This window comes from Rhodococcus parequi (assembly GCF_046042785.1).
Classification (GTDB): Bacteria; Actinomycetota; Actinomycetes; order Mycobacteriales; family Mycobacteriaceae; genus Prescottella; species Prescottella parequi.
This window is the reverse complement of record NZ_JBDLNV010000010.1, coordinates 1-57,671: the sequence shown is the minus strand read 5'-3', so window position 1 is coordinate 57,671 and position 57,671 is coordinate 1. Positions and strand designations below refer to the sequence as shown.

The following is a 57,671-nucleotide window of genomic DNA, read 5'->3' as shown; positions in this document are numbered from 1 at the left end:
CAGATCCTCTTCGCCGTCGGCGGCCTGGCGCGGCTCGTCCGCTTCATTCCGCGTTCGGTGATGATCGGGTTCGTCAACGCGCTCGCGATCCTCATCTTCAGTGCCCAGCTGCGGCACCTGTTCGACGTCCCGTGGCTCGTGTACCCGCTCGTGGCCGCCGGGCTCGTGATGATCGTGTTCGTGCCCAAGCTGACCACGGCGGTGCCCGCGCCGCTCATCGCGATCGTCGCGCTGACCGGCGTGGTCGCACTGTTCGGGATCGACGTCCCCGACGTCGGCGACCAGGGTGAGCTCCCCGCCGGTCTGCCCACCTGGATGATCCCGGACGTCCCCCTGACGTGGGAGACGCTGACGATCGTCGCGCCGTTCGCCCTGGGGCTCGCCCTGGTCGGGCTGCTCGAATCACTGCTCACCGCGAAGCTCGTCGACGACATCACCGATACCCCGTCCGACAAGACCCGGGAGGCCTGGGGGCAGGGCATCGCCAACGCAGCGGGCGCCCTGTTCGGAGGCATGGGCGGGTGCGCGATGATCGGCCAGACCATGATCAACGTGAAGGAGGGGCGGGCCCGCACCCGCATCTCCACGTTCCTCGCGGGCGCCTTCCTGCTGCTCATGTGTGTGACGATCGGCGACGTCGTCGGCGCGATCCCGATGGCGGCACTGGTCGCGGTGATGCTGGTGATCGCGGTGACAACCTTCGACTGGCACAGCATCGCGCCGCGGACGCTGCGGCTCATGCCGCGCAGCGAAACCCTCGTCATGGTGGTCACCGTCGTGGGCACGCTGGCGACGCACAATCTTGCCGTCGGCGTCATCCTCGGTGTGCTGACCGCGATGGTCGCGTTCGCGCGGCGCGTCGCGCATCTGACGCGGATCGAGGTCGCCGACGGTGTCCCTGCGGGGGTCGCGGAGCGGACCTACCGCGTCTCGGGTGAGTTGTTCTGGGCGTCGAGCAACGACCTGGTGCACCGGTTCGACTACGGGGGTGACCCCGATTCGGTGGTGATCGACCTGACCGGTGCCGAGGTGTGGGACGCGTCCACCGTCGCGACGCTCGACGCGGTGCAGGCCAAGTACGCGGCCCGGGGCAAAAGTGTGCACATCGTGGGCCTCGACGGGGCTAGTCTGCACCGGCTCGAGAGTCTGTCCGGGCGCCTCGGCTGAAGGGTGATCCGACCGCTCGTCTCACGGATGTCGCCGTTCGTCGCCGTGCGTATACGTTCGATTTGAAGTCGGTGCGTCGATCGCGTTAGCCTCCTCGCAGCGGCGTGCCGGTTCGGCTGCCGACCATGATCTCGTCCGGGAAGGACTCCGATGCGCGGCCCTGCAGCAACTGTCGCCTCCATGCTCATGCGTGGCGGCTGTTGTCGCATGTGCGAGCGCTGAGACGAGAAATCCTGCGCGACGGCACCTTTCGTACCGTCTCGCCTTCCCGCGCATTGTCCTCCCATCGGGCACCCACTCGTCGCAGCGCTGAACGAACGCAGGTGCCCGTGGGGAAAGGACCAGTTCCATGACCGCACAGTCGCTCCCGATCATCGATCTGGAGAATCTCGACATCGACGCACTGCGCGAGGTCACGCACGAGATCGGCTTCTTCTACCTCACCGGTCACGGCATCGACCAGCGGCTCACCGACGATCTGGTCGCCGCGGCCCGTGCGTTCTTCGCACTGCCCGAGGCCGACAAGCTCGAGATCGAGAACAGCAACTCGCCGCACTTCCGTGGCTACACCCGTGTCGGCGGCGAACGCACCCAGGGGTACATCGACTGGCGCGAGCAGCTCGACATCGGACCGGAGCGCGCTGCCGTCGACCCGATCGACGAGGCCCGCCCGTGGGATGTGCTGCACGGGCCGAACCTGTGGCCGACCGCAGTCCCGCGCCTGCGCGAGTTGGCGCTCGAATGGTCGGGTCAGGCCCAGGTCGCGGGGCTGCGCCTCATCCGCGGCTGGGCGCAGTCCCTCGGTGCGCCGGCCGACTTCTTCGACACCGCGTTCGCCGATCCGGACCCGCTGCTGAAGATCGCGCGCTATCCCGGCCACGACGGTTCGGTCACCGACCAGGGCGTGGGTAGCCACAAGGACGTCGGCGCCCTGACGCTGCTCTACCCGGAACCCGACAGCTCCGGTTTCCAGGTGGAAACAGTGGATCGGGGAGGCGAGACCGCCTGGCTCGACGTCGCGCCGCTGCCGGGGCATCTGCTGGTGAACATCGGCGAGCTGCTCGAAGTTGCCACCGGCGGCTACCTCAAGGCGACGGTGCACCGGGTGCTCCCGCCCCCCGCCGGGCGGGATCGGGTCTCGCTGCCCTTCTTCCTCAACCCCGGCTACGACCAGGCACTGCCCACCGTGCCGCTCCCGCCCGAACTCGCGGCCGAGGCGGCGGGCGTCGGCCCCGACCAGCACGGCGGCACCCTGCACGCCCGCTACGGGCTCAACGCCCTCAAATCGCGCCTGCGCGCACACCCCAACGTCACCGAGCGGTACCACCGCGACCTGCTCGACCTGCCCGCCCTGCGCGGCTGACCATCTCCACAAGCACCGGAAGGTTCCTCTCAATGTTCTTGCGCCGCACAGCTGTTCTCTCCGCTGCCGCCCTGCTCACGGCCGGCCTGGCCGCCTGCTCGTCGGGCAGCGACGGTGAGACCCTGGTGATCTCCGCCTCCAGCACTCCGCACGTCGAGATCCTCGAGCACATCGCCGATTCCGGCGCCCTCGGTGACGTCAAGCTCGACATCAAGCCGGTGACCGGCGAGATCGACCCCAACGAGCTGCTCGTCGCCGGCGACGTCCAGGCCAACTACTTCCAGCACGCCCCGTACCTCGCCGACTGGCAGAAGCAGAAGGGCGTGAGCGACCTCGTGTCGGTCGCCGACGTCCACCTCGAGCCGATGGGCCTGTACTCGGAGAAGATAACCGCCGTCGACCAGCTCGCCGACGGTTCCACGATCGCGCTGCCCAAGGACACCACCAACTACGCGCGCGGCCTCTACCTGCTCGAGTCGGCCGGGCTGATCCAGATGGACAAGCCCTTCGCCGACGCCGATCTGTCGATCGTCACGCAGGCGAACATCAAGGCCAACCCCAAGAACCTGAAGTTCGTCGAGATCGAGCGGTCGCAGCTCGCCCGCAACCTCGGCGACCCGCAGATCACCGCCGCGGTCATCAACTCCAACTACGCGATCGAGGCCGGCCTGGTGCCGTCCGAGGACGCGCTGCTGTCGGAGAAGGTCGAGAACAATCCGTTCGCGAACCTGCTCGTCGTCCGGGCCGCCGACGAGAACGATCCGGGTGTGCAGGCACTCGCCGAGGCGCTCGAGTCCCCGGCGACCGCCACCTGGATCCAGGAGAACTACTCCGGCTCCGTCGTCCCGGTTCACCCGGCCGGCTGATGATCACCGTCGAGAATCTGGTCAAGACCTTCCCCGCGGCCGGCGGCGCGGGGGAGGTCGCGGCCCTGCGCGGCATCGACCTCGAGATCGCCGAAGGCGAGGTCTTCGGGATCGTCGGGCCGTCGGGCGCCGGCAAGTCGACGCTCCTGCGGTGCCTGAACCTGCTCGAGCAGCCCACCAGCGGCCGCATCGTGCTCCGCGGCGACGACCTGTCGCAGCTGTCGGGCGCCGGACTGCGCCAGGCGCGCCGGCGCATCGGCACCGTGTTCCAGCAGTTCAACCTGCTGCATTCGCGGACCGTCCGGGCCAACGTCGAGTTCCCGCTCGAACTCGCCGGAATGGACCGCAAGCAGCGTCGCGCCCGCGCCGACGAGCTGATCGAGCTCGTCGGACTCGGCGGCAAGGAGAAGGCGTTCCCGTCGCAGCTGTCCGGCGGACAGCAGCAGCGCGTCGGCATCGCCCGCGCCCTCGCGTCGAACCCCGACGTGCTGCTGTGCGACGAGGCGACCAGCGCGCTCGACCCCGACACGACCGACCAGGTCCTCGACCTCCTGGCCGAACTCAACCGCTCGATCGGCGTCACCGTCATCCTGATCACCCACGAGCTCGGTGTGCTGCGCCGCATCTGCACGTCGGCGGCCCGGCTCGAGGACGGCCGCATCGCCGAGACCGGACGGATCCTCGACCTGGTCGGCACGCCCGGCTCCGTGCTGGGATCGGCGATCGTCCCGGTCGGCGACGACCCGTCCGCGGGAGACGGCGCCGACACCGCGCTCGTCACCACGATCGGCGACGAGGCGCACGGACCGTGGCTCGCGCAGCTCGTCCGCAAACTCGACGTCGACATCTCCGTGGTCGGCGGCAGCGTCGAACAGGTCGCCGGCGTCACCGTCGGACGACTGCGGCTGCGGTTCGGTCCCGACGTGAACCGGGCCGAGGTCGACGCGTTCGTGGCCGCCCAACCCGGCACCAGCCTCTCCTGGGGCGGCGAGCAGGAAGCGGCCCACGCACTGGTGCAGGGAGTAACCGCATGAACAAGTTGTCTTGGCAGGACTCGCTCCCCGAGGTGTGGGAGGCGACGCAGGAGACTCTCTACATGGTGGGAATCTCTTTCGTGCTCACCGTGATCGGCGGCGTGCTTCTCGGCGTGATCCTGCACGTGACCTCGCCCAGCGGATTGTGGCCCCAGCGTGCCGTCAACGCGGTGCTCGGCGCCGTCGTCAACGTGTTCCGCTCGTTGCCCTTCCTCATCCTGATGATCGCGCTGATCGGCACGACCCGGATGATCGTCGGCACCGCGATCGGCCCGACGGCGGCGATCGTCCCGCTGACGATCGGTGCCATCCCGTTCTATGCCCGCGTCGTCGAGTCGGCGCTGCGCGAGGTGCCCGTCGGCCGCGTCGAGGCGGCGCAGGCGATGGGCGCGAGCAACGGCCAGATCGTGCGCAAAGTGCTCTTGCCGGAATCGGTTTCGGCCCTGATCGCCGGCGCGACGCTCACCGTCGTGCTGCTGGTCGGGTACTCCGCGATGGCCGGCGTCATCGGCGGCGGCGGGCTGGGCGACTTCGCGATCGTCTACGGCTACCAGCGGTTCAACACGCCGGTGCTGCTCGTCGCGGTCGTCGTGCTCATCGTCCTCGTGCAGATCCTCCAGTCCATCGGCGACGGCGCCGTCCGGGCGCTGAGGCACCGCAAGTAGCCGCTCATCCTGATCGTGAAGGATTCCTCTCGCCTGGCGATGGAAATCCTGCAGAATCGGCTGTTCGGTGTGTCGGGATCGGTCGGGGGCTGCACCCTCGTAGCGTCGACGCCTTCGGTCGGGGGAGGGAGGGGGGGAAGTGGACATGCTGAACGCGATTCGGGCGGGATGGATCCTGCTGGCGTGGATCTGTGCAGGGTTGGCGGTCGTCGCCGCGACCAGTTCGATGATGCAGATCACCGCGTGTGAACTGGGATATCCGGACGACGGGATCATGCCGGGCGAGGAATGCGAAGAGTCGGTGGCGCGGACGTACGGGCCACCGATCGTCGCAGTGCTGGCGATCCCGGCACTGCTCTGTCTGCTGCCCGCGGCGTTCCCGGAGCGTTTACTCGCGGGACTGGTCTCAGGGACGCTGGCCGTGGGCGCGTTCGGGACGCTTTTCGCATCCGCACCGCTGAGCGTGTTCGGCTACTTCGTTCCCGCTGCGGTACTGGCAGTGGGCTTGGCGTTGTGGCACGCCTGGCTGCCCGACACTCGCGTTTCCCTCAGCTGAACTCGAAGGGGTTGAGCGAGTCGAGGGAGTCGCTGGATCCGTCGCATCCGCCACCGGACGCGAGCGCAGCGGCGACCGCCGGAACGGCCGCCGCTGTGGAAGCGAGGATCGCGGCGCGGCCTCAGATATCCAGACCGAGCAGGGCGTTCTCGACGACCTCGGGCAGCGCCGGGTGGATCCAGTACTGGCCGGTGGCCATGTCCTGCGCCGACAGCCCGAAGCTCATGGCCTGGATCAGCGGCTGGATCACCGTGGGGGCCTGTGCGCCGATGACGTGCGCGCCGAGAAGTCGTCCGGTGCCGCGTTCGGCGATCACCTTGCAGAAGCCCTCGTCGTCCTCCATGGCCCAGCCGTACGCGACGTCGCAGTAGTTCTGCATCTTGACGGTGATGTCGAGGCCGGCCTCACGGGCCTGCTCCTCGGTCATCCCGACGTCGGCGATCTGCGGGTCGGTGAACACCGCGGCGGGCACGAAACGGTGGTCGGTGCGACGCAGGTGTGCTGTGGACTTCCAGGCGTCGTGCAGCAGATTGTGCTGGACCACCCGCATCTCGTGGTTGGCCACATGCTTGAGCTGGTAGGGGGAGGAGACGTCGCCGAGCGCGAACACCCCCTCCGCGGTGGTGCGCTGGTACTCGTCGACGATCACCCGGCCCGATTCGTCGACCGCGACGCCGCCCAGCGCGGCGTCGAGGCGGTCACCGTTGGGGACGCGGCCCACCGCGACGAGCAGTTCGTCACCGGCGACGACGGTGCCGTCCGACAGTTCGATCTCGACACCTTTGCCCGCCGTTCGGGCCGCGACCATGGGGTTCCCCAGATGCACGTCCCATTTGCGCTGTGCCAGTTCGGTGAACCACGTGGAGACGTCCCGGTCGAGGTGTCGCAGGAGCCGCTCGCTGCGCCCGATGATCGACACCTGCACGCCCAGCGCGGAGAAGACGTGCGCGAATTCTGCTGCGATGAAGCCGGATCCGAGGATCACCAGGCGTTCGGGCAGCTCCGGCAGACGCATGATGTCGTCGTTGGTGTGGTAACGGACCCCGCTCTCGAGGATCTCGTTCGGGATCGTCGGCCGCGACCCCGCGGCGATCACGACCTGGTCGGCGGTGACGACCTCGCCGGTTCCGGTGTCGATGGTGCGCGGCCCGACGAACCGGGCGTGCCCGCGGAACACCGTCACGTTCTCGCAGTCCTCGGTGCGATAACGCTCGCCGCCGGCGGAGATCGGATCGATCCGACCGAACACCCGCTTGACGATGTCCGACCAGCGGACATCGTCGAGCGTCGCGTCGATGCCGAGCTTGGACGACTGGGTGATCGTGCGCGCTACTTCCGCGGCATAGACGTACATCTTGGTGGGGATGCAGCCGACGTTCAGGCACGTGCCGCCGAAGGTGCTCTCCTCGAAGATCGCGACCTTCTTGCCGTCATACCGCTCGTCGAGGATCGAATTGCCGGATCCCGTGCCGATGATCGCGATGTCGAAGTGGTTCACGCAGAAGCTCCCGTTTCTCGGTCGGCGGTGAGGTGGTGTGCGTCGAGCCAGGCCAACCACAGGTCGACCTCGTGGAACGCGTCCGCGAGTGGTTTCTCGGTGGACAGGAAGACGTCGTGGCGGGCGCCGTCGATCGGGACGATGGTGATGCGATCCCCGAGGCAGCCCGCCCACTTGGCGATCTGCTCGACGTCGAGAACGGCGTCGGCGGCGTCGACGGTGGGGTTGTAGCGCGACGCGAAGACCGTCCGCTTCGACCGCAGGATCAGCGACGGCACCCCGATGTCGAGGCCCTGGTGCAGTTGCGCGTGGCCGCGGCGGATCGCGCGGAGCCAGCCGAACCGCACCGGGAAGCCCATGAGCGGCTTCCAGTCGAGGTTGTATTCCCACGCACCGTTCGACCCGACGTGCAGGCTCGAGCCGTACGTGTCGAGCTTCTGCCCGGGAATCGGGGTCTTGCTCGACACCCGGCCGAGCGCGTCGATCGCCGCCGATGTGCCGGCGGTGCGCAGCAGGGCGGGTCCCTGCAGGTCGAACCACGGGCTGTTGAGGATGAGACCGGCCACACCGGCACCCGCCGATCCGCCCGGCTTCCGCTCGAGGCGGTCGAGCCACAGCGGCAGGATCAGACCGCCGGTCGAATGCGCGACGAGGAGGACCTGGCCGCCGCCGACCTGCTCCCGGACCAGTCGCAGTGCCTCGTTCAGTTCCTCGTCGTACAGCTTCAGGTCCGTCACGAAGTGCGGGGTCTGGCCCGCACGCCGGGAGCGGCCGCATTTGCGCAGGTCGAGGGCGAAGAAGGAGTAACCCTGCTCGGCGAAATGCTCGGCGACGTGCTGCTGGAAGAAGTAGTCGGTGAACCCGTGGACGTAGAGCACCGCGCGGTTCCCCGTCATGTCCCCGGGCTGGTAGCGGACGAGCGTGGCCTCGACGTCGCCCTCCCCATCCGGGTCGGGACCCAAAGGGATCGTCAGCTGCTGGTAGCCGTCGCCGAGGACGTCGGGAGCCCAAGTAGTCACGATCACACTCTATTGGGCGAACGAAGTCGTTTGCGAGGGGCACAATTGGGGAAGGTGACGCACAGGTAACCTAAGCGCCACAGGCGCGCGAAAAGCGGTCTGTCCACGCGATGTCTCCGAGCGGGCGATGCGTGCGAACCAGGTCGCGTGTGAACAGACAAGGAAGTCGATTCTCCAGTGTCAGAGCAGAACGTAGTGGCGAAGACCGATGTAGTGCTCGTGGGTGCGGGCATCATGAGCGCAACGCTCGGCGCGATCCTGCGTCAGCTGCAGCCTGACTGGTCGATCACCACCTTCGAGCGACTCGACGCCGCCGCGGCCGAGAGCAGCGACCCGTGGAACAACGCGGGCACCGGCCACTCGGCTCTCTGCGAGCTCAACTACACCCCGGCCAAGGGCGACGGCGTCGACATCAGCAAGGCCGTCAACGTCAACGAGCAGTTCCAGGTCTCCCGGCAGTTCTGGGCATACGCGGTCGACAACGGGATCCTCACCGATCCCAAGGAGTTCATCAACCCGATCCCGCACGTCAGCTTCGTGCACGGCGCGGACAACGTGAAGTACCTGCGTGCGCGCTACGACGCGCTGGCCGGCCACCCGCTGTTCGCCGGCATGGAGTACTCGGAGTCGGAGGACTTCTTCGCCGAGCGCCTGCCGCTCATGGCCAAGGGCCGCGACTACTCCGACCCGGTCGCCCTCAACTGGACCGAGTCCGGCACCGACGTCGACTTCGGTGCACTCACCAAGCAGCTCCTCGGCTACGTCGGCAAGTCCGGCGGCCAGGTGTTCTTCGGCCACGAGGTCCGCAACCTCACCAAGCAGTCGGACGGCAGCTGGCTCGTCAAGGTCGAGAACCTGCGCACCGGCGCCAAGAAGACCGTGAACGCCAAGTTCGTGTTCGTCGGCGCCGGCGGCGGTGCCCTGCACCTGCTGCAGAAGTCGGGCATCCAGGAGGCGAAGGGCTTCGGCGGCTTCCCCGTGAGCGGCCAGTTCCTGCGCTGTACCAACCCCGAGCTCATCGCACAGCACCGCGCCAAGGTCTACGGCAAGGCCGCCGTCGGTGCGCCCCCGATGTCGGTGCCGCACCTCGACACCCGTGTCATCAACGGCCGGCAGGGGCTCCTCTTCGGCCCGTACGCTGGCTGGTCGCCCAAGTTCCTCAAGAACGGCAAGGTCACGGACCTGCCCGGCTCGGTCAAGCCCAACAACCTGATGTCGATGCTGGGCGTCGGTGTCACGGAGCTGGGCCTGACCAAGTACCTCATCGGCGAGCTCATGCAGTCGCCCGCCGACCGCATCGGCACGCTGCGTGAGTTCGTGCCGCGCGCGACGGGCGGCGACTGGGAGCTCATCACCGCCGGCCAGCGCGTGCAGGTCATCCGCAAGAAGGGCAACGGCGGCGTGCTCGAGTTCGGCACCGCCGTCGTCAACGCCGAGGACGGCACCATCGCCGGTCTGCTCGGAGCGTCCCCGGGTGCCTCCACCGCGGTGCCCGCGATGCTCGACGTCCTGCAGCGTTGCTTCCCGCGCGAGTTCCAGGCGTGGACCCCGAAGCTGCAGCAGATGGTTCCGTCGCTGGGCCTCAAGCTCTCGGACAACCCGGACCTGTTCCAGCAGGTGTGGGACTGGAGCACCCGCTCGCTCGAGCTCGGTGACGTCCCCGCCCGGGTGCCCGCGCACGCGGCCCCCGAGGTCGAGTCCGCCACCGTCTGACATACCCCACCCGCCGCGGCCCGGAGTCCGAACTCCGGGCCGCGGCGGCGTGCTGTCGGGCCGTCGGCCTCGGCACGGTAGGGTGCTGCAACAGAGAAACGTCTGTGGGGAAGTCCTGTGAGAACCAGGCGCGGTCCCGCCACTGTGAGGGCGCACGAGGTGCGCCCGAAGCCAGAATGCCGCAACGTTTCGCACGGCCAAGCTCTCGGCGAGGAAACCGAGAAGTGAAGGGATTCGATCGTTGCGTCACAGTCACGAACCTGCCGGTTTTCCGTTCAGCGCCATCGTCGGACAGGACCGTCTGCGCCTGGCGCTCGTCCTGTGCGCAGTCCACCCCGGTATCGGCGGTGTGCTGGTGCGGGGCGAGAAGGGCACCGCCAAGTCCACCGTCGTGCGTGCGCTCACCGCGCTGCTGCCCGAGGTGGGGGAGGGCCGCCGGGCCCGGCTCGTGGAACTGCCGGTCGGGGCGACCGAGGACCGCGTCGTCGGGTCGATCGACCTCGAGAAGGTGCTGCGCGACGGGGAGCGCGCCTTTCAGCCCGGCCTGCTCGCCGACGCGCACCAGGGCGTGCTGTACGTCGACGAGGTGAACCTCCTGCACGACCACCTGGTGGACGTGCTGCTCGACGCCGCCGCGATGGGCCGTGTCCACGTCGAACGCGACGGCGTCTCGCACTCCCACCCCGCACGATTCGTCCTGGTCGGCACGATGAACCCCGAGGAGGGCGAGCTGCGCCCGCAGCTGCTCGACCGGTTCGGCCTGGCCGTCGACGTCGCTGCCTCCCGCGATGTGGACGTGCGTATGCAGGTGGTCCGTCGTCGTCTCGACTACGAGCGCGATCCCGACGGGTTCGCTGCCCGCTACGCCGGGCAGGACGCCGAGCTGGCGCGCCGGATCGCCGACGCTCGCGCCGCCGTCGACGGTGTCGAACTGTCCGACACCGAACTGCGCCGCATAGCGTCGGTGTGCGCGGCGTTCGACGTCGAGGGCATGCGCGCCGATCTGGTGCTTGCGCGCACCGCGACCGCGCACGCCGCGTGGCGTGGAGCCGACGCCGTCACCGAGGAGGACGTGCGGATCGCGGCGGAACTGACTCTGCCGCACCGGCGTCGACGCGACCCGTTCGACGAGCCCGGTCTCGACCCGCAGCAGCTCGACGACGCGATGGACCAGGCCGACGCCGACGCCCGTGCGCAGGACGAGCCCGACCCCGATCCCGACGGGCCCGGTAGCGGCGAGTCGTCGGCCGAAGCGGACGCTCCCGCGGCGAATTCGAAAAGTGAATCGAATGAACAGGATTCGCCCGCACCGGCAGGCGGACCGGGATCTGAGCGAAAGGCCGGCGCCCCCGGCCCGCAGTTCCGCGCGCGACTGCTCGAGATCCCCGGACTCGGTGACGGCGCCCCCGGTCGACGTTCCCGGTCCCGCTCGACCCGCGGCCGCACCGTGCGGTCGTCGACCGAGCCGGGCACCGGCCTGCACCTGGTGGGCACGCTGTTCGCCGCCGCCGAGCACCAGACCGCACGGGGACGCGTCGGTGGCCCGATGCGGTTGGCGCCCGGCGACATTCGCGGAGCCGTCCGCGAGGGTCGTGAGGGCAACCTGGTGGTGTTCGTCGTGGACGCGTCCGGTTCGATGGCCGCCCGGGACCGGCTGTCCGCGGTGACCGGTGCCGTCGTCTCACTGCTGCGCGACGCCTATCAACGCCGAGACAAGGTCGCGGTGATCACCGCCCGCGGCAAGGACGCCGAACTGGTGCTGCCGCCGACGTCGTCGGTGGACGTCGCGGTCCGGCGCCTGCGGGCGATGAGGACCGGTGGGCGCACTCCGCTCGCGGCGGGCTTCCTGAAGGCGCGCGACGTGGTCGTGCGCGAGCGGGTCCGTGATCCGCGTCGCCGTGCCCTCGTCGTCGCCCTCACGGACGGCCGCGCCACCGGCGCGAAGGACGCTGTCGCGCGGGCACGGCAGGCCGCCGGGATGCTGGCGGACACGCGGGCCGCGTCGATCGTCGTCGACTGCGAGACCGGCATGGTGCGGCTCGGCCTGGCGGCCGACCTCGCACGCGACCTGCGCGGCGGCTACGTCCGGCTCGCGGAACTGTCGGCGCAGCAGGTCGCCGGCGTCGTCCGTGCGGTCGCCTGATTCCGCCGACTGAAAAGACCAGCCCGAGAAAGGGACTGCACATGCCTCAGGGCGTACCCGAGAACGTGCCCGCCGACGGGCTCACCACCCGCCAGCGCCGGAACCAGCCGGTCCTCGCCGTCCACACCGGCCCCGGCAAGGGGAAGTCGACGGCCGCGTTCGGAATGGCGCTGCGCGCCTGGAACCAGGGCTTCGACGTCGGCGTCTTCCAATTCGTCAAGAGCGCGAAATGGAAGGTCGGCGAGGAGGCCGCATTCCGGGCGCTCGGCGAACTGCACACGACCGGCGGCGTCGGGGGCGCGGTGGAGTGGCACAAGATGGGCGAGGGCTGGTCCTGGACCCGCAAGCACGGCACCGAGGAGGACCACGCGGCCGCCGCGGCCGAGGGCTGGCAGGAGATCGCGCGCCGCCTGGCAGCCGAGACGCACCGGTTCTACGTCCTCGACGAGTTCACGTACCCGCTCAAGTGGGGCTGGGTCGACACCGAGGAAGTTGTCGAGGTCTTGAGGACGCGCCCCGGCAACCAGCACGTCGTCATCACCGGCCGGGATGCACCGCAGGCCTTGATCGACGCCGCCGATCTGGTGACCGAGATGACGAAGATCAAGCACCCGATGGACGCGGGCCGCAAGGGGCAGCGCGGAATCGAATGGTAGCGATTGTGATCCGCCCGAGCACTCCGGCCGTCGTGATCGCGGCACCCGCATCGGGCAGCGGCAAGACGACCGTCGCGACGGGACTGGTCGGCGCGCTCCGTGCTGCCGGTGACCGCGTCGCACCGTTCAAGGTCGGGCCCGACTACATCGACCCGGGCTATCACGCGCTCGCCGCAGGGCGACCGGGCCGCAACCTCGACACCGTGCTCGTCGGCGCCGACCGGATCGGTCCGCTGTTCCGGCACGGCAGCGACGACTGCGATATCGCGGTGGTCGAGGGCGTCATGGGGCTGTTCGACGGCAAGATCGACCCGAGTTCGTCGGAGCCGTCGGCGGAGGGGTCCACCGCACAGGTCGCCGCGGCCCTCGGAGCGCCCGTCGTGCTCGTGGTCGACGCCCGCGGCCACAGCCAGAGCCTCGCCGCTGTCCTGCACGGCTTCTCGACCTACGATGCCGCCGTGCGCATCGGCGGCGTGATCCTCAACCGGGTCGGTAGTGCCCGGCACGAGCAGGTGCTGCGGCAGGCATGCGAGCGGGTGGGGCTGCCGGTGCTCGGCGCAGTGCCGCGGCTGGCCGAACTCGAGGTCCCGTCCCGCCATCTGGGTCTGGTGCCGGCCGTCGAGCACGGCCGCGCCGCACTCGACGCCGTCGCCGCGATGACCGAGCTCGCGGCCGCGCACCTGGACCTGACCGCGATCCGGGCGCTCGCCCGCTCGTCCGTCGACGTCCGCGCCTGGGACCCGGCCGGCGAGGTCGGGCCGGTTCCCGACGGTCCGCGTCCGGTGATCGCGCTCGCCGGGGGTGTCGCGTTCACATTCGGGTACGCCGAGCACCGCGAACTGCTCGATGCCGCGGGCGCCGACGTCGTGACGTTCGACCCGCTGCACGACGAACTGCCCACCGGCACCGCCGGTCTGGTGCTTCCGGGCGGGTTCCCCGAAGAGCACGCGGTGGCACTGTCGTCGAATGCGGCTCTGCTGCAGCAGGTTCGGCAGTTCGCCGCCGACGGAGCTCCCATCCACGCCGAATGCGCGGGCCTGCTGTATCTCACCCGCAGCCTCGACGGTCACGCGATGGCCGGTGTGATCGACGTCGACGCCCGCTTCGGTTCGCGGCTGACCCTCGGTTACCGCGAGGCCGTGGCGGTGACAGGTTCGGTGCTCTTCGACGCCGGAACCCGCGTCACCGGGCACGAATTCCACCGCACCACGCTCGAGGTCGGATCCGCCGACGGCTTCGATCCGGCCTGGGGGTGGCGGGCGTGGGACGCCGGGGCCACCCGCGAAGGCTTCGCGGCCGGTGCGGTGCACGCGTCGTACCTGCACACCCACCCCGCCGGGAACCCGGACGCGATCCGTCGCTTCGTGGAGGCCGCGCGTGGGTGATCTGTGCGTGGGTGTGGGCGCGGGCAGCCGGGTGGGCGCCGCGGACATCGTCGGCGCCGTCGCCGAGGTGTGCGGCGCGGAGCCGGTACGCGTGCTCGCCACGCTGGACCGGAAGACGGCGCAGCCGCCGTTCCTCGACGCGGCCGAGGTGCTCGGCGCCGCGCTGGTCGGCTACTCCGCCGAACGGCTTGCAGCGGTGCCCGTGCCGAACTCCGCCGCGACCGTGGACGACGCCGTGGGGACGCCGAGCGTCGCCGAGGCGGCGGCCATCCTCGCCGCCGACGGCGGCCCGCTGATTGTGACGAAGCACGTGACGAATGGCGTGACCGTCGCGGTCGCCCGTAGTGTTTCGTGATCTGTCGAGATGACAACCGAACGATTCTGGAGAACGGGGAGACGAGTGTCTGCTTCCGCCGGTGACGAGACCAGCTACCTGGTCGGGCTCAACCTGACGGACCGTCGTGTCGTGGTGGTCGGCGGCGGCACCGTCGCGCAGCGCCGTCTCGGCCTGCTGGTGGCGTCCGGCGCCGACGTCCACCTCATCAGCCGCGAGGTCACCCCCGCGGTGGAGGGCATGGCGACGTCCGGGCAGATCGCGCTGGAACTGCGCGACTACCGGGACGGCGACCTCGACGGCGCCTGGTACGCGATCGCGTGCACCGACGAACCGGACACCAACGCCGCCATCGTTGCGGAGGCCGAGCGGGGTCGCATCTTCTGTGTCCGGGCGGACAGCGCCCGCGACGGCACCGCCGTCACTCCGGCCACCGGAACCTTCGACGGGCTCTCCCTCGGAGTGCTGGCGGGTGGCGCTCACCGGCGTTCGGCCGCGGTCCGCACCGCGCTGGTCGAGGCGCTGCAGTCGGGCGCGGTCACCGACACCGACGAGGCCCCGGCGCCCGGCGTCGCGCTGGTCGGTGGGGGACCGGGCGATCCCGACCTCATCACCGTGCGCGGGCGCCGCCTGTTGGCGCGCGCCGATGTCGTGGTCGCCGACCGGCTCGCGCCGCCGGAACTGCTGGCCGAACTCGGTCCGCACGTCGAGGTGGTCGACGCCGCCAAGATCCCGTACGGGCGTGCGATGACGCAGGAGGCGATCAACGCCGCGCTGATCGACAACGCGAAGGCCGGCAAGTTCGTGGTCCGGCTCAAGGGCGGCGACCCGTACGTCTTCGGCCGCGGCTACGAGGAACTCGAGGCGTGCGCGGCGGCCGGTGTCCCGGTCACCGTCGTCCCCGGCATCACGAGCGCGATCTCGGTACCGTCCGCGGCCGGCGTCCCGGTCACCCATCGCGGCGTCACCCACGAGTTCGTCGTCGTCAGCGGACACGTCGCCCCCGACCACCCGGACTCGCTCGTCGACTGGGCCGCGCTCGCGAAGCTGCGCGGCACCATCGTGCTGCTGATGGCCGTCGAGCGGATCGAGCAGTTCGCGACGGTCCTCGTCGCGGGCGGCCGCCCCGCCGACACGCCGGTGACGGTGATCCAGGAGGGCACGCTGCGCACCCAGCGGACGCTGCGGGCCGACCTGGCGACCGTCGCGGCGCGCGTGCGGGAGGAGAACATCCGCCCGCCCGCGATCGTGGTCATCGGCACGGTGGCGGGGTTCTCGGCAGACTCTCGGTAACGTGAACTCTCGTGTCTGACTCCATCGCCGTGAAGTACCCCGTGACCACCCGGGCGTTCGGGCTCGCGATCGTCGTCCTCAGCGGCATGCAGCTGATGATGGTGCTCGACGGCACGGTCGCCTCGCTCGCCCTCGCCAAGATCCAGGAAGACCTGGGGCTCAGCGATTCCGGGCGCAACTGGGTGATCACGTCGTACGCACTCACGTTCGGCGGTCTGATGCTGTTGGGCGGTCGGCTCGGTGATGCGTTCGGTCGCAAACGGGTCTTCATCGGCGGCGTGGCGTTGTTCACGGTCACCTCGCTGCTGTGCGGACTCGCCGTCAACGAGGCCACTCTGGTCGCCGCGCGGGCCCTGCAGGGGGTCGGCGCGGCGATCGCGTCGCCCACCGCGCTGGCGCTCGTCGCGACGACGTTCGCGCCCGGACCGGTACGCAACCAGGCCATCGCGATCTTCGCGGCGATGACCGGCATCGGCTCGGTGACGGGGCTCATCATCGGTGGCGCGCTCACCGAGGTGTCGTGGCGCTGGATCTTCCTCATCAACGTCCCGATCGGCCTGGTCATCCTGGTGTTCGCGTTCCGGGCACTGGAGGAGACCAATGCCGAGCGCCTCAAGCTCGACGTCCCGGGCGCGATCCTCGCGACCCTCGGCTGCACCGGGGTCGTGTTCGGCTTCACCGAGGGACCCGAGATGGGCTGGGGGAGTCCGCTCGTCCTGACCGGGCTGGTCGGCGGATTCGTTCTGCTGGGCGTGTTCCTCGCCGTCGAGCGTCGCGCCGAGAACCCGCTGCTGCCGTTCTCGCTGTTCCGCAATCGCAGCCGCGTCGCCACCTTCATCTCGCTGGCCCTGGTCGGCATGGTGATGTTCTCGCTCGCGCCGTTCGTGGCGCTGTTCGTCCAGGACGTCCTGAAGTACACGCCGCTGCACGCCGGCCTGGCGTTCGTGCCGTTCGCCTTCGGGCTCGGCGCGGCGGCGTTCGTCGCCTCCAAGATCGCGGTGAAGGTGCAGCCGCGCTGGCTCGTCGTGGCCGGAACCCTGATCACGTTCGTCGGCCTGTTGTACGGCTCCACGCTCGACGCGTCCGCGACGTACATCGGGAACCTGTTCGTGCTCGTCGTCGGGGTCGGCTTCGGTGTCGGCCTCGCGGTGGTGCCGCTGCCGCTGTGTGCGATCGCGGGCGTCGGCCCGGGTGAGATCGGCCCGCTCGCCGCGATCGCGCAGGTGGCGCAGACTCTGTTCGGCCCCGTCGGTCTCGCGATCGTCGGCGCCATGGCCACGTCGAAGACGCTGTCGGAAGGCGGCGTGTCCGGGCTGGCGGCCACCGAGATGAACCAGACCCAGCTCGACGCCCTCTCGAGCGGCTACACGTTCGCGTTGCTGGGCTGCGCGATCCTGGCCGCGCTGGCCGCGCTGGCCGCGCTGTTCATCCGGTTCACGCCCGAGCAGGTAGCGCAGGCCCAGGCCGCCGAGAAGGCCGCGCAGCAGGCCTGACCGACAGGCGCCGGACCGCGCCCGACCCTAGGATCTCCCCGGTGGCTGACACCCTGCTCTCCGTCCTGCTCGCGCTCGCCTCCGCACTGTGCATCGCGATCGGCAACGTCATGCGTCAGCGGGTGGCAGCGTCGACGTCCGTCGTGGATTCGCTGCGCGACGGTTCGTGGTGGGCCGGGGCGCTCGCGGGGGCGGGCGGCTACGGACTGCAGGCCGCAGCGTTGGGCGTCGGCTCACTCCTGGTGGTGCAACCGGTGCTGGTGCTGTCGCTGATGTTCGCGCTGCCGCTCGGCGCACGCCTCTCCGGTCGCACCGTGCGGCCGTCCGAGTGGGCGTGGGCGGCGACGCTGACCGTGGCCGTCGCGGTGCTGGTCGTCGTCGGCGATCCCCAACCGGGGGCCGAGCGTGCCGAGACCGTGCACTGGTTCGTCGTCGCGGCGATCGGGCTGCCTTCACTGGCGCTGTGCCTGTACGCCGCGCGGAGTGGATCCGCGGCGCGGCGGGCACTGCTGTTCGGGCTCGCCGGTGGCGCGCTGTTCGGGGTGGGCGCCGTGCTGACCAAGTCCGTCGTGCACCTGTTCGCTCGCGGTCCCGTCCCGTTGCTGACGTCGCTCGAGGTGTACGTCCTCGCGGCGGTGTTCGCGGCCGCCGTCGGCATTCAGCAACTCGCGTTCCGCACCGGGGAACTGCAGGCGTCGCTGCCGGCGACGACGGTGACGGAACCGGCCGTCGCTGCGGTCCTCGGCTTCGTGGTGCTGGGCGAATATCTCGACGTGGGCCGCGGCGTCGGCCTGCTGCTGATCGGTGCGCTGGTCGCGACCGCGGTGTCCGTCGTCGCGCTCGCGCGCGGCGCCGCCGAACACGAGAGCGGCGCCCGGGTCGGTGACGTCGTCACCGGCGTCAGGTCAGGATGATCAGTTCCGAGGCCGACGCGATCTCCACCCGCAGACCCGCCTTCGCCGCGACCCGGGCGACGCCCTTGATGTCCGACGGCTCTGCCCGCGTCACCGTCAGCGCCCGCGCGAGCAGACCCTTGTGATGCTTGTTGAAGTGGCTGACCACCTTGCGTGAGCCGTCCGGCTGCTCGGTGAGGACCGTCGCGATCATCGCGTCCGGCACCGGACCCAGCTGCTGGTAGGTGCCCGAGCGCAGGTCCACCACCAGACCGCCGTCGGCCTCCGCGACCAGCGCGTCCGTCAGTTCCGGCTTCCACAACGACTGCAGCGTGCCGAAACCCGGGAGCTTGGATCCCCCGGACAGCCGGTACGCCGGGATCGGGTCGCCCGCCCGGACGGCACCGAACAGCGCCGATCCCATCGCGAGCCGACGGAACGCCTTCTCCCGCTGCACTTTCGTGAACGACTTCGCGTCGAGAGCATCGAACAGCACGCCGGTGTAGCGCTCGAGCGCGGGGCGGGTGGGAGACACCCACAGCTTGGCGTTGCGTTCGATCTCGTCGGACTGCTTCGGCCCGAGCCCCAGCGCCAGATTCGACGCCTCGGTGTCGTCCGCGAGATCGACGAGTGCCGCGACGAGCGTCTCGCGGGTCTCCGTCAGCTGAGGCATCGACAGTTCGCCGAGGTCGAGCGGCGCACCCTTGCCGCCGTCGGACTTGGTTTCGGAAGGGGGAAGCAGCACCAGCACAGTAGGTAACCGTACCGGTGTTGCCCACAGGAAACAGGCCTGGCCTCCGCCCCGAAGGACGAAGGCCAGGCCTACGAGAGCTGTGTCAGCTCAGGCGCGACGACGCAGTGCCGTCACCGCCAGACCGGCAGCGATCGCGCCACCGATCGCGAGCGGAGCCACCGGCAGACCGCTGTCCGAGTCGGACTGGGTGATCGCGGCGTTCTCGATCTCCGGAGCATCGACGACCAGGTTCGCGGGGGCCACCGGAGCGAACGTGATCGGGGTCTTGGTGTCCTGGCTGCGGTCGGGAGAGCCGTGAGCCATGACGGTGTAGATCGAGCAGGCGTTCACATAGCAGTCCGAGGCGGCGCTGACCGCGGCCGCGGAAATGGTGGCGGTCCAGGCTCCGCCCACGATCTGACCCTTGGGGACGAATCCGGTGGTGATCCACGCGCCGGCGTCGGTGGTCGAGAACTGGTTGTCCTGGACGATGCCGTAGTAGATGCCGTTTCCGGCCGCGGCACCCTGGAACCCGGTGCCCGAGACGGTGATGGTGTCGCCCGCGACCAGATTCGTGGTCTTGGTCGCGGTCACGGCCGGCTTCGGCGCGAAGGCGACGGCAGTCATGGTGTCCTGGCTGCGATCACTGAGCGTGATGTGGTCGGCGAGCGTGTAGATCGCGCAGGCGTTCAGGTAGCAGTTCGCGTCGCCCTTGATCGCGGTGGCCTTCAGCGTGGTGGTGAAGCCGCCGTCGACGATCTGTGCGGCCTTGATCCACTTGGTGGAGTGGAAGACTGCGCTGTTGGTGTTGGAGTACTTGTCGACCTGCGCGAGCGCGACGTAGATGCCCTGGCCGTTGGCCGAGAAGTTGGTGCCGGTGACCGTGATCTCCTCGTCGTTCGTCAGACCGGTGGTCTTCGACACGGTCACGGCCGGGCTCACCGGCACGACGACCGGCGGCGCGAAGCTGATCGGGGTCTTGGTGTCCTGGCTACGGTCGGTGGAGCCGTGGGCCATGACGGTGTAGATCGAGCACGCGTTGGCGGCGCAGTCCGCGCCGCCCTGGATGGCCTTGATGTTGAGCGTGGTACTCCAGGCGCCCCCGACGATCGAGGTCGGAACGACGAAAGTCTGTGCACCCCAGGCGTCCGCGTCGGTGAAGGACCATTCGTTGTCCTGGATGACGCCGACGTAGAGGCCGTTGCCGGCGGCGGCGCCGTCGAAGCCGGTACCGGAGATGGTGATGTCCTCACCGGCGGCGGCGATGTCCGTGGTCTTCGATGCGGTCACCTGCGGCGCCGGGGTCTCGGGGCCGGGGTCGCTCGAGCCGAGGCTGCCGAGAGAGCCGAAGGGGCTGGTCTGTGCGGCGGCGACGCCCAGCGGCAGCGTGCAGGCGACCGTGGCGGCAACCGCCACGACCGCGGACTTTGTTAGCGCGCGCATCTTCCTACTTTCTGATGTGGTTCGCCGAGGGGGTGGCGAAACTTAGGTAAAGCTAGCCTTTGTTCTTGCAGGAGTAAAGAGTGTGGACCGATCACCCTGGGGTGAAATCGGTTGTGCACCAGAGATTTCGGGCATGACTCGCGTGGGGGCATCCGTTGCGGACGCCCCCACGCGAGGAAGTGATGCTAGGCCCGGCGGCGAAGTGCGACGGTGGTCGCGACCGCGAACCCGGCGCCGATGACGGCTCCGATGAGCAGCGGGATGATCCACGCGGTGCCGTCGGAAATCGCGTCCGAGAGATTGCGGATCGCGGAGTTGGACGTATTCGACTCGTCCGCCGTGGTCGTGCCGCCGTCGGTCGGGCCGCCGTCCGCGGTCAGTGCTGCGGCTGCGGCCTTCTCGGCGTTGGGGGCGTTGGGATCGTCGCCGAAGCTCACGGGCGTCTGGGTGTCCTGGCTGCGGTCACTCGAGCCGTGCGCGGCGATCGTGTAGATCGAGCAGGCGTTCTTGGTGCAGTCGGAATCGCCCTTGACCGCTTGCACCTTCATGCTGGTCGACCAGGCGCCGTCCTTGATCCGGCTGGGCGTGATGAACGCGGTGGTCATCCAGGCGCCCGCGTCCGTGGTGGAGAACTTGCTCTCCTGGATCAGGCCGACATAGATACCGGGCTGTTCGCCCGAGAATCCGGTGCCCGAGATGGTGATCTCGTCACCCTCGACCTTCAGGCCCTTGGCCTTCGACAGGGTCACGGCCGCGGTCTTCGCGGCGCCCGGAGCTCCGGCGGCATTCAGTACCGGGGGTGCGGTGACAGTGCCCGGGGCGACGCCGCCGACGAAGCTCACCGGCGTCTTGGTGTCCTGACTGCGGTCCGAGGATCCGTGTGCCATGACCGTGTAGATCGAGCATGCGTTCTTCATGCAGTCGAAGGCGCCCGACGTGGAGACAAGGTCCATCGGCAGCGACCAGTTGCCGCCCGAGATCTGTTCGGGCTTGACGAATGCCGAGGTCATCCACACCGACGCGTCGGCCGCGGAGAAGACGTTGTGCTGCACGAGGCCGACGTAGAGGCCGGGGGCCGCGCCGGAGAAGCCCGACCCGGAGATCGTGATGTTCTCGCCCGCAGGATTGATGTCGGACGACTTGGACAGCGACACCGACAGGTTGCCGTTCGCGGTGAAGGTGGTGCCGGGTGCGGCACCGGCTGCCCCGGGGCCACCGGTTGCTCCCGTTCCGGTGCCTCCGCCACCACCTCCGGTGACCGGCGGTGCGGTGCCGACGAAGCTGATCTTGGTCTTGGTGTCCTGGCTGCGGTCCGAGGATCCGTGCGCGGCGAGCGTGTAGAGGGCGCACTCGTTGTTGACGCAGTCCCCGTTCGGGAACGCGCCGATGACGTCGATCGTCGTCGAGAACGAGCCACCCGGCATGTCCGTGGCCTTGATGTACTTGGTGCCGTAGAACATGTCGGCGTTCGTCGACGAGTACTTGTTCGTCTGCGCGATGCCGACGTAGATGCCCATTCCCGTGGTCGCGAAGCCGCTGCCCCGGACGCTGATCTTGTCGCCGGCCGCGTTGAGTCCGCTGGTCTTGCCGACACTGACGCGCGGCCCGCTGCCTGTCACCGGCGGAGTGGCGGTGGTCGTGGGCGGCGTGGTCGTCGGGGCGGTGGTCGTCGGCTTGGTGGTGGTCGGCTTCGTCGTCGTGGGAGGCGTCACCGTCGTCGTTGGGGGCGTCGTCGGGGGCGTGGGCGTGGGCGGCACCGTGGTGGTTGTCGGGGGCGCGGTGGTGGTCGGGACAGTGACCGCGGCGAAGGACAGCGGAGTCACAGTGTCCTGGCTGCGGTCGCTCGAACCGTGAGCCATGACGGTGTAGATCGAGCACGAGTTCTCGATGCAGTCGTACGCGCCCTTGGCGGCGACGACCTTGATGCTCGTCGACCAGGAGCCGTTCCTGATGTCAGTCGACTTGATGAATGCCATGGTCATCCAGGCGTTGGCGTCGGTCGACGAGAACTTGTCGTCCTGAACGAGGCCCACGTAGATGCCGGGGGCCGCGCCGGAGAAGCCCGTGCCCGAGGCGGTGATCGTGTCGCCGTCCTTCAGTCCGGTCGACTTCGTGACGGTCGTGGTCGGGGTTCCGGCGGCCGCCCGGACGGCGGGAGCGCTCGCACTGGTGGTTACGGGAGTGCTCGACGTGGCTTGGACGGCCGTGCCGCTGTCGCCGGGGGTATCGGGGGCAGCAATTGCGATGCCCACCGGCGTCGTCAATGCCACGGCGACCGCCACGGTCGCGAACGCAGCTCTGCGGAACGCGTGCATCTTTCTTCTTCCTGGTCGCAGCCGTGGTTGCACACGTGGGGACGCGCGGAACCTCGGGGGAAAGCTAAGCCTATGTTTATGAAGGCGAGGCTAAGCTACCTCGAGTTACGGGGAATTTGGTACATAACGCGGATTTCCGTTCTTTCTCGGCTCGGGCACCCGCCGGTCTGCGGAGTGACGATGCGGGCGCGGACCCGTGCCCTCGGTCGGTCTCTGCAGTTCAACCGACTAGGCTGATGCCCCGTGATCACTCGCATGTCGCACCTGTTCCTCCGCACCCTCCGCGACGACCCGTCGGACGCCGAGGTCGCCAGTCACAAGCTGCTCGTTCGCGCCGGCTACGTGCGGCGTATCGCGCCCGGCGTCTACTCGTGGCTGCCACTGGGCCTGCGGGTGCTGCGCGAGGTGGAACGCGTGGTCCGCGAGGAGATGAACGCGATGGGCGCGCAGGAGATCCTGCTGCCCGCGCTGCTGCCGCGCGAGCCGTACGAGACGTCGAACCGCTGGACCGAGTACGGCGCCGGACTGTTCCGCCTCAAGGACCGCAAGGGCAACGACATGATGCTCGGTCCGACGCACGAGGAGCTGTTCGCGCTCACCGTGAAGGGTGAGTACAACTCGTATAAGGACTTCCCGGTCACCCTCTACCAGGTGCAGACCAAGTACCGCGACGAGGAGCGGCCCCGCGCCGGCATCCTGCGCGGTCGCGAGTTCGTCATGAAGGACTCTTACTCGTTCGACCTCACCGACGAGGGCCTGACGGCGTCGTACCAGGCGCACCGCGACACCTACGAGCGGATCCTCGCCCGGCTCGGCGTCAAGTACGTGATCGTGTCCGCCACCTCGGGCGCGATGGGCGGCAGCGCGTCGGAGGAGTTCCTGGCCGAGAGCGAGATCGGCGAGGACACCTACGTCCGTTGCCTCGAATCCGGCTACGCCGCCAACGTCGAGGCCGTCAAGACGCTCGCTCCCGCGCCCATCCCGTTCGACGGCCTGCCCGCCGCCGAGGTGCGCGACACCCCCGGAACCGAGACCATCGACACCCTCGTCGAGTGGGCCAACGGCGCCGATCTCGGCAAGACCGTGACCGCCGCGGACACCCTGAAGAACATCATGGTGAAGACCCGTGTCCCCGGCGGCGAGTGGGAGTTGCTCGCGATCGGCATCCCCGGTGACCGCGAGGTGGACGAGAAGCGCCTCGAGGCGTCGCTCGAGCCCGCCGAGTACGTACTCATCACCGAGACCGACTTCAAGAACAACCCGTTCCTCGTCAAGGGCTACATCGGCCCGAAGGCGCTGCAGGAGAACGGTGTCCGCTACCTCGTCGATCCGCGCGTGGTGGACGGCACCAGCTGGATCACCGGCGCCGACGAGGAGGGCAAGCACTACGTCGGCCTGGTCGCCGGCCGCGACTTCACCCCGGACGGCACCATCGAGGCCGCCGAGGTGCGCGACGGCGATCCGTCGCCCGACGGCGCCGGCGCACTGGTTGCCGCCCGCGGCATCGAGGTCGGCCACGTGTTCCAGCTGGGCCGCAAGTACACCGACGTCTTCGGCGTCGACGTGCTGGGCGAGAACGGCAAGCCGGTCCGCCCCACCATGGGCTCGTACGGCATCGGCGTCTCGCGGCTGGTCGCGGTGATCGCCGAGCAGCACCACGACGACAAGGGCCTGCGCTGGCCGGCCGAGGTCGCCCCGTTCGACGTGCACCTGGTGATCGCGAACAAGGACGACGCCGCCCGCGAGGGCGCCGAGGCCCTGGCCGCCGAGCTGGACAAGGCCCGCGTCGAGGTTCTGTTCGACGACCGCAAGGCGTCGCCGGGTGTGAAGTTCAAGGACTCCGAGCTGATCGGCATCCCGCTGGTCGTGGTCGTGGGCCGCGGCTTCGCAGAAGGCAACGTGGAGCTGCGCGACCGTTTCACCGGCGAATCTCGCGAGGTTCCGGTCGACGACGCGCTCGCCGAGATCCTCGCCGCGGTCCGCAGCTGATACCGAGCTGACTCGATCCCGGGGCCGGGTCGTCGCACCGCGGCGACCCGGCCCCGGGACTCAGTCGATCGGTTCGGCCGGGCGCACGTCCCGGTCGATCCGGGCGTCGTACTCGGCCCGCCCGGAATCGATGTCGAGAAAGACGGTGTCCAGCCCGAGGGCTCGCCGCAGCGTTCGCGCTACCGGTCGCGGGAACAGTTGCCACACGGCACTTCCCGCCGACAGGCGACTCGGCACGACGGCCTGACGCCGGCCTCGCTGGACCACCGTGACGACAGCCGCGGCCACGTGCTCCGGCGGGACGGGCCGGGTCATCCGACCCGGTGTGGTGCCCGATACGAGCGCGGTGTTCGTGAAGGACGGCAGCACCGTCGAGACTCGGACGCCGTGATCGGCGAGTTCGGCGTCGAGCGCCTCGCCGAACCCGACCACCGCGAACTTGGTGCCGTTGTACACGGCCATGCCGGGGGCCGGGATCCGTCCGGCGATCGACGCGACGTTGACGATCCTCCCCTCGCCGCGCGGCGCCATCCGGCGTGCTGCTGCGCGCGCGCCGTTCATCACGCCCAGCACGTTGACGTCCACGGCCCAGCGGATCACCGCGTCCGACTGCTCGAGCACCGGGCCGATCGGCATGATCCCGGCGTTGTTGATCCAGATCGCGACCGGACCGAGGTGGGATTCGACGTCGTCGAGGAAGGACTCGACGGACGCGGTGTCGGTGACGTCCAGGTGCGCGCCGTGGACACCGAGTTCCTCCGCGGCGAGCGCGGTCCGGGCCCTGTCGAGGTCGCCGATCGCGACGTGTGCCCCGGCGTCCCGCAGGGCTGCGGCCGTGGCCCAGCCGATGCCCCGCGCGCCGCCGGTGACCACCGCGACGCGGCCTCTCGGATCGATACCCCTCATGCGTGATACTCCTTCAGGTCGTCCAGCGTGCGTCGCAGGACCTTCCCGGACGATCCACGGGGCAGCGTGTCGACGAAGACGACGTCCCGCGGCATCCGCGAGCGTGGCAGGCGGCCGGCCAGGTGGGCGCGGATCGCCGCCTCGTCCGGTGACCCCTCGCCGACGCCGACGACGTAGGCCCGCAGCCGCTGCCCGAAGTCGGCATCGTCGACCGGGGTGACGGCCGCGTCGATGATCTGGGGGTGGTCGAGGAGAGCGAGTTCGACCTCCTCGGGAAAGACGTTCTCGCCGCCGGACACGACCATCGAATCCGACCGCCCCGACACGTGCAGTCGGCCGACGTCGTCGAGATACCCACGATCGCCGGTGTCGAGGAATCCGTCGGCGCCCGAGCGTCGGGTGCCGTCGGTGTAGGCGTCGATCTGAGCGGGTGTGCGCACCAGGATCCGGCCCTCCGCCTCGGCGGGTAGGGCTCGTCCGGCGGCGTCGACGATCTGCAGGGCGGTGCCGAGTGTGGGGCGTCCGGCACAGTTCGGGGCGGCCGCCAGGTCCGACGGCGTCGCGATGCTGATGTACGCGGCCTCGGTGGAGCCGTACAGGTTGTGCAGCACCGGGCCGAAGCAGTTCGAGACCTCCCGGACGAGTCCGGGTTCCAGCCGGGCGCCGCCGCTGGCGACGATGCGCAGCGCGGTCAGCTCCGCGGTTCGGATGCTCTCTCCGAGGTCGATGATTCGCCGGAGCATCGTGGGCACGGCGATGAACGCACCGCACCGGAGCCGTTCGAGATCGTCCAATGCGCGTACCGCGTCGAAACGTCGACGCAGCACCAGCGTCCCGCCCAGCATGAGGGTGAGCACCGCCACCAGCAGGCCCCACCCGTGGAAGACGGGCGCCGACAACAGGACCCGCGTTCCGCCGCGAAGCGGGATGCGGTCGAGCAGCCCTGCGGTCAGCAGCAGCGTGCGGGGCTCGGCGCGCGGCGCGCCCTTCGGGATCCCGCTGGTGCCACTCGTGAGGATGACCAGCGATGCGGGACGAGGCGGACGGGGCGGGGGAGTCGGGTCGCCGCGGTCGACGAGGCGGTCCAGGGCGTCGGCGGGGCGCTCGTCGTCGTACCATGCGCACCAGCGTCGGCCGCCGAATCCCGCCGTGGCAGAGCGGAATTCCTCGTCGTACACGAGAGCGTCCAGGTGTTCGCGCTCGGCGACGACGGCTACCTGTCGCGCACCGAAATCGGCGCCGAGCAGCACCACCCGGGCGCCGACCGCGGCCGCCGCACACAGCGTGACGAGCGCATCCGCGTGGTTGCGGCACAGGATGCCGATGCTCGGCTGCCGACGGTGATCGGGGAACTCGGAGCGCAGCGCGTCGGCCAGGCGGTGGGTGCGGGCGGCGAAATCGTCGAACGTCAGGGCCCCGCGGTCGTCGATCACTGCCGGAGTGTCGCCGTGCACGGCCGCGCAGTACGCGGGCAACCCACCGAAGGGGCCCGACCGGGCGACGGCGCGGACCCCGGCGACCGCGCGGCGGGGGTCACGGGGGACCATCCCGGCGGCCCACAGGATGCGGGCCGCGGCGGCCTCGTCTCGGAGCCGGGTGGCCGGACCTCGAAGGTTCATCGTGCTCCTCGTCAGCGTCGCGGGAAGAAGAGTTTGGCTCGATTGCCGAGATTCAGGGCGTGCAGCAGCGTGGCCCGGAAGCGGTCCGGATACGCGATCGGGATGCGCTGCGACGTGATCGTCTGCGGTTCGGTGTACCGCACGATCCCCTCCCGACCGTGCCGGCGCCCGATCCCGCTGGTGCGCATCCCGCCCATCGGCGCGCCCAGGGCGGCGATCGCCGACAGATAGCCGTCGTTGACGTTGACGCTTCCGGCGACGATCCGCTGCGCGATCGCCCTGCCCCGCTTGGGATCTCGGGACCACACGCTCGCACTGAGCCCGTACTCGCCGGTGTTGGCGGCCCGGACGGCGGCATCGTCGTCGTCCACCCGGTATACCGACACGACGGGCCCGAAGGTCTCCTCGGCGAACACGAGCATGTCCTCGGTGACGTCGGCGAGGACGGTCGGATCGTGGAACAGCGGACCCAGATCCGGGCGCGGACGGCCCCCGGTGAGCACCGTCGCGCCCTTCGTGACCGCGTCCTCGACGTGGCCGACGGTGGTCTCGAGCTGCCGCTCCGAGGTGAGGGACCCCATGTCGACGTCGTACGTGTAGCCGGGGCCGATCCGCAGCCGACGGGTCCGTTCGACGAGTGCCGCGACGAAACGCGGATACGCGTCCTGGTGCACGTAGATCCGTTCGATGCCGATGCACATCTGTCCGGCGTTCGAGAAGCACGCCTGCACGGCTCCGGTCGCCGCGGCCTCGATGTCGGCGTCGGCACACACGATCATCGGGTTCTTGCCGCCGAGCTCGAGGGACGCGCCGATGAGACGGTCGGCGCACCGGCGGCCGATGTCGCGTCCGGTCGCGGTCGATCCGGTGAAGGACACGTAGTCGACGGCATCGATCACGGCCGGCCCGATCCGGCTGCCGGGGCCCGCAACCACCTGCCACAACGCCGCGGGCAGTCCGGCATCGACGGCGAGTTTCCGGGCCGACAGGAGGGTCAACGGCGTCTGCGAATCGGCTTTGCTCAGGACCGCATTCCCGGCCACGAGGGCGGGGATGACGTCGCCGACCGCGAGGAACAGCGGGTAGTTCCACGGTGCGATCACTCCGACGAGGCCCTTGGGGCGGTGGGTCACCCGGGCCGTGACGACGCCGGGGACCGCGCTCGCGGCGCGGCGTGGTTCCAGATGCCGGGCGCCGGTCCGGCCGTAGTAGGTGGCCACCTGGATCACGCCCTGTACCTCGATCGCGGCGTGGACCCGGGCCTTGCCGGTCTCCCACTGCATGAGGTCGCACAGTTCGCGCTCGTGAGCGATCAGGGCACGGGCGAAGCGCCGCACCACCCGCTCGCGATCACCGACGGGTGTCTCGGCCCACCGCGCCTGCGCGGCGCGGGCGGTGGTCGCGGCGGCTGCCACCGCGAGCGGATCGGATTGCGGCACAGCGGGGAGTCGGTCGCCGGTGAACGGGGCGCGTGCGGAGCGTCGATCCGCGGACGGGGGAAGTTGCCGGAGCAACGCGTCCAGCAGCGCCGGGCCGATGCCGGGTGGCGGAGTCGCCGAACGTTCACCGAAACCGGTTGGCGCGAGCGAAGTCACGAGGACCTCCTCGGCAGCGTGCGCTCGAAGCCGAGCGCAGCGATCACCAGACCAGGCGTACCAGGTAACGCTCGGCGTAGCGGCGGACCGCCGCCGGGTCCGAGAGATCCAACTGCCCCTGCGGGTTGAGCATCAACGAGACCGCGATGCGGACGAGGATCTCGGAGACCGCGCGCAGGTCGTCGTCGGACATCGTGACGCCGCTGCGCCGCAGCGCGACCGTGACCTGCGCGGCGGCCTGCGCGATGGGTGCCCCGTCCGTGCGGGTGCTGAGCCCGAGGATCATCTCCGGTTCGCTCTCGAGGATCCGGGCGATGAGCGGTATCTCCTGCGCCATGCGGACGCCGCGAGCGAAACACTCGATCACCGCGCCGTGTGGATCCCGGTCCGCGGCCACCCGGTCCAGTTCTCCGAAGAACAGCGCCGTCTCGCGCATCAGCAGGGTCTCGACGAGGACGTCCTTGTTGGGGAAGCGCCGGTAGAGGGTGCTGCGGGAGACGCCCGCCCGGCGCGCGATGTCGTCCATGTTGGTGCGCCGGATCCCGTAGCGCTCGAACTCCGCGCGAGCGGCGTCGAGCATCACCTGTTCCGGTGACACGGACGGGGCGGCGGACTCGGATGGTGTGGACATCAGGGGGAGCATATCGGCTGTCGGCGGTCGTCATCGTGCTCCCTGCAGCGGGCGCATCCGGACGGGCAGATGATCCTTGGGTACCGGCAGCGTCGAGTTGTCGAGCTTCCACTCGTAGTCGTCGGGCACCGACCACTCGTACCGCAGCAGGAGGTTGTGCATGATCGTCTTGATCTCCATCTGCCCGAAGTACAGTCCGATGCACTTGTGCACGCCGCCGCCGAACGGCATCCACGCGTAGCGGTGCACTCGGTCCTCGCCGCGCTCCGGCGAGAACCGGTCGGGATCGAACCGCTCGGGGTCGGTCCACAGCGCCGGATCGTGGTGGCTGACCATGCTGATGGCGCTGACGTAGGTGCCCTTCGGGATGAAGTGACCGCAGATCTCGGTGTCTTCGACGGCCCGGCGGGGGAGTCCGGGCACGGGAGCGTTCAGGCGCAGCGACTCCTTCATGATCGCGTCGAGCACGGTGAACCGGTCGAGGGTGTCGTACGAGATCTCGGGAGGAAGCGCGCGGGACTGCTCGCGAGCACGGGCCTGCCACTCGGGGTGCTTGGCCATGTAGTACGCCATCGTCGTGAGCGTGATGGTGGAGGTGTCGTGCGCGGCCATCAGAACGAAGATCATGTGATTGACCACGTCCTCGTCGCTGAAGGTGTGGCCGTCCTCGGACCGGGCGTGGCACAGCACCGAGAACAGGTCCGGGGTCGCGGTCGCGCGCTTCGCCGGCAGATGCCGGTAGAAGAACTCCTCGAGTGTCCGGCGTCCGGCCAGCCCGCGCGACCACTTGGTGCCCGGAACGTTCTTGCGGATGATCGACAACCCCGCGGCGACGCAGTCCACGAAAGCCTTGTTGATCCGGTCCGCCTCGGCACGAGGAAGATCGAGACCCAGGAAGATCTCGAGCGCCAGATCCAGCGTCAACTGTTTGAACTCGTCGAGCAGTCGGATGCCGTCACCTACCGGGAAGTGCGCCACGCGATCGGCGAGCATCGGCTGCATGTCCTGCAGGTACCCTTTGAGGTGCGTATTCGTGAACGCCTGCTGCATGATCCGCCGATGGTGGCGGTGCTCCTCGAAGTCCATCAGCATGATCCCGCGGCGGAAGAACGGCCCGATCAGGAAGCCCCAGGCGGGTTCGTTGGCGAACGCCTTCTGCCGGTTCATCGCGACCGCCTCGGAACCGTCGGCGGTGAGAGGGACGACGAACTTGATTCCGAACGCATTGAGATACGTGATGTCGCCGAACAACTCCCGTCGGCGGGCCACCATCGCGAGCGGATCGCGGACGAAACGCAACACCTCGATCACGCCCGGATCGCCCGTGCCGTGAATGGGTCTCAGATCGCTGCCCGCGGGAACCGGGGCCAACTGCTTGTTACGCATGAGCACTCCTGGGCGTTCGGTGTCGTGGGTCAAGCCGGTCGGTTGTGCAGGGGGCGGGGATCGACGCCCACGCGTCGCCACGCGTCGCGGGCCCAGGGCAGGTAGAGCGCGCCGAGCGGAAGCCGGTTGAACACCGGGTTCGATGCGCGCATCGCCCGCGCGAACCGTTGGAAGCGCTTCTCCTTCTTCGCGTTCCACTCCAGCCCGCAGACCTCACGCATCTGGGCCGGAAGCGTCCCGACGACGATGTTGCGGGTGAACGCGTCGATCGGCGCGGACAGGACGGCCCACACCGGGGCCGGGATGCGCCGCGGCCGTGGGACGCCTTTGCGGATGTAGCCGGTCGCGTACACGATCGTCTTCGTCGGTACGAAACGGTCGAGCATCGCGTCCCAGTACTCGACGAACTCCTCGTACGTCTGTGGCTCGTTCCGGGCGCTGACCCCGTAGAGCGCATACCAGCGCTTGCTTTCCTCGAAGATCCGGACCTTCTCGTCGTAGGAGAGGCGCCGGATGAACGTGTCGGTGACGAACAGGACCTGATCGACGAACGTCGCGTGTGCCCAGTAGAAGAGTTCCGGATTGAGCGCGTGGTATCGCGACCCGTCGGAGACCGTGCCCTTGATGGATCGGTGGAAGTCCCGGACGGTGCGACCCCAGTGATGAGGATCCTCGCTGTAGACCGTCTTCATGATCGGCGGTCCGCTGCGCCGCGCCCGGCCGAGGGTGTCCGAGAAGATCACCGAGTGGTCCTCCACGGCCTTCCCGAGTTGTTCGATGCAGTTCTCGGTGCCGGCCAGCCGCTGGAAGCCGAGGAGCCCGCGGACGTCGCCGTAGAACTTCCAGACCAGCGAATCGGGGCCGAGCGGAAGGGAGTGCTCGGTGGTGTCGTCGTCGACGAGCACGGGTTCGGCTTCGCGGATGAGGGCGTCGAATGCCGAGTCGGAACGAGGTGACGTCATGAGTGCCTTCTGCCGAGAGTGGGACAGTGGAACAAACATGTATCTCTGTGTCAGAACGTAGCAGTGGGTGATCGGCGGGACAAGATTTCCGGAGGATTCCCCGCAACGGCGGGCCGTCTGGCGCACAGTGGACGTGGAGGAACCCGACCGGGTGACCCATCCACACTGCGGAGGGCGAGGACATTGGGCGAACTGCTGCTGAACCCGCGTGACTACGACCCCGTGGACCTCGATCCGAACACGCGCAGGCTGCTGCGTGCGACCATCGCCTGGTTCGAGTCCCGGGGAAAGCGGCGCCTGCTCCAGGACGACCTCCATGCGGTGTGGACAGGCGATTTCCTGGACTTCGTGGGGCACGAGAAGCTGTTCGCGACCTTCCTCACACCCGCGGCCGATGCGCACGGCGACCCCAACAAGCGCTGGGACGCCGCCCGTAACGCGGCGCTGAGCGAGATCCTCGGCTTCTACGGACTCGCGTACTGGTACCTGTGGCAGGTGACGGTGCTCGGTCTCGGGCCGATCTGGATGAGCGCCAATGCCGCAGCCCGGCAGCGTGCCGCCGAGCAACTCGACGCCGGCGGTGTCATGGCATTCGGTCTGTCCGAACGCGATCACGGCGCCGACGTCTACTCCACCGACATGCTGCTCACCCCGGAGGCAGCTGCCGGCGCCGGCGACGCGGTCTTCCGCGCGAACGGCACCAAGTACTACATCGGCAACGGCAACGTCGCCGGCATGGTGTCGGTCTTCGGGCGGCGCACCGACGTCGAGGGCGCCGACGGTTACGTGTTCTTCGTCGTGGACAGTCGGCACCTGCACTACCGGCTGATCGACAACGTCGTGCACGGCCAGATGTACGTCAGCACCTTTGCGCTCCGCGACTATCCGGTACGTGAGCAGGACATACTGCACACCGGACCGGAGGCGTTCTCTGCGGCTCTCAACACCGTCAACGTCGGCAAGTTCAACCTGTGTACGGCGTCGATCGGGATGTGCGAACACGCGTTCTACGAGGCGATCACGCACGCGCACAACCGGATTCTGTACGGCAAGCGCGTCACCGACTTTCCGCACGTGCGGGCCAACTTCGTCGACGCCTACGCCCGGCTGATCGCGATGAAGCTGTTCAGTGCTCGCGCCGTCGACTACTTCCGCAGCGCGGGTCCCGAGGACCGGCGGTACCTGCTCTTCAACCCCATGACCAAGGCCAAGGTCACCTCCGAGGGCGAGACCGTGATGGCGCTGCTGCACGACGTCATCGCCGCGAAGGGCTACGAGAAGGACACGTACTTCCGGGAAGCCGCCGAACTGATCGGCACGCTGCCCAAACTCGAGGGCACCGTGCACGTCAACGTCGCACTCATCCTGAAGTTCATGCCGAACTACCTGTTCGCCCCCGCCGAGTATCCGGAGATCGGTACCCGCAGCGACGACGCGGACGACGAGTTCTTCTGGCAGCAGGGCCCGGCGCGGGGTTCGGGGAAAGTGCAGTTCCACGACTGGACCCGTGCGTACGTCGAACACGGCGACATCCCCAACGTCGCGCGGTTCTACGAGCAGGCGCTCGCGTTCCGTGAGCTTCTGGCGACTGCCGGGCCCGACGACGCCCAGCTCGCGGATCTCGACTTCCTGCTGACGCTCGGACATCTCTTCGAGTTGGTGGTCTACGGGCAGCTGATTCTCGAGCAGGGCGACATCGTCGGAGTCGACCGTGACCTCGTCGAGCAGATCTTCGACATCCTCATCCGCGACTTCTCCGGCCACGCAGTGGCGTTGCACGGCAAGCCGTCGTCGACGGAGGCGCAACAGGAGTGGGCGCTCGGCGTGATCCGCAAGCCCGTGGTGGATGCCGCCCGATTCGATCGGGTGTGGGAACAGGTCGCCGAGTACGACGGCGCCTACGAGATGCGCGGCTAGATCTGCGGTGGTCAGCGGTCGGTGTCGGGCGAACGGATGACGGGTGCCCGTTTCGCCCGTAGGGTGTGACCCGCGCAATCGATACAGACCGCCGAACCTGGGAGACGCAGGCGAATGCAGAAGTTGAGAACGATCGTCGTCGCGGCCGCTGTGGCCGCCCTGCCAGTCGTCGCCGCTGTGCCGGCACACGCGGCCTCGCTGAACATCCCGGGACTCATCACCCAGGGCATCGACACCCTGGAGTACACCGCGGCGTCCGGGATCTCGGACACCGTGTCGTCGCTCGGTCAGTACACCGCCGCACATTCCTACCTCACCACCGGCGACCCGGCCTCCCGGTACATCGTGGTGCTGGGCGCCCGCTTGAATGCTGACGGCCTGTTGCCGGCCGTCCTCAACTCCCGGCTGAACACGGCCGCCGCGATCGCCCGCCTGCATCCGGCCAACAAGGTGATCGTCTCCGGCGGGCCGACGCAGCCTCTGCCGTACACCGAGGCGCAGGCGATGCTCGCCGGTCTCGTGCTCCGGGGTGTCAATCCCGCGAACATCATCCTCGAGAACGATTCGTTCTCGACCGTCGACAACGCACGCAACACCGCCCAGATCCTGTCCGCGGCAGGGGCGGACGGTGCCGTGCTCGTCACCTCTGCATCGCACATCGACCGTGCCCTCGGGACGTTCCAGTCGGCGTCCGGTCAGTTCCGGTACGTACCGGTGGCGGCGCCCGGATTCTGACCCGCGCCCGGGCGACCGGAGGGCGCCGCGGCTGAAATCGGACTCGCCTCCCGGTGCGCCGGGGTCTGCGGTCGTAGCATCTGGATCGTGGACAATCCGACCGTGCGCTCCGATGACTCCGTGACGCTGCGCGTGCTCGTCTACAGCAGCGACGCCTCGACACGCGAGCGGGTGATCGGTGCGCTGGGTCCCCGGCCGCACCCGGACCTGCCCGAGTTCGCGTACCTCGAGGTCGCGACGGGGGCCGTGGTCGTTCGGGAACTGGATGCGGGCGGTATCGACCTGGTGGTGCTCGACGGCGAGGCGCAGCCGACGGGCGGAATGGGCATCGCCAAGCAACTCCGCGACGAACTCGATGTGTGCCCGCCGATCGTGGTGCTCACCGGACGCGCCGACGACCGATGGTTGGCGGATTGGTCGCGGGCGGACGGAGTGGTCCAGCACCCGATCGATCCGTTCGCCCTGGCCCAGACGGTGGTAGCGCTGCTCCGGCCCGCGTGACGCGGTCGCGTCCGGCCCGTGTCGATCCCGTTGCCGGAAGACTCGCGGGTAAAACCGAAGCCAAGCCGGGGGGCAATCTGGGTAGGCTGAGGCGTAGATCACATTCGGCGGGTGGGTTTTCCTGATTGCGTGATTGTGCGTCGTCCCTGGCTACCCGCCGTCCGTGATTGCCGTACGGGCTGGCGCACAGGCAGAAGGGGCCGACAAAGCTTGTCGGACACGCACTGCTCCTGAACCAGCTCGGTCGACCGTCCGGCACCGGACGGCCGAGGCTCGCGACCGGAGGAGCTGAGGCAGGTGAACGCCTACGTGCCGATTCTCGTGTTGGGTGCCATCGCGGTGGCCTTCGCGGTCTTCTCCGTGTTCGTCGCGTCCGCGGTCGGACCCCGGCGACGCAACCGGGCGAAGCTCGAGGCGTACGAGTGCGGCATCGAGCCGATGGAGCAACCCGGCGGGCAGGCAGGCGGGCAACGCATCCCGGTGAAGTACTACCTGACGGCGATGCTGTTCATCATCTTCGACATCGAGATCGTCTTCCTGTACCCGTGGGCCGTCCATTTCGACGCCCTGGGCATGTTCGGTCTGGCCGCGATGGCGGTGTTCGTCTTCAACGTGTCCGTCGCCTACGTCTACGAGTGGCGGCGTGGGGGGTTGAGCTGGGACTAGCGGAACTCGAGACGACCACGGAGCGGAGGCGAACGAAGGATGGGGCTCGAAGAGAAGGTACCGGGTGGCTTCCTGCTGAGCACGGTCGAGACCGTCGCCGGGTACGCCCGTAAGGGCTCGCTGTGGCCGGCGACGTTCGGCCTCGCGTGCTGTGCGATCGAGATGATGGCGACCACGTCCGGGCGCTTCGATCTCGCACGTTTCGGGATGGAGGCCTTCCGAGCCTCGCCCCGGCAGGCCGATCTGATGATCGTGGCGGGACGAGTGAGCCAGAAGATGGCCCCGGTGCTCCGGCAGGTCTACGACCAGATGGTCGAACCCAAGTGGGTTCTCGCGATGGGGGTGTGCGCGTCCTCGGGCGGCATGTTCAACAACTACGCGATCGTGCAGGGCGTCGACCATGTCGTTCCTGTCGACATCTATCTGCCGGGCTGTCCGCCGCGGCCCGAGATGCTCCTCAACGCGATTCTCGCCTTGCACGCGAAGATCCAGGACACCCCTCTCGGCGTCAACCGCGAGGTGGCCGTCCGGGCGGCGGAGACGGCAGCACTGGCGGCGAGGCCCGTCGTCGACCTCGGCCTCCCGAGCCACACAGCGGGGACGGTGAGGTGATGGCGACCGATCGCGGCAACGTGCAGGGCGGGCCGGACCCCGAGGCGACCGCCGGCCCGGAGGGCACCGTGCCGCCCGAACGCGTCGCCGGCGGCGAGATGATCGGCCTGCGGCAGGGGATGTTCGGTGTCGGCGGCACGGGCGACACCTCCGGGTACGGACGGCTGATCCGCCCGGTCACGTTGCCCGGTGGCACACCCCGCCCGTACGGCGGATGGTTCGACGAGTTCGTCGACACCCTCGCCGATGCGCTCGACGCCGTGGGTGTGTTGTTCGACGACGCGGTCGAGCGTGTCGTCGTCGTCCGCGGTGAACTGACGCTGCACGTGCGGCGCGAGCACCTGCCGGTCCTCGCGCGACGTCTGCGGGACCACCCGTCCCTGCGCTTCGAGTTGTGCCTCGGTGTGAGCGGCGTGCACTACCCGCAGGATCCGGGCCGCGAGCTGCACGCGGTGTACCCGCTGATGTCGGTCACCCACTGCCGCCGGGTCCGCATGGAAGTGGCTGTGCCCGATGCGGACCCGCACCTCCCGTCGTTGTACGCGGTGTATCCGACCACCGACTGGCACGAGCGTGAGACGTACGACTTCTTCGGGATCGTCTTCGACGGCCACCCCTCGCTCACCCGGATCGAGATGCCCGACGACTGGACGGGGCACCCGCAGCGCAAGGACTACCCCCTCGGCGGCATCCCCGTCGAGTACAAGGGGGCGAAGATCCCGCCGCCGGACGAGAGGAGGGCGTACCAGTGAACCGTCCTCGCGAGAGCACCGGTGAGACCGACAGCGGCGATGCAGTGTTCACCGTCGGCGGTCAGGACTGGGACGACCTGGTGGACGCGGCGCACGCCGCCCACGACGCGGGTGCCGAGCGCATCGTCGTCAACATGGGGCCTCAGCATCCGTCGACCCACGGCGTCCTGCGGCTGATCCTCGAGATCGAAGGCGAGACCGTCACCGAGGCGCGCTGCGGAATCGGCTATCTGCACACCGGGATCGAGAAGAACCTCGAGTACCGCAACTGGACCCAGGGCGTCACGTTCGTCACGCGAATGGACTACCTGTCGCCGTTCTTCAACGAGGTCGCGTACTGCCTGGGCGTCGAGAAGTTGCTCGACATCGCCGATCGGATCCCCGAGCGGGCGACCGTCGTGCGAGTGCTGTTGATGGAGCTCAACCGGATCTCCTCCCACCTGGTGGCGCTCGCGACCGGTGGCATGGAACTGGGCGCGATCACCCCGATGCTGTTCGGGTTCCGGGAACGCGAACTGGTGCTCGACATATTCGAGATGATCACCGGACTGCGCATGAACCACGCGTACGTGCGGCCCGGCGGGCTGGCGCAGGATCTGCCCGACGGCGCCGTGCCGAAGGTGCGTGAGTTGCTCGACCTGATGCCGCGGCGGCTGCGCGACCTCGAGGACCTGCTGAACGAGAACCCGATCTGGAAGGCCCGTACCGAGGGCGTCGGGTACCTGGACCTGACCGGCTGCATGGCGCTCGGCGTCACCGGCCCGGTGTTGCGGGCGACCGGGCTTCCGCTGGACGTGCGGAGGTCGGATCCCTACTGCGGCTACGAATCCTACGAATTCGACGTCGTCACCGACACCGGCAGCGACTGCTACGGCCGCTACCTCGTCCGGGTGAACGAGATGGCGCAGTCGCTGAGGATCGTCGAACAGTGCCTCGACCGGCTCCGGCCGGGTCCGGTGATGGTGGCGGACAGGAAGATCGCGTGGCCGGCCGATCTCGCCGTCGGCGCCGACGGACTCGGGAATTCGCTCGAACACATCCGGCGGATCATGGGCACCTCGATGGAGGAACTGATCCACCACTTCAAACTCGTCACCGAAGGGTTCCGGGTCCCGCCCGGCCAGGTGTACGTGCCGGTCGAGTCGCCGCGGGGCGAACTGGGTGTGCACATGGTCAGCGACGGCGGAACCCGTCCCTTCCGGGTGCACTACCGCGACCCGTCGTTCACGAACCTGCAGGCGGTGGCGGCGATGTGCGAGGGCGGGATGGTCGCCGACGTGATCGCGTCGGTCGCCAGCATCGACCCAGTCATGGGGGGAGTGGACCGATGACCGAACCGCGTGCCACGGGGCCGGTGTTCCTCGAGTTGGGTCCGCGTCCGCACGAGCGGGCCGCATACCCTCCCGACGTCGCGGCCCGTCTCGCGGCGGACGCGGAGGAGATCGTCGCCCGCTACCGGACCGACGGCGACGAGACGCGAGGCACCGCGCGCTCGGCGCTGCTGCCGCTGCTGCACCTCGTGCAGGCCGAGGACGGCTACGTCTCGCAGGCCGGAATCGAGTTCTGCGCAGTGCAACTCGGGCTCACCGCGGCCGAGGTGAGGGCGGTCGCCACGTTCTACACGATGTATCGGCGCGAGCCGACCGGCACCTACCACGTCGGGGTGTGCACCAACAGCCTCTGCGCGGTGATGGGCGGCGACGCGATCCACGCGGCGCTCCGCGACCATCTGGGCATCGGTGACGGCGAGACCACGGCGGACGGGGCGGTCACCCTCGAACACATCGAATGCAACGCGGCCTGCGATTTCGCGCCCGTCATGATGGTGAACTGGGAGTTCTTCGACAACCAGACGCCGGCGTCGGCGACGACGGTCGTCGACGCCCTGCGGGCGGGTGAGCAGGTGACGCCCACCCGCGGCGCTCCGCTGTGCTCGTTCCGGGACACCGCGCGAATCCTGGCAGGGTTCCCCGACCGTCGACAGGGTGCCGTGGACGCGGGCGGGGGAGCGGGACCGGCGTCTCTCGCAGGCCTGCGGCAGGCGCGCTCGGACGCGGCGACGCCGCTCGCCCCGGTGCTGAGCAGCCACTGGGACGAGGACCGGTCGTGGACCCTGGACGCCTACCACGGCCACGACGGATACACCGCGCTGCGCAAGGCGCTGCGGATGAATCCGGACGAGGTGATCCAGACCGTCAAGGACGCCGGACTGCGCGGTCGCGGCGGCGCCGGGTTCCCCACCGGCATGAAGTGGTCGTTCATCCCGCAGGACCCGGCGACCGACGGCACCGCCAAACCGCACTACCTGGTCGTCAACGCCGACGAGTCGGAACCGGGTACGTGCAAGGACATTCCGTTGATGTTCGCGACGCCCCATGCGCTGATCGAGGGTGTCGTCATCGCGGCGTATGCGATCCGCGCCGGGCAGGCCTTCATCTACCTGCGCGGCGAGGTGGTGCCGGTCCTGCGGCGACTGCAGGCGGCCGTCGCCGAGGCCTACGACGCGGGCTACCTCGGGCGCGACATCCTCGGTTCGGGCTACGACCTCGACATCGTCGTGCACGCCGGTGCCGGCGCCTACATCTGTGGGGAGGAGACCGCGCTGCTCGATTCGCTCGAGGGGCGGCGGGGGCAACCCCGACTGCGGCCGCCGTTCCCCGCCGTCGCCGGTCTCTACGCGTGTCCGACCGTGGTGAACAACGTCGAGTCGATCGCGAGTGTCCCGCCGATCATCCTGCGCGGGCCGGAATGGTTCCGGGGCATGGGCAGCGAGGCGTCGCCCGGATTCACGCTGTACTCGCTCTCGGGTCACGTGGCACAGCCCGGACAGTACGAGGCCCCGCTCGGGATCACGTTGCGGCAGTTGCTCGATCTCGCGGGAGGGGTGCGCGCCGGACATCGGCTGAAGTTCTGGACGCCGGGCGGGTCGTCGACCCCGATCCTCACCGGCGAGCACCTCGACGTGCCGCTCGACTACGAGGGCGTCGCCGCGGCCGGATCCATGCTCGGAACCAAGGCCCTGCAGATCTTCGACGAGACGACGTGCATCGTGCGGGTCGTGTTGCGCTGGACGCAGTTCTACGCGCACGAGTCCTGCGGCAAGTGCACGCCGTGCCGCGAGGGCACGTACTGGCTGGTGCAGATCCTCGAACGGCTCGAACGCGGCGAGGGCAGTGAAGAGGACCTCGAGAAGCTGCTCGACGTCTCGGACACGATCCTCGGCAAGTCGTTCTGCGCGCTCGGTGACGGTGCCGCCAGCCCGATCATGTCGTCGCTGAAGTACTTCCGCGACGAGTACGTCGCGCACATCGCGGGTGCGGGGTGCCCGTTCGACCCCGAGGCGTCGGCGCTCGTCGCCCGGGTCCCGTCCGGACCGGAAGGGGGAAAATCGTGACCGTCAACATGGGATCCGACGCGTCGGGGCAGCCGGTGCCGTCGGACCGCGTCACACTCACGATCGACGGCGTGGAGGTCACCGTTCCGAAGGGGACGCTCGTCATCCGGGCCGCCGAGGGCATCGGCATCCAGATCCCGCGGTTCTGCGACCATCCCCTGCTCGACCCGGTCGGTGCGTGCCGCCAGTGCCTCGTCGAGGTCGAGGGCCAGCGCAAGCCGCTCGCGTCGTGCACGACGGTCGCCACCGACGGCATGGTCGTCCGCACGCAGGTCACGTCGGAGTCCGCCGACCGCGCCCAGAAGGGCGTCATGGAACTGCTGCTGATCAACCACCCACTCGACTGCCCGGTGTGCGACAAGGGTGGCGAGTGCCCCCTGCAGAACCAGGCGATGTCCAGCGGGCGCGCGGCCTCCCGGTTCGGCGGCGTCAAACGCACCTTCCCCAAACCGATTCCGCTGTCGAGCGAGGTGCTGCTGGATCGGGAGCGGTGTGTGCTGTGCGCGCGGTGCACCCGGTTCTCGCGCCAGATCGCCGGCGACCCGATGATCGAACTGCTCGAGCGCGGTGCCCTGCAACAGGTGGGCATCGGCGAGGACGAGCCCTTCGACTCCTACTTCTCGGGGAACACGGTCCAGATATGCCCGGTCGGCGCCCTCACCGGCGCTGCCTACCGATTCCGGGCCCGGCCGTTCGATCTGGTGTCCACGCCGAGCGTGTGCGAGCACTGCGCGAGCGGGTGCGCGCAACGCACCGATCACCGCCGCGGCACGGTGCTGCGCCGTCTCGCCGGCGACGATCCCCAGGTCAACGAGGAATGGAACTGCGACAAGGGGCGGTGGGCGTTCACCTACGCGACGCAGCCGGACCGGTTGGAGACCCCGCTGGTGCGGGACGGCGCAGGGCAGTTGCGGCCGGCGTCGTGGCCGGAGGCGCTCACCCTCGCGGCCCGGGGCCTGATCGCGGCGGCCGGCCGCGCCGGGGTGCTGGTCGGCGGTCGTGCCACCTACGAGGACGCGTACGCGTACGCGAAATTCGCGCGTGTGGTGCTCGGCACCGACGACGTCGACTTCCGTGCGCGGCCGCACTCGGCGGAGGAAACCGCCTTCCTGACGGCGTACGTCGCCGGCCGTGGACTCGGTCCCGGTGCCGTCACGTACGAGGACCTCGAGAACGCGACCGCCGTCGTGCTCGTCGCGTTCGAACCCGAGGAGGAGTCGCCGATCGTCTTCCTGCGGCTGCGGAAGGCGGTGCGCACCAAGCGCGCGGTGATCCTCTCGATCGCGCCCTTCGCCACCCGCGGGCTCGAAAAGATGTCCGGGCGACTGCTCCGCGCCGTACCGGGCGACGAGCCGTCGATCCTCGACGAACTGGCCGGATCCGAATTCCTGCGTCGTCCCGGTGCGGTGATCGTCGTCGGGGAACGCGCCGCGGCGATTCCCGGCACCCTCACAGCCGTGGCTGCGCTGGCCGCGGAGACCGGGGCGCGGGTGGCATGGATTCCGCGGCGCGCGGGGGAGCGCGGCGCACTCGACGCGGGCGCACTCGCGGGTGTGCTGCCGGGTGGACGGCCCCTCGTCGATCCGGAGGCCCGGCGCCGGGTCGCGCAGATGTGGCAGGTCCCGGACCTGCCTGCCCGCGTCGGACGCGACACCGGCGGCATCCTCGCCGCCGCGACGTCCGGCGACATCGACGCCCTCGTCGTCGGTGGTGTCGACCCCGACGACCTCCCGGATCCGCGCGCAGCCCTCGCCGCGCTCGACGCCGCCGAATTCGTGGTGAGCCTCGAACTTCGGCACAGCGCCGTGACGGATCGCGCCGATGTCGTGTTCCCGGTCGCGCCGGTCGCCGAGAAGTCCGGCAGCTTCGTGGACTGGGAGGGGCGGGTGCGGCCGTTCGAGACGGCGTTGCCCCGAACCGGAGCCCTGCCCGATCTTCGTGTGCTCGACGCCATCGCCGCCGAGACGCGCAGGCCGCTGGGGGTGCCCGACGTCGCGGCGGCCCGGGCCGAACTCGACCACCTCGGCCTCTGGCAGGGGGCGCGTCCCCCGATGGTGGGGACGCCGCCGCCGACGACCCCCGAACCCGGCCCCGGGGAAGCGGTGCTGGCGGGCTGGCGGATGCTGCTCGACGCCGGCCGCATGCAGGACTGGGAGCCGTTCCTCGCGGGAACGGCGCGGCCGCCCGTCGTGCGACTGTCCGCCGACTGCGCCGCCGAACTGGGTGTGCAGGACGGTGATCCGGTGACCGTCGAGACCGACCTCGGATCGGTGACGCTGCCGCTCGCGATCACCGATCTGCCCTACCGGGTGGTGTGGCTGCCGATCTGCTCACCCGGATCGGCGGTGTACCGGCAACTCGGGGCTCAGGCCGGGGACGTCGTCCGAGTCGGGCCGGCCGAGGACGACGGCGTGACCGGACGTCCCGCGCACGGGGAGGTCGTGCGATGAGCACATTGGCTGCCACCGACCTGTCGATGTTCGGACACGACCCCTGGTGGCTCGTGGTGGCGAAGGCGCTCGGCATCTTCGTCTTCCTCGTGCTGACGGTGCTACTGGCGATCTACGGTGAACGAAAGGTGTTGGCGTGGATGCAGATGCGCGTCGGACCCGATCGGGTCGGTCCGCGCGGAATCCTGCAGTCGCTCGCCGACGGCGTCAAACTCGCGCTCAAGGAGGGCATCGTTCCCGCCGCGGTGGACAAACCCGTCTACCTGCTCGCTCCGGTCATCGCGGTCGTTCCCGCGTTCATGGCATTCGCGGTGATCCCGTTCGGGCCGGAGGTCTCGATCCTGGGGCACCGGACACCGTTGCAGCTCACCGACCTTCCGGTGGCGGTGCTCTACATCCTCGCCGTCACGTCCGTCGGCGTGTACGGCATCGTGCTCGCCGGCTGGGCGTCGGGTTCGACGTACCCCCTGCTCGGCGGGCTCCGGTCGACCGCGCAGGTCATCTCGTACGAGGTGGCGATGGGCCTGACCTTCGCGGCGGTGTTCCTCGATGCCGGGACGATGTCCACGTCGGGCATCGTGGCCGCGCAGGAGGGGAACTGGTACGTCTTCCTGCTGCTGCCCGCATTCCTGATCTACGTGACGTCGATGGTCGGCGAGACCAACCGCGCACCGTTCGACCTCCCCGAGGCCGAGGGCGAACTGGTCGGCGGCTTCCACACCGAGTACTCGTCGCTGCGGTTCGCGATGTTCATGCTGGCCGAGTACGTCAACATGGTCACGGTCTCGGCGCTCGCCGCCACGATGTTCCTCGGCGGCTGGCACGCGCCGTGGCCGCTGAACATGTGGGACGGCGCCAACTCCGGATGGTGGCCGCTGCTGTGGTTCACGATCAAGGTCTGGGGCTTCCTGTTCGTCTTCATGTGGTTGCGCGCCACACTCCCGCGTCTGCGGTACGACCAGTTCATGAACCTGGGCTGGAAGGTCCTCATCCCCGTCGCGCTCGCCTGGATCATGGTCGTCGCGACCGTCCGGGCGCTGCGTAACGAGGGCTACGAGGGCCGGTGGATCGTCCTGGTGGTGGGTGGCGCGGTCGTTGCCCTCGCCCTGCTGGTGGTGCTGTACCGGAGACTGCGCGCCCGCCGCGTGGGCGGGGCGGCGCCGGATACCGGCACACCCTTCGACCCGTTGGCGGGTGGATTCCCGGTGCCTCCGCTGCCGGGACAGGATCCCCGCCCCGACCGTCCGCTCGTGCGGTCGGGACACCCCGGAAGGGAGGATTTCGATGCCTGAGTTCCTCGACTCCGTCGCCGGCTTCGGTGTGACGTTCTCGACGATGTTCAAGAAGCCCGTCACGGAGTTCTACCCCGAGCAGAAGACCCCCACCGCGGAGCGCTATCACGGCCGCCACCAGCTCAACCGGCACCCGGACGGGTTGGAGAAGTGCATCGGCTGCGAGCTGTGCGCGTGGGCGTGCCCGGCCGACGCGATCTACGTCGAGGGCGCCGACAACACCGACGACGAACGCTACTCGCCGGGCGAACGGTACGGCCGCGTCTACCAGATCAACTACCTGCGCTGCATCGGCTGCGGACTGTGCGTCGAGGCGTGCCCGACGCGAGCTCTCACGATGACCAACGAGTACGAGATGGCCGACGACAACCGCACCGACCTGATCTACGGGAAGGACCGCCTGCTCGCGCCGCTGCAATCGGGGATGCAGGCCCCGCCGCATCCCATGGCACCGGGCACCACCGACGAGGACTACTACCGCGGCAACGTGATGGGCTCGGTCGGCGAACCGATTCCCGATACGACGCCCGATACGACGCCCGATACGACGCCCGATACGACGCCCGATCCGACGCCCGCGTCGGCGACCGAGCCGGAGGTGACGTAGTGGATGCCGCGACCGCACAGTCGACCGCGCTGCTGGCTACGGAGGTCTTCACCCGGACCTCCACCGGTGAGGCCGTCCAGTTCTGGATTCTCGGCACGGTCGCGGTACTCGGGGCGCTCGGCGTGGTGTGCGCACCCAAGGCCGTCTACTCGGCGATCTGCCTCGCGATGACCATGATCGTGCTCGCGGTGCTCTACATCGCGCAGGGCGCGCTGTTCCTCGGTGTCGTGCAGGTGGTCGTCTACACCGGGGCGGTGATGATGCTGTTCCTGTTCGTGCTCATGCTGGTCGGCGTCGACTCGTCGGACTCGCTGGTGGAAACGCTGCGCGGGCAACGCATCGCGGCCGTCGTGGCGGGTCTCGGGTTCGGGCTGCTGCTGATCGGTGGCCTCGGCAACGCCACCGTCGGGGTGGTCCGCTCCGGCCGGGTCGGCTTCGTCGGGCTCGACCAAGCGAACTCGGCGTCGGGCGGCAACGTCGAGGGCATCGCCGAACTCGTCTTCATCCGGTACGTGTGGGTGTTCGAAATGACCGGAGCGCTGCTGATCACCGCGACGATCGGCGCGATGGTGCTCGCGCACCGCGAACGCTTCGAACGTCGACTCGGCCAGCGGGAGATGTCGCAGCAACGGTTCCGCGAGTGGGGCGCCGGCGGCGCCGACGAATCCAGACGTGTCACACCGATGCCCAGCCCCGGCGTCTACGCGCGGCACAACGCCGTCGACCTGCCCGCGCGACTGCCCGACGGAACGTACGCGCGGGAATCCGTCAGCCGGATCCTCACCCCACGCAGCCTTCCGCCCGACCGGGGACGCGCCGACGGGGAGGAGCCCCGATGAACCCGGACAACTACCTCTACCTGGCCGCACTGCTCTTCACGATCGGCGCCGCGGGAGTGCTGCTGCGCCGCAACGCGATCGTGGTGTTCATGTGCATCGAACTGATGCTCAACGCCGCGAACCTCGCGTTCGTCACGTTCGCGCGGATGCACGGCAACCTCGACGGCCAGGTGTTCGCGTTCTTCACGATGGTGGTCGCCGCCGCCGAGGTCGTCATCGGCCTGGCGATCATCATGACCATCTTCCGCACCCGCCGGTCGGCCTCGGTCGACGGCGCCGACCTGCTGAGATACTGACATGAACGGGGGGACGGGCATTCAGTCGCTCATCTGGCTCCTGCCGGCGCTGCCGCTGTTCGGCGCCGCCGTCCTGCTACTCGCCGGCCACCGCAGCGATCGCTGGGGACACCTGCTCGGGTGCGTCACCGCGCTCGCGTCGTTCGTGGTCGCGGCCGCGCTGTTCGTCGACATGGTCGGCCGGGACGGCTCCGACCGGGTGATGGAGCAGCACCTGTTCTCGTGGCTCCCGGTGGCAGGACTGCAGGTGGACTTCGGGCTGCGCCTGGACCAACTGTCGATGTGCTTCGCACTGCTCATCACCGGTGTCGGATCGCTCATTCACATCTACTCCGTCGGCTACATGAAGACGGACCCCGGTCGACGACGGTTCTTCGCGTACCTCAATCTGTTCCTCGCCGCGATGCTGCTGCTCGTACTCGCCGACAACTACCTGGGCCTCTACGTCGGCTGGGAGGGCGTGGGCCTCGCGTCGTATCTGCTGATCGGGTTCTGGCAGTACAAGCCGACCGCGGCCACCGCCGCGAAGAAGGCATTCGTGGTCAACCGGGTCGGCGACATGGGCCTGATGGTCGGGCTCATGATCATGTTCGCGACCTTCGGCTCGGTGTCGTTCGCCGACGTTCTCGGTGGCGTCGACGACACGAGCGGGGGAGTGAGTGCCGCCCTCGGCCTGGTTCTGCTGCTCGCCGCGTGCGGCAAGTCGGCGCAGGTACCGCTGCAGTCGTGGTTGGGCGACGCGATGGAGGGCCCCACACCGGTGTCGGCGTTCATCCACGCCGCCACCATGGTCACGGCCGGCGTCTACCTGATCGTGCGGTCCGGGCCGATCTACGAGGCCTCGCCGGGGGCCCAGGTCGCCGTCGTCCTGGTCGGCGCGGTGACCCTGCTCTTCGGCGCGATCATCGGATGCGCGAAGGACGACATCAAGAAGGCGCTCGCCGCGTCGACGATGAGCCAGATCGGGTACATGGTGATGGCCGCCGGACTCGGCCCCGCCGGTTACGCGTTCGCGATCATGCTGCTGCTCGCGCACGGTTTCTTCAAGGCCGGTTTGTTCCTCGGCGCCGGATCGGTGATGCACGGCATGGGCGACGAGACGGACATGCGGCGCTACGGCGGCCTCCGGACAGTCATGCCGATCACGTTCGCGACCTTCGGCCTGGGCTACCTCGCGATCATCGGGATCCCGCCCTTCTCGGGGTTCTTCTCGAAGGACAAGATCATCGAGGCCGCGTTCGGGTCGGGCGGCCTCGGTGGGGCGGCGCTCGGCGCCGTCGCGCTGTCGGGTGCAGGGCTGACCGCGTTCTACATGACGCGCGTGATGCTGATGACGTTCTTCGGCGAACGCCGGTGGGCCACCCCAGACGTCCACCCGCACGAGGCGCCGGGTGTCATGACGGCGCCGATGATCGTGCTGGCCGTCGGATCCGTCGCCGCCGGTGGCCTGTTGGCGGTCGGCGGCACGCTCGAGCACTGGCTCGAGCCGGTGTGGACGGAGTTCGGGGCGGCCGCCGAGCACGGGGAACTCGCCGTCCCGGTGTGGGTGATCACCGCCGTCACGCTGGCGGTGGTGCTGGTCGGCGCCGCAATCGCATACCGGCAGTTCGGAACCCGGCCGGTGCCCGTGGTGGCGCCCGCCGACGTATCCGCTCTGACGACGGCCGCCCGCCGTGACCTGTACGGCGACGACGTCGACGAGGCCGTGTTCATGCGTCCCGGACAGCGCCTGGTGCGCGCGCTGACGGTGGTGGAGGACGAGGGGATCGACGGCGCCACCCGTGGCGTCGGCGCGCTGCTCGGACGGGCGTCGGTGGCGTTGCGACGCTTGCAGACCGGGTTCGTCCGCTCGTACGCCCTGTACATGTTCGTCGGCGCGGCCTTCGTCGTCGCGGCAGCACTGGTGGGGAGGGTGTGATGGACAGCTTTCCCTGGCTGACGACGCTGTGGCTGCTGCCGTTGGTGGGCGCGGTGGCCGCCGCGGCGCTACCGGCGCGGCGGGGGACGGCGGCCCGGTGGCTCGCGCTCGTGGTGGGCTTGGCGACGCTCGCGATCGCCGTCGTACTCGCGGTGCGGTTCGAACCGGCGGGCGAGCAGTACCAGTTCGTCGAATCCCATTCGTGGATACCGGCGTTCGGAACCCGGTACGAGCTGGGCCTGGACGGTATCGCGCTGGCGCTGGTGCTGCTCACCGCGGTGCTGGTACCGCTGCTGCTCCTCGCCGGCTGGCGGGACGTCTCCGCCGACGACACCAGGCCTCGTGCCGCGCACGCGTACGTCGCCCTGATCCTCGTGGTCGAGTCGATGGTCCTGATGTCGTTCCTGGCGCTCGACATCCTGCTGTTCTACGTGCTGTTCGAGGCGATGCTGATTCCGATGTACTTCCTCATCGGCGGGTTCGGGCAACCGGGGCCGGGCCGTTCGCGGGCGGCGGTGAAGTTCCTCCTGTACAACCTCCTCGGTGGACTGGTCATGCTCGCCGCGGTCATCGGCCTGTACGTCGTCACGGCCGGCGCGGACAGCCCGTTCGCATCGGGCACCTTCGACTTCCGGGCGATCGTCGCCGCGGTGTCGTCCGGTGAACTGGCGATGAGCGCCCCCGTGGCGAACGCGCTGTTCCTCGGATTCATGTTCGCGTTCGCCGTCAAGGCGCCGCTGTGGCCGCTGCACAGCTGGTTGCCCGACGCCGCGGTGCAGTCGACACCGGCGACGGCCGTGCTGATGATGGCCGTCGTCGACAAGGTCGGCACGTTCGCGATGCTGCGGTACTGCCTGCAGTTGTTCCCCGACGCCGCACAGTACTTCGCACCGCTGGTCGTGACGCTCGCGGTGATCAGCATCGTGTACGGGGCGTTGCTCGCGATCGGGCAAACCGACGTGATGCGGCTGATCGCGTACACCTCCATCTCGCACTTCGGGTTCATCGTGCTCGGGGTGTTCGCGATGACCAGCCAGGGCCAGAGCGGCTCGACGCTCTACATGGTCAACCACGGCTTCTCCACCGCCGCACTGATGCTGGTGGCCGGCTTCCTCGTCTCGCGTCGCGGCACGAGAGCGATCGCCGATTACGGCGGCGTGCAGAAGGCCGCGCCGGTACTGGCCGGCATGTTCCTGATCGCCGGGCTGGCGACGCTGTCGCTGCCGGGACTCGCACCGTTCGTCAGTGAGTTCCTCGTCCTGATCGGCACCTACACGCGCTACCCGGCGGCCGCGGTCGTCGCGACGATCGCACTCGTGCTGGCGGCGCTGTACATCCTGTGGCTCTACCAGCGGATGATGACGGGACCCGTCACCTCCGGCATCGATCGGATCCGGGACCTTCGTCGCCGCGAACTCGCGGTGGTGGCGCCGCTGATCGCGTTGCTGCTGGTCCTCGGGGTCTACCCGAAACCGATCCTCGACGTCGTCACCCCGGCGGTCACCAGCACGCTGACCACGATCGACCGCCAGGACCCGGCGCCCGTCGTCGCTGAGCACGACGGAGGTGAACCCCGATGAATCCCGCGGTTTTGCCCGCTCCCAGCATCGAGTACAGCCTGCTGTCGCCGATGCTCATCGTCTTCGGTGCGGCGGTCGTGGGCGTGCTGGTCGAGGCGTTCTGGCCGCGGCGAACGCGCTACGCGGCCCACCTCGTGCTCACGTTCGGCGCGCTGGCCGCGGCAGGCGTCGCGGTGATCGCGCTCGCGGGCACGAGGCAATCGGCGGCGGTCGGATCGGTCGCGATCGACGGACCCACGCTGTTCCTGCAGGGCACCATCCTGTGCGTCTCGCTCCTGTCGGTGCTGCTCATCGCCGATCGCGGACTCGACCGCGCCGCGGCCTCGGCGGAGTCCGTCGCGGCGGCGGCGCGGGGCGTGGACGCGTTCACCCCGCGCGCCTCGGCGGTGCCGGGCAGTGACGCCGAGCGGGAGGCCGCCCGGGCCGGCGTGACGCAGACCGAGGTCTTCCCGTTGGCGCTGTTCGCGATCGGCGGCATGCTGCTGTTCCCCGCAGCCGACGACCTGCTGACGATGTTCGTCGCGCTCGAGGTGCTGTCGCTGCCGCTGTATCTGCTGTGCGGGCTGGCCCGGCGCCGGCGACTGCTCTCGCAGGAGGCCGCGCTCAAGTACTTCCTGCTCGGCGCGTTCTCGTCGGCCTTCTTCGTGTTCGGCACGGCGTTGCTGTACGGCTACGCGGGCACCGTGGACCTGCCCGGAATCGGCCGAGCCATCGACGCGCAGGCCGGCGACCCGATTCTCGCGCAGATGGGCCTGGCGATGCTCTCGGTGGGGCTGCTGTTCAAAGTCGGTGCGGTGCCGTTCCATTCGTGGATCCCGGACGTCTACCAGGGCGCGCCGACGCCGATCACCGCGTTCATGGCGTCGGCCACCAAGATCGCTGCGTTCGGTGCGACGCTACGCGTCTTCTACGTCGCGGTACCTGGACTGAGCGTGGACTGGCGTCCCGTGCTGTGGGCGGTCGCGATCCTCACGATGGTGCTCGGCGCCCTCCTCGCGATCACGCAGTCCGACATCAAACGGATGCTGGCCTACTCGTCGGTGGCGCACGCCGGATTCATCCTCACCGGTGTGATCGCGGGAAACGACGCGGGCGTATCCGCGACGCTGTTCTACCTGCTCGCGTACGGCTTCAGCACTCTCGGCGCGTTCGCGGTCGTGACGCTGGTGCGGGACCCCTCGGGGGCCGAGGTGACCGACCTGGGGCGGTGGGCGGGCCTGGGCCGCACCTCGCCGCTCCTGGCGGCGACCTTCGCGCTGCTGCTGTTGTCGTTCGCCGGCATTCCCCTCGCCAGCGGATTCGTCAGCAAGTTCGCGGTGTTCCAGGCGGCCGCGTCCGGGGGAGCGGTGCCGCTGGTGATCGTCGGCGTGATCAGCAGCGCCATCGCCGCGGTGTTCTACGTCCGCGTCGTCGTGCTGATGTTCTTCGCGGATCCCTCCGAGGACGCGTCACCGGTCGTGGTGGTGCCGAGTGCGCCGACGGTGGCCGCGGTTGCTGTCGCGGCGGTGGTCACGCTGGTGCTCGGGATCGCGCCCCAACCCGTCCTCGACCTCGCCGAACAGGCAGCGCATTTCCTGGTCTGAGGTGAGCCACGAAGAACGAAGAGCGCCGGCGGACACCGTATCGATGTCCACCGGCGCCGGTCGGTGCGGTATCAGGATCCGAAGTTGAACCCGCCGCCGCCCTGGCCGCCGCCGTTCGCGCCACCCGTGGAACCGGCGGCACTGCCGTCGCCGCCTTCCGAGCCGAATCCGAAGTTGGCGCCGAACATCGCGGAGAGCAGGGCGTTGAAGATCGCGGAGATGGACATCGTGGCTCCTATGTGTCGCTCGATCCAAGGTCGACACCGGACGGTGTCGATTGCCATTGCATCCCGTGCGCGCCGTCCGTGGGAGCGATCAGTGGTGGGTTAGGGGGCAATTGGGGGGATCGGTAGGGGATCGACCCGGGGTGCCCGCATTCGCGACGAATCCCCTATCTGCAACCCCTGATCCGGGCAATCCGGATGCGACGTCAGTCGCTGTCGCCGACCGCGGCGGCGAGGCTGTTTCCGAACGCGCACACGGAGAGTTCGGCGAGCGCCGGATCACGGTCGGCGTGCTGCGGCGCCTCCATCGCGACGAGGGTGTTGAGCAGCATGCCGTTCGCGATGAACGTGCGCGCGTGCTCAGGGGTGCACCCGGTGCGGGAGCGGATCTGCGTGTAGATCTTGGACATCCAGTCCCGGGCCTGTGCGCCGATCTCGGGTGTCGATCCGGCCGCGAAGCCGTGCATCATCACGAGCAGCAGGTCCCGGTCGGCCAGTAGTTCGGTGTAGGTCGCGCCCATCCGGGCCCAGAGTTCCTCGTTCTCCGGGTCCTCGGCGACGCGGTCGAGGGCGGGCTCGAACGCATCCATGATCCGGCCGATGGCGTGCGCGAATACCTCGCGGAACAGGTTGGCCTTGGTGCCGAACATGCGGACCACGTACGGCTGCGACACCCCGGCTTCCTTCGCGACGGCGTCGGTGCTGGTGCCGTGGAAACCGCCGCGAGCGAAGGCACGGGTTGCGGCCGAGAGCACCAGCTCGCGCCGGGCCTCGGCGCTCATCCGCGTGGGCTTCTCCGATTTTTCTGCCGTCGACATGTTGACAGGTTATCACTCGATAACTAGCGTCGGTCGAGTTAAGTAATCATTCGATGCTTACAAGTGGGTACTTCCCGACAGATCCCGGTCTTTCCCGTCCGCAGGCCTCAGGAGCCGACATGACGACACTTTCCGATCAACTCGATCCGCGGCCTTCCGAGCCGGCCGCCGCGCCGCCGCCAGGGCGGTCTGTTCCCGTGTGGTTGGCCATCGTGGCCGCCTCCGTCCCGATGTTCATGGCGACGCTCGACAACCTCGTGATGACGAGCGCGCTGCCGGTCATCCGCGCGGACCTCGACGCGACGGTGGGCCAGCTGCAGTGGTTCATGAACGCGTACACCCTGGCCTTCGCGACGCTGATGCTGTCGCTGTCCACGCTCGGTGACCGGCTCGGCCGCCGCCGCATATTCCTTTGGGGCATAGCTGTATTCACGGCCGCTTCGATCGCCTCCGCGTTGTCGACCACCCCGGAGATGCTCATCGCGTCCCGCGCGATCCAGGGCATCGGCGCCGCCGCGATCATGCCGCTGTCGTTGACCCTGCTCGCGGGTGCCGTGCCAGTCGCGAAGCGTGCACTCGCCATCGGTGTGTGGGGCGGTGTGTCCGGGCTCGGTGTCGCACTCGGCCCGGTCGTCGGTGGCGCGGTGGTCGACGGGGTGTCGTGGCAGGCCGTCTTCTGGCTCAATGTTCCGGTCGCTGCGCTCGCAGTCCCGTTGGTGCTCTACGCGCTGCGGGAATCGACGGGCCGGCGGCAACCGCTCGACCCGATGGGAGTGCTCTTTGCGGGCGGCGCCGTGTTCCTCGGCGTGTGGGGCATCGTGCACGGCAACGACGACGGCTGGACCAGCATGTCGGTTCTCGGCTCACTGGTGGCCGCGGCCGTGCTGCTCGCGGCGTTCCTCGTGCGGGAATCGCGGGCCGAGTTCCCGGTGATGCCGCTGCGGCTGTTCCGGTCCCGGCAGTTCTCGCTCGCGAACGTCATCGCGCTGACGTTCACCCTCGGCATGATGGGCGCGGTGTTCCTGCTGTCGCAGTACCTGCAGATCGTGTCCGGGTACAGCCCGTTCGCGGCGGGCCTGCGGACGCTGCCGTGGACCGCAGCACCGATGGTCGTCGCGCCGATCGCGGGTCTGCTGGCGCCGCGCGTCGGGTTGCGGGCTCTGCTGGTGAGCGGGCTGGTCCTGCAGGGGCTGTCGCTGGTGTGGATGGCGGGTCTGATCGAGCCCGGGGTGCAGTACTCGAGTCTCGTTCCCGCGTTCGTCATGGCCGGTGTCGGAATGGGATTGACGTTCGCGCCCAATGCGACGGCGGTGCTCGCCGACATGAAGGAGGCCGATCACGCGACGGCCAGTTCGATCAATTCGACGTTGCGCGAGATCGGTGTCGCGCTCGGCATCGCGATTCTGACGGCGGTGTTCCTCGGTGCGGGTGGTGGTCTCACGCCGACCGGGTACACGGACGCGCTGGCGCCGGCGCTGTACGTGGGGGCGGGGTTCGTGGCGGTGGCGGTCGCCGCGGCAGCACTGATGCCACCGCGGCGAGCCGCGCAGGGTGAACCGCGGCGAGCCGCGCAGGGTGAACCGCAGGGGGCCGGGGAGTGGGGAGACGCCGATCAGCCTTCGGTGACGACGGTGCCCTCGGCGAGCGGTCGGGTCATCGACCACAGCGTGATCGACTGACACTTCGACATCTTCCATTCACCGTTCTCGACCACGTATTCGTCGACGTATTCGATGGATCGAACGGTCTCGGTGTCGTCGATGAGGTTGACCTGGCGGAAGGCGAGCGTCCACTTGCCTTCCGCCAGTTCGTTGCCGCGCAGGGTGATGTCGGGGTGGAAGGCGTGATGCATGTCGAGGATGACGTTCTTGCCGTCGACCTTCTGCAGTGCGATGGTGCGGAACACCTCGGCGATGGGGTCGGCGTCGTCGAACTTGCCGAGCGGGCCGTAGTCGATCTGCGCGCCGCGGTCGATGAAGCAGGCGCGGAAGGTATCGGCGTCCTTGGCATCGCACGCTCGCAGGTAGCGGTGCTTGAGTGCCTTGATGGCCTCGATTCGCTCGAGGTCGTCGAGGCGCTGTTCGATGGTGCGTTCCGTCACGGGAAATCCTCTCGGTTGCGATCTGTGTCACAGAACCTAGGTCCTGCAAGGCGATTCGCGAGAGGCTTTCCCGCTCAGTGGAGAACTCAGGGCCGGCCCGGAAACGCTGTCGTCGCGGGTGCCACCCCGAGGATGGCCTGCCAGTTCGCCCCGCGCACGGCCGCTTCGGTGAGGGCCGTGACACCCACTTCCCGGGTGTGCTCGGACTGGCTGCGTTCGATCACCGACAGCCAGGCGGCCGCGGTGTCCGCTTCGACCTGCGCGGCCAGTTGGGCGGCGGAGATCGGATCGGTGACCGCGAACGGGATCGTGTAGCCGGCTTCGGGTTCCGGCGCATCGATGTCGGCGGCGGCGAGGGCGTCGAGTGTCGCGTCGCGGCGGGCACGGTGCGCCGCGGTGTCGGATGCGACGAGGTCGGAGCGGGTGCTGTTGGAGAAGGCGGCGACGATGCCGTACGCGAACACTGCCGCGTACTCGGCCTGGAGCGCATCGATCAGCGCCTGCTGTTCGGGACCGGGGCTCTGGGAACTCATGGCAGCAACACCACCTGCTGTGCGGCGCACGACGCGCTGATCGAACCGAGGAGACCTGCGCGGTACCCCGACTGTGTCCGGGCGAGCTTGCCGGCGTCACGCTGCGAGCCCGCGAGATCGGCGCGCAACTGGTCGATGGGGACCGGTGCGGCGGCCGGTGTCGTGGCGGTGGTCGACGACGTCGGTGTGCTCGCGGCCCGCGCGATCTCCTCGTCCAGGGCGTCGGCGTGGGCTGTCCGCTCCGCCGCGATGACGCCGAGGGCGGCCGCGAGGTCGGGCCGGCCGGCGATGGTGGCCGTCGCGTTCGCGGCGTCGCGGCGAGCGGCACGCGCCTGTTCCGTGAGCGCGTCCACCTCCGCCGGGGTGTCGGCGTCACCGGAGGACGAACAGCCGGCGACGAGGGGGAGCGCGGTCGCTCCCAGCACGGCGCCGCCTGCGGCGCGCAGCGCGGCGCGTCGCGATACCGGGGTGGTGAGGAAGGTCGTTCGCACGTGACCATGGTGCCAGCCCGTCACGCGATCGGCGGCACCGAGCAGGTCGCGACGTGCAAACGCGGCCCGGGCGCGCGGGGCGGTCACGATCACTCCCGCGGCGCGATACCCTTGGGACTCCACAGTCCACACCGTGGTGTGTCTTGTCGTGCTTCGCCGAGGGCGAGGTGCGACGCGATCGCCGCACGTCAGCGATGACTACAACTGAAGCGAGGAGCGTCCCAGATGCCGGTGCCGTCGAGGGAGAGAGTGATCGAGCTTCTCGCCGATCCCATCGGGCGTGAGGGCTACGACCTCGAGGATGTCACCATCACGCTCGCAGGTCGGCACAGTTCCGTGCGCATCATGGTCGACAGTGATGCGGGACTCGAGCTCGACGAGGTCGCCCGCCTGAGCCACGTCGTCTCCGACGTGTTCGATGCCACCTCCGATTTCGGTGAGTCGCCGTACACGCTCGAGGTGACCTCGCCCGGGATCGATCGGCCGCTCACCGAGGAGCGGCACTGGCGACGCGCGCAGGGGCGCAAGGCGCTCGTCGAACTCGCGGAGGAGTCGGTGACCGGCCGGATCGGGCGGCTCGCCGACGGCGGTGTCGATCTCGTCGTCAAGGCCAAGGGTGGTCCGGTCGTGCGTCGAGTGGAACTTGGAGATGTCCGGAAAGCTGTTGTGCAGGTGGAGTTCTCGCGCCCGGACGCGAAGGAGCTCGAGCTCGCGGGAGGGATTCCCGAGGGTCGGGTCGCGCCTGCTGACGCGCAAGCGTCGAACGAAGAGAACGAAGAAGGGTCGGACAAGTGAATATCGACATCGCAGCGCTGCGCGCAATCGAGGCCGACAAGGGAATCTCCGCGGGCACCATCATCGCGGCGATCGAGACGGCCCTGCTGACGGCGTACCGCCACACCGAGGGGCATCAGCCGCACGCCCGCATCGACGTGGACACCAAGTCCGGTGTCGTCCGGGTCATGGCCCGTGACGTCGATGCCGACGGTAACCAGGTGGGCGAGGAGTGGGACGACACCCCGGAGGGGTTCGGGCGGATCGCGGCGACCACCGCTCGTCAGGTGATCCTGCAGCGGCTGCGCGATGCGGAGCACGAGCGCAGCTTCGGCGAATTCGCCACGCACGAGGGTGAGATCGTCGGCGGCGTGATCCAGCGCGACACCCGGGCCAATGCTCGCGGCATGGTCGTGGTCCGGATCGGTAGCGAGGCCAACGGCGCCGAGGGGCTCATTCCGCCGGCCGAGCAGGTGCCGGGGGAGACCTACGAGCACGGCGACCGGATCAAGTGCTACGTCGTGGGCGTCTCGCGCGGGCAGCGGGGTCCGCAGATCACGTTGTCGCGCACGCACCCGAACCTGGTGCGGAAGCTGTTCGCGCTCGAGGTGCCCGAGATCGCCGACGGCTCCGTCGAGATCGTCGCGGTCGCCCGCGAGTCGGGCCACCGGTCGAAGATCGCGGTCCATTCGCGCGTGCCGGGCCTGAACGCCAAGGGTGCCTGCATCGGACCGATGGGGCAGCGCGTCCGGAACGTGATGAGCGAGCTCGCCGGCGAGAAGATCGACATCATCGACTACGACGAGGACCCCGCGAAGTTCGTGGGCAACGCACTGTCGCCGTCGAAAGTGGTGTCCGTCACTGTCGTCGACCCCGAGGCACGCGCGGCGCGCGTCGTCGTCCCCGATTTCCAGCTGTCGCTGGCCATCGGCAAGGAAGGGCAAAACGCACGTCTGGCTGCGCGGTTGACCGGCTGGCGGATCGATATCCGCAGCGATGCCGCGCCCGGTCCCGAGTCACAGGTCGGTCGCGAAACGACAGGTGCTTAGAAACGGGATGCGCAATTCACGGCAATACAGCGGTAGAGTGGTCGATGGTTCAGCGTGAACTGTCTGTGTCGACGCGTGTCCGGGGTGAGATTCCGGAGCGCACGTGTGTCGGTTGTAGGCAGAAAGGGCTGGCCACCGACCTGCTCAGGGTCGTGGCACGTGAGGCCGAATCCGGTGGATTCGTTCTCACGTCCGATCCGAGGCGACGGCTTCCGGGACGCGGTGCATGGCTGCATCGCGATCCGAAATGCCTGAGCGAAGCGGGGCGGCGCCGAGCATTCGGCAGAGCACTGCGGGTGTCCGGAAGTCTGGACTCCTCGGAACTCGACCGGTTGGTCGAGGCCACCGAGTTGTCGTAGGCGACTCACTCGAACCTGTCCGACCCGGGCAGGGACAACGCGGGACGCAGTACCACTCGAGACCTCTCGAGCTGCAACAACACTCGAGAATGTCGAGCAGTACCTCAGAGAACAGGCACAAGCACTCATGAGCACACCGTGAAGCACCAGCGATGAACGTCCATCGGAGATAACCGAGGTCGTGCGGGCACCAGTCGCTCGCTCGACCTCTCAGTAGAGGAGAGCAGTGGCAGGCAAGGCCCGCGTGCACGAGTTGGCGAAAGAACTCGGTGTCACAAGCAAGGAACTACTCGCACGGCTCAAGGAGCAGGGCGAGTTCGTGAAGTCGGCGTCCTCGACCGTCGAGGCCCCGGTTGCGCGTCGTCTTCGGGAGTCCTTCCCGTCGGCGAATGCGAAGCCGGAGGGCGGCGAGTCGCCGCGTCCGTCGGCGAAGCCCGGTGCCCCCGGAGCTTCCGCCCCCAAGCCGGGTGCCCCGCGCCCCGGCCCCAAGCCGGCACCGGCCGCCCCCGCGGCGCCCGCTCCT

Annotated in this window: 52 protein-coding genes (1 of these 52 running past the window's edge); 36 read left to right on the top strand and 16 right to left on the bottom strand. The window is 69.1% G+C overall.

Features of this window, described 5'->3' with window-relative positions; genetic code table 11:
- From ABEU20_RS23680 to ABEU20_RS23655, 6 genes are all read left to right on the top strand, one after another.
- Positions 1-1,167, top strand: the 3' portion of a protein-coding gene (locus ABEU20_RS23680) for a SulP family inorganic anion transporter (protein ID WP_420166832.1). Its footprint begins 330 nt before the window's first position; the window shows 1,167 of its 1,497 coding nt (coding positions 331-1,497); the start codon falls outside the window, past its left edge; its stop codon occupies positions 1,165-1,167.
- Positions 1,168-1,516: 349 nt separating this feature from the next.
- Positions 1,517-2,530, top strand: a complete 1,014-nt coding sequence (locus tag ABEU20_RS23675) for an isopenicillin N synthase family dioxygenase (protein WP_420166831.1) — start codon at positions 1,517-1,519, stop codon at positions 2,528-2,530.
- 32 nt (positions 2,531-2,562) lie between these two features.
- The gene (locus tag ABEU20_RS23670; protein ID WP_420166830.1) at positions 2,563-3,396 is read left to right on the top strand and encodes a MetQ/NlpA family ABC transporter substrate-binding protein; all 834 of its coding nucleotides are present in this window, start codon (positions 2,563-2,565) and stop codon (positions 3,394-3,396) included.
- Entirely contained in the window at positions 3,396-4,430 is a 1,035-nt protein-coding gene (locus tag ABEU20_RS23665) for a methionine ABC transporter ATP-binding protein (RefSeq protein WP_420166829.1), read from the top strand. Before ABEU20_RS23670 ends, ABEU20_RS23665 begins: the two co-directional genes overlap by 1 nt.
- Positions 4,427-5,095 carry a methionine ABC transporter permease gene (locus tag ABEU20_RS23660; RefSeq protein ID WP_420166828.1) on the top strand — a complete coding sequence of 223 codons (669 nt, stop codon included), beginning with the start codon at positions 4,427-4,429 and terminating at the stop codon, positions 5,093-5,095. The genes ABEU20_RS23665 and ABEU20_RS23660 overlap by 4 nt, the downstream gene beginning before the upstream one ends.
- A gap of 145 nt (positions 5,096-5,240) precedes the next feature.
- On the top strand, positions 5,241-5,651 hold the full coding sequence (locus ABEU20_RS23655; RefSeq protein WP_420166827.1) for a hypothetical protein: 411 nt from the start codon (positions 5,241-5,243) through the stop codon (positions 5,649-5,651).
- A 121-nt stretch (positions 5,652-5,772) separates the two neighbouring features.
- Here ABEU20_RS23655 and mtr read toward each other — a convergent pair whose 3' ends face one another.
- Together mtr and ABEU20_RS23645 are read right to left on the bottom strand one after the other, a co-directional pair.
- The gene (gene mtr, locus ABEU20_RS23650; RefSeq protein ID WP_420166826.1) at positions 5,773-7,149 is read right to left on the bottom strand and encodes a mycothione reductase; all 1,377 of its coding nucleotides are present in this window, start codon (positions 7,147-7,149) and stop codon (positions 5,773-5,775) included.
- Positions 7,146-8,168 (bottom strand): alpha/beta hydrolase, encoded by a 1,023-nt coding sequence (locus ABEU20_RS23645; protein WP_420166825.1) that lies wholly within the window; start codon positions 8,166-8,168, stop codon positions 7,146-7,148. Before ABEU20_RS23645 ends, mtr begins: the two co-directional genes overlap by 4 nt.
- 177 nt (positions 8,169-8,345) lie before the next feature.
- Between ABEU20_RS23645 and mqo the strand changes: the two genes are divergently transcribed.
- From mqo to ABEU20_RS23605, 8 genes are all read left to right on the top strand, one after another.
- Positions 8,346-9,881: a malate dehydrogenase (quinone) gene (gene mqo / locus ABEU20_RS23640; protein WP_420166824.1), complete on the top strand. Its 1,536-nt coding sequence runs from the start codon at positions 8,346-8,348 to the stop codon at positions 9,879-9,881.
- Between the two features lie 241 nt (positions 9,882-10,122).
- A complete protein-coding gene (locus ABEU20_RS23635) occupies positions 10,123-12,024 on the top strand; it encodes a VWA domain-containing protein (RefSeq protein ID WP_420166823.1) in 1,902 nt (633 codons plus the stop codon).
- 41 nt (positions 12,025-12,065) lie between these two features.
- Positions 12,066-12,680, top strand: a complete 615-nt coding sequence (cobO, locus tag ABEU20_RS23630; protein ID WP_420166822.1) for a cob(I)yrinic acid a,c-diamide adenosyltransferase — start codon at positions 12,066-12,068, stop codon at positions 12,678-12,680.
- Positions 12,674-14,065, top strand: coding sequence for a cobyrinate a,c-diamide synthase (locus ABEU20_RS23625; protein WP_420166821.1), 1,392 nt, complete (start codon positions 12,674-12,676; stop codon positions 14,063-14,065). The genes cobO and ABEU20_RS23625 overlap by 7 nt, the downstream gene beginning before the upstream one ends.
- Entirely contained in the window at positions 14,058-14,420 is a 363-nt protein-coding gene (locus ABEU20_RS23620; protein ID WP_420166820.1) for a cobalamin biosynthesis protein, read from the top strand. Before ABEU20_RS23625 ends, ABEU20_RS23620 begins: the two co-directional genes overlap by 8 nt.
- A 45-nt stretch (positions 14,421-14,465) precedes the next feature.
- Positions 14,466-15,692, top strand: coding sequence for a uroporphyrinogen-III C-methyltransferase (cobA, locus tag ABEU20_RS23615; protein WP_420166819.1), 1,227 nt, complete (start codon positions 14,466-14,468; stop codon positions 15,690-15,692).
- Between the two features lie 86 nt (positions 15,693-15,778).
- Positions 15,779-17,185, top strand: coding sequence for an MFS transporter (locus ABEU20_RS23610; protein WP_420166921.1), 1,407 nt, complete (start codon positions 15,779-15,781; stop codon positions 17,183-17,185).
- A 41-nt stretch (positions 17,186-17,226) separates the two neighbouring features.
- Positions 17,227-18,099 carry a DMT family transporter gene (locus tag ABEU20_RS23605; RefSeq protein ID WP_420166818.1) on the top strand — a complete coding sequence of 291 codons (873 nt, stop codon included), beginning with the start codon at positions 17,227-17,229 and terminating at the stop codon, positions 18,097-18,099.
- On the opposite strand, the gene yaaA is transcribed toward ABEU20_RS23605, so the two are convergent.
- The 3 genes from yaaA to ABEU20_RS23590 form a co-directional block, all read right to left on the bottom strand.
- Positions 18,086-18,829: a peroxide stress protein YaaA gene (gene yaaA, locus ABEU20_RS23600; RefSeq protein WP_420166817.1), complete on the bottom strand. Its 744-nt coding sequence runs from the start codon at positions 18,827-18,829 to the stop codon at positions 18,086-18,088. The two genes, ABEU20_RS23605 and yaaA, sit on opposite strands and share 14 nt — an antisense overlap.
- A gap of 90 nt (positions 18,830-18,919) precedes the next feature.
- Complete coding sequence (locus ABEU20_RS23595; protein ID WP_420166816.1) at positions 18,920-20,254, bottom strand: hypothetical protein; 1,335 nt, start codon at positions 20,252-20,254, stop codon at positions 18,920-18,922.
- A 185-nt stretch (positions 20,255-20,439) separates the two neighbouring features.
- Entirely contained in the window at positions 20,440-22,569 is a 2,130-nt protein-coding gene (locus ABEU20_RS23590; RefSeq protein ID WP_420166815.1) for a hypothetical protein, read from the bottom strand.
- Positions 22,570-22,812: 243 nt separating this feature from the next.
- Between ABEU20_RS23590 and ABEU20_RS23585 the strand changes: the two genes are divergently transcribed.
- Positions 22,813-24,558 (top strand): proline--tRNA ligase, encoded by a 1,746-nt coding sequence (locus ABEU20_RS23585; RefSeq protein ID WP_420166814.1) that lies wholly within the window; start codon positions 22,813-22,815, stop codon positions 24,556-24,558.
- A gap of 60 nt (positions 24,559-24,618) precedes the next feature.
- On the opposite strand, the gene ABEU20_RS23580 is transcribed toward ABEU20_RS23585, so the two are convergent.
- From ABEU20_RS23580 to ABEU20_RS23555, 6 genes are read right to left on the bottom strand one after another with little or no spacing between them, the layout of a single operon-like run.
- On the bottom strand, positions 24,619-25,464 hold the full coding sequence (locus ABEU20_RS23580; protein WP_420166813.1) for an SDR family NAD(P)-dependent oxidoreductase: 846 nt from the start codon (positions 25,462-25,464) through the stop codon (positions 24,619-24,621).
- Complete coding sequence (locus tag ABEU20_RS23575; protein ID WP_420166812.1) at positions 25,461-27,083, bottom strand: AMP-binding protein; 1,623 nt, start codon at positions 27,081-27,083, stop codon at positions 25,461-25,463. The genes ABEU20_RS23580 and ABEU20_RS23575 overlap by 4 nt, the downstream gene beginning before the upstream one ends.
- Before the next feature lie 11 nt (positions 27,084-27,094).
- Complete coding sequence (locus ABEU20_RS23570; protein WP_420166811.1) at positions 27,095-28,678, bottom strand: succinic semialdehyde dehydrogenase; 1,584 nt, start codon at positions 28,676-28,678, stop codon at positions 27,095-27,097.
- Between the two features lie 43 nt (positions 28,679-28,721).
- Entirely contained in the window at positions 28,722-29,321 is a 600-nt protein-coding gene (locus ABEU20_RS23565; protein ID WP_420166810.1) for a TetR/AcrR family transcriptional regulator, read from the bottom strand.
- An 18-nt stretch (positions 29,322-29,339) separates the two neighbouring features.
- Positions 29,340-30,695, bottom strand: a complete 1,356-nt coding sequence (locus tag ABEU20_RS23560) for a cytochrome P450 (RefSeq protein ID WP_420166809.1) — start codon at positions 30,693-30,695, stop codon at positions 29,340-29,342.
- Positions 30,696-30,724: 29 nt separating this feature from the next.
- Positions 30,725-31,657, bottom strand: a complete 933-nt coding sequence (locus ABEU20_RS23555) for an oxygenase MpaB family protein (RefSeq protein ID WP_420166808.1) — start codon at positions 31,655-31,657, stop codon at positions 30,725-30,727.
- A gap of 183 nt (positions 31,658-31,840) precedes the next feature.
- Between ABEU20_RS23555 and ABEU20_RS23550 the strand changes: the two genes are divergently transcribed.
- The 16 genes from ABEU20_RS23550 (at position 31,841) to nuoN (ending at position 50,799) form a co-directional block, all read left to right on the top strand.
- Positions 31,841-33,574, top strand: a complete 1,734-nt coding sequence (locus ABEU20_RS23550; RefSeq protein ID WP_420166807.1) for an acyl-CoA dehydrogenase family protein — start codon at positions 31,841-31,843, stop codon at positions 33,572-33,574.
- Between the two features lie 114 nt (positions 33,575-33,688).
- Positions 33,689-34,309: a YdcF family protein gene (locus ABEU20_RS23545; protein WP_420166806.1), complete on the top strand. Its 621-nt coding sequence runs from the start codon at positions 33,689-33,691 to the stop codon at positions 34,307-34,309.
- An 87-nt stretch (positions 34,310-34,396) separates the two neighbouring features.
- Complete coding sequence (locus ABEU20_RS23540) at positions 34,397-34,810, top strand: Rv3143 family two-component system response regulator (protein WP_420166805.1); 414 nt, start codon at positions 34,397-34,399, stop codon at positions 34,808-34,810.
- 297 nt (positions 34,811-35,107) lie between these two features.
- Entirely contained in the window at positions 35,108-35,476 is a 369-nt protein-coding gene (locus tag ABEU20_RS23535) for an NADH-quinone oxidoreductase subunit A (protein ID WP_420166804.1), read from the top strand.
- 39 nt (positions 35,477-35,515) lie between these two features.
- The gene (locus ABEU20_RS23530; RefSeq protein ID WP_420166803.1) at positions 35,516-36,088 is read left to right on the top strand and encodes a NuoB/complex I 20 kDa subunit family protein; all 573 of its coding nucleotides are present in this window, start codon (positions 35,516-35,518) and stop codon (positions 36,086-36,088) included.
- A complete protein-coding gene (locus ABEU20_RS23525) occupies positions 36,088-36,840 on the top strand; it encodes an NADH-quinone oxidoreductase subunit C (RefSeq protein WP_420166802.1) in 753 nt (250 codons plus the stop codon). Before ABEU20_RS23530 ends, ABEU20_RS23525 begins: the two co-directional genes overlap by 1 nt.
- The gene (gene nuoD / locus ABEU20_RS23520) at positions 36,837-38,171 is read left to right on the top strand and encodes an NADH dehydrogenase (quinone) subunit D (RefSeq protein WP_420166801.1); all 1,335 of its coding nucleotides are present in this window, start codon (positions 36,837-36,839) and stop codon (positions 38,169-38,171) included. The genes ABEU20_RS23525 and nuoD overlap by 4 nt, the downstream gene beginning before the upstream one ends.
- Complete coding sequence (gene nuoF, locus ABEU20_RS23515) at positions 38,168-40,234, top strand: NADH-quinone oxidoreductase subunit NuoF (protein ID WP_420166800.1); 2,067 nt, start codon at positions 38,168-38,170, stop codon at positions 40,232-40,234. Before nuoD ends, nuoF begins: the two co-directional genes overlap by 4 nt.
- Before the next feature lie 8 nt (positions 40,235-40,242).
- A complete protein-coding gene (locus tag ABEU20_RS23510) occupies positions 40,243-42,684 on the top strand; it encodes an NADH-quinone oxidoreductase subunit G (protein ID WP_420166920.1) in 2,442 nt (813 codons plus the stop codon).
- Complete coding sequence (gene nuoH, locus ABEU20_RS23505; protein ID WP_420166799.1) at positions 42,681-43,976, top strand: NADH-quinone oxidoreductase subunit NuoH; 1,296 nt, start codon at positions 42,681-42,683, stop codon at positions 43,974-43,976. Before ABEU20_RS23510 ends, nuoH begins: the two co-directional genes overlap by 4 nt.
- Positions 43,969-44,583, top strand: coding sequence for an NADH-quinone oxidoreductase subunit NuoI (gene nuoI, locus ABEU20_RS23500; RefSeq protein WP_420166798.1), 615 nt, complete (start codon positions 43,969-43,971; stop codon positions 44,581-44,583). Before nuoH ends, nuoI begins: the two co-directional genes overlap by 8 nt.
- Complete coding sequence (locus tag ABEU20_RS23495; protein ID WP_420166797.1) at positions 44,583-45,422, top strand: NADH-quinone oxidoreductase subunit J; 840 nt, start codon at positions 44,583-44,585, stop codon at positions 45,420-45,422. The genes nuoI and ABEU20_RS23495 overlap by 1 nt, the downstream gene beginning before the upstream one ends.
- Positions 45,419-45,718, top strand: a complete 300-nt coding sequence (gene nuoK / locus ABEU20_RS23490; RefSeq protein WP_420166796.1) for an NADH-quinone oxidoreductase subunit NuoK — start codon at positions 45,419-45,421, stop codon at positions 45,716-45,718. Before ABEU20_RS23495 ends, nuoK begins: the two co-directional genes overlap by 4 nt.
- A gap of 1 nt (position 45,719) precedes the next feature.
- Entirely contained in the window at positions 45,720-47,636 is a 1,917-nt protein-coding gene (nuoL, locus tag ABEU20_RS23485) for an NADH-quinone oxidoreductase subunit L (RefSeq protein WP_420166795.1), read from the top strand.
- Complete coding sequence (locus tag ABEU20_RS23480; protein ID WP_420166794.1) at positions 47,636-49,216, top strand: NADH-quinone oxidoreductase subunit M; 1,581 nt, start codon at positions 47,636-47,638, stop codon at positions 49,214-49,216. Before nuoL ends, ABEU20_RS23480 begins: the two co-directional genes overlap by 1 nt.
- Positions 49,213-50,799 carry an NADH-quinone oxidoreductase subunit NuoN gene (gene nuoN, locus ABEU20_RS23475; protein ID WP_420166793.1) on the top strand — a complete coding sequence of 529 codons (1,587 nt, stop codon included), beginning with the start codon at positions 49,213-49,215 and terminating at the stop codon, positions 50,797-50,799. Before ABEU20_RS23480 ends, nuoN begins: the two co-directional genes overlap by 4 nt.
- A gap of 71 nt (positions 50,800-50,870) precedes the next feature.
- On the opposite strand, the gene ABEU20_RS23470 is transcribed toward nuoN, so the two are convergent.
- Together ABEU20_RS23470 and ABEU20_RS23465 are read right to left on the bottom strand one after the other, a co-directional pair.
- The gene (locus ABEU20_RS23470; RefSeq protein WP_005513803.1) at positions 50,871-51,026 is read right to left on the bottom strand and encodes a hypothetical protein; all 156 of its coding nucleotides are present in this window, start codon (positions 51,024-51,026) and stop codon (positions 50,871-50,873) included.
- A gap of 203 nt (positions 51,027-51,229) precedes the next feature.
- Positions 51,230-51,841 carry a TetR/AcrR family transcriptional regulator gene (locus tag ABEU20_RS23465; RefSeq protein ID WP_420166792.1) on the bottom strand — a complete coding sequence of 204 codons (612 nt, stop codon included), beginning with the start codon at positions 51,839-51,841 and terminating at the stop codon, positions 51,230-51,232.
- 119 nt (positions 51,842-51,960) lie between these two features.
- On the opposite strand from ABEU20_RS23465, the gene ABEU20_RS23460 reads away from it, so the two are divergent.
- Positions 51,961-53,520 (top strand): MFS transporter, encoded by a 1,560-nt coding sequence (locus tag ABEU20_RS23460; protein WP_420166791.1) that lies wholly within the window; start codon positions 51,961-51,963, stop codon positions 53,518-53,520.
- Here the strand turns inward: ABEU20_RS23460 and ABEU20_RS23455 are convergent.
- The 3 genes from ABEU20_RS23455 to ABEU20_RS23445 all read right to left on the bottom strand — a co-directional run bounded on the left by ABEU20_RS23455 (position 53,454) and on the right by ABEU20_RS23445 (position 55,053).
- Entirely contained in the window at positions 53,454-53,942 is a 489-nt protein-coding gene (locus ABEU20_RS23455; RefSeq protein WP_420166790.1) for a nuclear transport factor 2 family protein, read from the bottom strand. The genes ABEU20_RS23460 and ABEU20_RS23455 overlap by 67 nt on opposite strands.
- An 86-nt stretch (positions 53,943-54,028) precedes the next feature.
- The gene (locus ABEU20_RS23450) at positions 54,029-54,475 is read right to left on the bottom strand and encodes a ferritin-like domain-containing protein (RefSeq protein WP_420166789.1); all 447 of its coding nucleotides are present in this window, start codon (positions 54,473-54,475) and stop codon (positions 54,029-54,031) included.
- The gene (locus ABEU20_RS23445; protein ID WP_420166788.1) at positions 54,472-55,053 is read right to left on the bottom strand and encodes a hypothetical protein; all 582 of its coding nucleotides are present in this window, start codon (positions 55,051-55,053) and stop codon (positions 54,472-54,474) included. Before ABEU20_RS23445 ends, ABEU20_RS23450 begins: the two co-directional genes overlap by 4 nt.
- Positions 55,054-55,191: 138 nt before the next feature.
- Here ABEU20_RS23445 and rimP point away from each other — a divergent pair, with 138 nt between their 5' ends.
- The 4 genes from rimP to ABEU20_RS23425 form a co-directional block, all read left to right on the top strand.
- Positions 55,192-55,761: a ribosome maturation factor RimP gene (gene rimP, locus ABEU20_RS23440; RefSeq protein WP_420166787.1), complete on the top strand. Its 570-nt coding sequence runs from the start codon at positions 55,192-55,194 to the stop codon at positions 55,759-55,761.
- Entirely contained in the window at positions 55,758-56,789 is a 1,032-nt protein-coding gene (nusA, locus tag ABEU20_RS23435; RefSeq protein ID WP_420166786.1) for a transcription termination factor NusA, read from the top strand. Before rimP ends, nusA begins: the two co-directional genes overlap by 4 nt.
- A 44-nt stretch (positions 56,790-56,833) precedes the next feature.
- Complete coding sequence (locus ABEU20_RS23430) at positions 56,834-57,148, top strand: YlxR family protein (RefSeq protein ID WP_420166785.1); 315 nt, start codon at positions 56,834-56,836, stop codon at positions 57,146-57,148.
- 226 nt (positions 57,149-57,374) lie between these two features.
- The coding region (locus ABEU20_RS23425; protein ID WP_420166784.1) for a translation initiation factor IF-2 N-terminal domain-containing protein at positions 57,375-57,671 on the top strand (297 nt) is incomplete at its 3' end.

Coding starts and splice junctions, on each gene's coding strand:
- ABEU20_RS23675 (WP_420166831.1), top strand. CDS start 1,517: ATGACCGCACAGTCGCTCCCGATCATCGATCTGGAGAATCTCGACATC.
- ABEU20_RS23670 (WP_420166830.1), top strand. CDS start 2,563: ATGTTCTTGCGCCGCACAGCTGTTCTCTCCGCTGCCGCCCTGCTCACG.
- ABEU20_RS23665 (WP_420166829.1), top strand. CDS start 3,396: ATGATCACCGTCGAGAATCTGGTCAAGACCTTCCCCGCGGCCGGCGGC.
- ABEU20_RS23660 (WP_420166828.1), top strand. CDS start 4,427: ATGAACAAGTTGTCTTGGCAGGACTCGCTCCCCGAGGTGTGGGAGGCG.
- ABEU20_RS23655 (WP_420166827.1), top strand. CDS start 5,241: ATGCTGAACGCGATTCGGGCGGGATGGATCCTGCTGGCGTGGATCTGT.
- cobO (WP_420166822.1), top strand. CDS start 12,066: ATGCCTCAGGGCGTACCCGAGAACGTGCCCGCCGACGGGCTCACCACC.
- ABEU20_RS23625 (WP_420166821.1), top strand. CDS start 12,674: ATGGTAGCGATTGTGATCCGCCCGAGCACTCCGGCCGTCGTGATCGCG.
- ABEU20_RS23610 (WP_420166921.1), top strand. CDS start 15,779: ATGCAGCTGATGATGGTGCTCGACGGCACGGTCGCCTCGCTCGCCCTC.
- ABEU20_RS23595 (WP_420166816.1), bottom strand. CDS start 20,254: ATGCGCGCGCTAACAAAGTCCGCGGTCGTGGCGGTTGCCGCCACGGTC.
- ABEU20_RS23590 (WP_420166815.1), bottom strand. CDS start 22,569: ATGCACGCGTTCCGCAGAGCTGCGTTCGCGACCGTGGCGGTCGCCGTG.
- ABEU20_RS23580 (WP_420166813.1), bottom strand. CDS start 25,464: ATGAGGGGTATCGATCCGAGAGGCCGCGTCGCGGTGGTCACCGGCGGC.
- ABEU20_RS23575 (WP_420166812.1), bottom strand. CDS start 27,083: ATGAACCTTCGAGGTCCGGCCACCCGGCTCCGAGACGAGGCCGCCGCG.
- ABEU20_RS23565 (WP_420166810.1), bottom strand. CDS start 29,321: ATGCTCCCCCTGATGTCCACACCATCCGAGTCCGCCGCCCCGTCCGTG.
- ABEU20_RS23560 (WP_420166809.1), bottom strand. CDS start 30,695: ATGCGTAACAAGCAGTTGGCCCCGGTTCCCGCGGGCAGCGATCTGAGA.
- ABEU20_RS23555 (WP_420166808.1), bottom strand. CDS start 31,657: ATGACGTCACCTCGTTCCGACTCGGCATTCGACGCCCTCATCCGCGAA.
- ABEU20_RS23545 (WP_420166806.1), top strand. CDS start 33,689: ATGCAGAAGTTGAGAACGATCGTCGTCGCGGCCGCTGTGGCCGCCCTG.
- ABEU20_RS23530 (WP_420166803.1), top strand. CDS start 35,516: ATGGGGCTCGAAGAGAAGGTACCGGGTGGCTTCCTGCTGAGCACGGTC.
- ABEU20_RS23525 (WP_420166802.1), top strand. CDS start 36,088: ATGGCGACCGATCGCGGCAACGTGCAGGGCGGGCCGGACCCCGAGGCG.
- nuoF (WP_420166800.1), top strand. CDS start 38,168: ATGACCGAACCGCGTGCCACGGGGCCGGTGTTCCTCGAGTTGGGTCCG.
- ABEU20_RS23510 (WP_420166920.1), top strand. CDS start 40,243: ATGGGATCCGACGCGTCGGGGCAGCCGGTGCCGTCGGACCGCGTCACA.
- nuoH (WP_420166799.1), top strand. CDS start 42,681: ATGAGCACATTGGCTGCCACCGACCTGTCGATGTTCGGACACGACCCC.
- nuoI (WP_420166798.1), top strand. CDS start 43,969: ATGCCTGAGTTCCTCGACTCCGTCGCCGGCTTCGGTGTGACGTTCTCG.
- nuoK (WP_420166796.1), top strand. CDS start 45,419: ATGAACCCGGACAACTACCTCTACCTGGCCGCACTGCTCTTCACGATC.
- nuoL (WP_420166795.1), top strand. CDS start 45,720: ATGAACGGGGGGACGGGCATTCAGTCGCTCATCTGGCTCCTGCCGGCG.
- ABEU20_RS23480 (WP_420166794.1), top strand. CDS start 47,636: ATGGACAGCTTTCCCTGGCTGACGACGCTGTGGCTGCTGCCGTTGGTG.
- nuoN (WP_420166793.1), top strand. CDS start 49,213: ATGAATCCCGCGGTTTTGCCCGCTCCCAGCATCGAGTACAGCCTGCTG.
- ABEU20_RS23470 (WP_005513803.1), bottom strand. CDS start 51,026: ATGTCCATCTCCGCGATCTTCAACGCCCTGCTCTCCGCGATGTTCGGC.
- ABEU20_RS23465 (WP_420166792.1), bottom strand. CDS start 51,841: ATGTCGACGGCAGAAAAATCGGAGAAGCCCACGCGGATGAGCGCCGAG.
- ABEU20_RS23460 (WP_420166791.1), top strand. CDS start 51,961: ATGACGACACTTTCCGATCAACTCGATCCGCGGCCTTCCGAGCCGGCC.
- ABEU20_RS23450 (WP_420166789.1), bottom strand. CDS start 54,475: ATGAGTTCCCAGAGCCCCGGTCCCGAACAGCAGGCGCTGATCGATGCG.
- rimP (WP_420166787.1), top strand. CDS start 55,192: ATGCCGGTGCCGTCGAGGGAGAGAGTGATCGAGCTTCTCGCCGATCCC.
- ABEU20_RS23430 (WP_420166785.1), top strand. CDS start 56,834: ATGGTTCAGCGTGAACTGTCTGTGTCGACGCGTGTCCGGGGTGAGATT.